This window comes from Macrococcus equipercicus, from assembly GCF_004359525.2.
GTDB classification, from domain to species: domain Bacteria; phylum Bacillota; class Bacilli; order Staphylococcales; family Staphylococcaceae; genus Macrococcus; species Macrococcus equipercicus.
The window spans coordinates 403,701-461,371 of sequence record NZ_SCWC02000001.1 but is presented as its reverse complement, the minus strand read 5'-3'; the positions used below and the strand labels follow the sequence as shown (position 1 = coordinate 461,371).

55 protein-coding genes and 2 pseudogenes (2 of these 57 cut by a window edge) are annotated in these 57,671 nt (G+C 46.5%); 10 read left to right on the top strand and 47 right to left on the bottom strand.

Annotated elements, in window-relative coordinates; translation table 11 throughout:
* Positions 1-414, bottom strand: partial view of a guanylate kinase gene (gene gmk / locus ERX35_RS02335; protein ID WP_149458290.1) — the 5' portion only. 210 nt of this gene lie to the left of the window's left edge; 414 of the gene's 624 nt are visible here — the first part of the coding sequence; it begins with the start codon at positions 412-414; the stop codon falls past the left edge of the window.
* A gap of 149 nt (positions 415-563) precedes the next feature.
* On the opposite strand from gmk, the gene ERX35_RS02330 reads away from it, so the two are divergent.
* Positions 564-2,231, top strand: a complete 1,668-nt coding sequence (locus ERX35_RS02330; RefSeq protein WP_149458289.1) for an Rqc2 family fibronectin-binding protein — start codon at positions 564-566, stop codon at positions 2,229-2,231.
* A 38-nt stretch (positions 2,232-2,269) separates the two neighbouring features.
* Here the strand turns inward: ERX35_RS02330 and ERX35_RS02325 are convergent, their stop codons facing one another.
* The 5 genes from ERX35_RS02325 to glgB are packed head-to-tail and all read right to left on the bottom strand — an operon-like array spanning position 2,270 to position 10,298.
* Positions 2,270-4,663 (bottom strand): glycogen/starch/alpha-glucan phosphorylase, encoded by a 2,394-nt coding sequence (locus ERX35_RS02325; protein WP_149458288.1) that lies wholly within the window; start codon positions 4,661-4,663, stop codon positions 2,270-2,272.
* A gap of 12 nt (positions 4,664-4,675) precedes the next feature.
* The gene (locus tag ERX35_RS02320) at positions 4,676-6,076 is read right to left on the bottom strand and encodes a glycogen synthase (protein WP_149458287.1); all 1,401 of its coding nucleotides are present in this window, start codon (positions 6,074-6,076) and stop codon (positions 4,676-4,678) included.
* A 16-nt stretch (positions 6,077-6,092) separates the two neighbouring features.
* The gene (gene glgD, locus ERX35_RS02315) at positions 6,093-7,196 is read right to left on the bottom strand and encodes a glucose-1-phosphate adenylyltransferase subunit GlgD (RefSeq protein WP_149458286.1); all 1,104 of its coding nucleotides are present in this window, start codon (positions 7,194-7,196) and stop codon (positions 6,093-6,095) included.
* 2 nt (positions 7,197-7,198) lie between these two features.
* Positions 7,199-8,347 carry a glucose-1-phosphate adenylyltransferase gene (locus tag ERX35_RS02310; protein WP_149458285.1) on the bottom strand — a complete coding sequence of 383 codons (1,149 nt, stop codon included), beginning with the start codon at positions 8,345-8,347 and terminating at the stop codon, positions 7,199-7,201.
* A gap of 1 nt (position 8,348) precedes the next feature.
* Positions 8,349-10,298 (bottom strand): 1,4-alpha-glucan branching protein GlgB, encoded by a 1,950-nt coding sequence (glgB, locus tag ERX35_RS02305; protein WP_149458284.1) that lies wholly within the window; start codon positions 10,296-10,298, stop codon positions 8,349-8,351.
* 231 nt (positions 10,299-10,529) lie between these two features.
* On the opposite strand from glgB, the gene pulA reads away from it, so the two are divergent.
* Together pulA and ERX35_RS02295 are read left to right on the top strand one after the other, a co-directional pair.
* The gene (gene pulA, locus ERX35_RS02300) at positions 10,530-12,590 is read left to right on the top strand and encodes a type I pullulanase (RefSeq protein ID WP_149458283.1); all 2,061 of its coding nucleotides are present in this window, start codon (positions 10,530-10,532) and stop codon (positions 12,588-12,590) included.
* Between the two features lie 20 nt (positions 12,591-12,610).
* Positions 12,611-14,260, top strand: a complete 1,650-nt coding sequence (locus tag ERX35_RS02295) for a phospho-sugar mutase (RefSeq protein ID WP_149458282.1) — start codon at positions 12,611-12,613, stop codon at positions 14,258-14,260.
* Positions 14,261-14,316: 56 nt separating this feature from the next.
* Here ERX35_RS02295 and ERX35_RS02290 read toward each other — a convergent pair whose 3' ends face one another.
* The 30 genes and pseudogenes from ERX35_RS02290 to bshC all read right to left on the bottom strand — a co-directional run bounded on the left by ERX35_RS02290 (position 14,317) and on the right by bshC (position 46,441).
* A complete protein-coding gene (locus ERX35_RS02290; protein WP_149458281.1) occupies positions 14,317-15,039 on the bottom strand; it encodes a hypothetical protein in 723 nt (240 codons plus the stop codon).
* 58 nt (positions 15,040-15,097) lie between these two features.
* Positions 15,098-15,706, bottom strand: a complete 609-nt coding sequence (gene pyrE, locus ERX35_RS02285; protein WP_149458353.1) for an orotate phosphoribosyltransferase — start codon at positions 15,704-15,706, stop codon at positions 15,098-15,100.
* Positions 15,703-16,401, bottom strand: a complete 699-nt coding sequence (pyrF, locus tag ERX35_RS02280) for an orotidine-5'-phosphate decarboxylase (RefSeq protein WP_149458280.1) — start codon at positions 16,399-16,401, stop codon at positions 15,703-15,705. Before pyrF ends, pyrE begins: the two co-directional genes overlap by 4 nt.
* Entirely contained in the window at positions 16,398-17,318 is a 921-nt protein-coding gene (locus tag ERX35_RS02275; RefSeq protein WP_149458279.1) for a dihydroorotate dehydrogenase, read from the bottom strand. The genes pyrF and ERX35_RS02275 overlap by 4 nt, the downstream gene beginning before the upstream one ends.
* A complete protein-coding gene (locus tag ERX35_RS02270; protein WP_211359967.1) occupies positions 17,315-18,079 on the bottom strand; it encodes a dihydroorotate dehydrogenase electron transfer subunit in 765 nt (254 codons plus the stop codon). Before ERX35_RS02270 ends, ERX35_RS02275 begins: the two co-directional genes overlap by 4 nt.
* A gap of 5 nt (positions 18,080-18,084) precedes the next feature.
* Positions 18,085-21,258: a carbamoyl-phosphate synthase large subunit gene (gene carB, locus ERX35_RS02265; protein ID WP_149458278.1), complete on the bottom strand. Its 3,174-nt coding sequence runs from the start codon at positions 21,256-21,258 to the stop codon at positions 18,085-18,087.
* Positions 21,251-22,345: a carbamoyl phosphate synthase small subunit gene (locus ERX35_RS02260; RefSeq protein ID WP_149458277.1), complete on the bottom strand. Its 1,095-nt coding sequence runs from the start codon at positions 22,343-22,345 to the stop codon at positions 21,251-21,253. The genes carB and ERX35_RS02260 overlap by 8 nt, the downstream gene beginning before the upstream one ends.
* Positions 22,338-23,618, bottom strand: coding sequence for a dihydroorotase (locus tag ERX35_RS02255; RefSeq protein ID WP_149458276.1), 1,281 nt, complete (start codon positions 23,616-23,618; stop codon positions 22,338-22,340). The genes ERX35_RS02260 and ERX35_RS02255 overlap by 8 nt, the downstream gene beginning before the upstream one ends.
* Positions 23,619-23,630: 12 nt before the next feature.
* Positions 23,631-24,500 (bottom strand): aspartate carbamoyltransferase catalytic subunit, encoded by an 870-nt coding sequence (locus ERX35_RS02250; protein WP_149458275.1) that lies wholly within the window; start codon positions 24,498-24,500, stop codon positions 23,631-23,633.
* 11 nt (positions 24,501-24,511) lie between these two features.
* Positions 24,512-25,828, bottom strand: a complete 1,317-nt coding sequence (locus ERX35_RS02245; protein WP_149458274.1) for a uracil-xanthine permease family protein — start codon at positions 25,826-25,828, stop codon at positions 24,512-24,514.
* 103 nt (positions 25,829-25,931) lie between these two features.
* The gene (pyrR, locus tag ERX35_RS02240; protein WP_149458273.1) at positions 25,932-26,456 is read right to left on the bottom strand and encodes a bifunctional pyr operon transcriptional regulator/uracil phosphoribosyltransferase PyrR; all 525 of its coding nucleotides are present in this window, start codon (positions 26,454-26,456) and stop codon (positions 25,932-25,934) included.
* 150 nt (positions 26,457-26,606) lie between these two features.
* On the bottom strand, positions 26,607-27,512 hold the full coding sequence (locus ERX35_RS02235; RefSeq protein ID WP_149458272.1) for an RluA family pseudouridine synthase: 906 nt from the start codon (positions 27,510-27,512) through the stop codon (positions 26,607-26,609).
* Positions 27,499-27,990 (bottom strand): signal peptidase II, encoded by a 492-nt coding sequence (gene lspA / locus ERX35_RS02230; protein ID WP_149458271.1) that lies wholly within the window; start codon positions 27,988-27,990, stop codon positions 27,499-27,501. The genes ERX35_RS02235 and lspA overlap by 14 nt, the downstream gene beginning before the upstream one ends.
* A gap of 138 nt (positions 27,991-28,128) precedes the next feature.
* Positions 28,129-30,858 carry an isoleucine--tRNA ligase gene (ileS, locus tag ERX35_RS02225; RefSeq protein WP_149458270.1) on the bottom strand — a complete coding sequence of 910 codons (2,730 nt, stop codon included), beginning with the start codon at positions 30,856-30,858 and terminating at the stop codon, positions 28,129-28,131.
* Between the two features lie 224 nt (positions 30,859-31,082).
* Positions 31,083-31,601 (bottom strand): DivIVA domain-containing protein, encoded by a 519-nt coding sequence (locus tag ERX35_RS02220; RefSeq protein ID WP_149458269.1) that lies wholly within the window; start codon positions 31,599-31,601, stop codon positions 31,083-31,085.
* A gap of 12 nt (positions 31,602-31,613) precedes the next feature.
* A complete protein-coding gene (locus ERX35_RS02215) occupies positions 31,614-32,387 on the bottom strand; it encodes a YlmH family RNA-binding protein (protein WP_149458268.1) in 774 nt (257 codons plus the stop codon).
* A gap of 68 nt (positions 32,388-32,455) precedes the next feature.
* Positions 32,456-32,749, bottom strand: a complete 294-nt coding sequence (locus ERX35_RS02210; protein ID WP_149458267.1) for a YggT family protein — start codon at positions 32,747-32,749, stop codon at positions 32,456-32,458.
* Positions 32,750-32,757: 8 nt separating this feature from the next.
* Positions 32,758-33,261, bottom strand: coding sequence for a cell division protein SepF (locus ERX35_RS02205; protein ID WP_149458266.1), 504 nt, complete (start codon positions 33,259-33,261; stop codon positions 32,758-32,760).
* A gap of 9 nt (positions 33,262-33,270) precedes the next feature.
* Positions 33,271-33,921 carry a YggS family pyridoxal phosphate-dependent enzyme gene (locus tag ERX35_RS02200; protein ID WP_149458265.1) on the bottom strand — a complete coding sequence of 217 codons (651 nt, stop codon included), beginning with the start codon at positions 33,919-33,921 and terminating at the stop codon, positions 33,271-33,273.
* Positions 33,911-34,699: a peptidoglycan editing factor PgeF gene (gene pgeF / locus ERX35_RS02195; RefSeq protein ID WP_246143099.1), complete on the bottom strand. Its 789-nt coding sequence runs from the start codon at positions 34,697-34,699 to the stop codon at positions 33,911-33,913. Before pgeF ends, ERX35_RS02200 begins: the two co-directional genes overlap by 11 nt.
* 259 nt (positions 34,700-34,958) lie before the next feature.
* A pseudogene (ftsZ, locus tag ERX35_RS02190) lies at positions 34,959-35,913 on the bottom strand (cell division protein FtsZ); the annotation flags it as partial.
* Positions 35,914-36,161: 248 nt separating this feature from the next.
* Positions 36,162-37,311, bottom strand: a pseudogene (ftsA, locus tag ERX35_RS02185) (cell division protein FtsA); the annotation flags it as partial.
* Positions 37,312-37,485: 174 nt separating this feature from the next.
* Positions 37,486-38,388 (bottom strand): cell division protein FtsQ/DivIB, encoded by a 903-nt coding sequence (locus tag ERX35_RS02180; protein ID WP_149458262.1) that lies wholly within the window; start codon positions 38,386-38,388, stop codon positions 37,486-37,488.
* An 11-nt stretch (positions 38,389-38,399) separates the two neighbouring features.
* On the bottom strand, positions 38,400-39,740 hold the full coding sequence (gene murD, locus ERX35_RS02175) for a UDP-N-acetylmuramoyl-L-alanine--D-glutamate ligase (protein ID WP_149458261.1): 1,341 nt from the start codon (positions 39,738-39,740) through the stop codon (positions 38,400-38,402).
* A gap of 1 nt (position 39,741) precedes the next feature.
* Positions 39,742-40,710, bottom strand: a complete 969-nt coding sequence (gene mraY, locus ERX35_RS02170) for a phospho-N-acetylmuramoyl-pentapeptide-transferase (RefSeq protein ID WP_149458260.1) — start codon at positions 40,708-40,710, stop codon at positions 39,742-39,744.
* 34 nt (positions 40,711-40,744) lie between these two features.
* Positions 40,745-42,982 carry a penicillin-binding protein gene (locus ERX35_RS02165; protein WP_149458259.1) on the bottom strand — a complete coding sequence of 746 codons (2,238 nt, stop codon included), beginning with the start codon at positions 42,980-42,982 and terminating at the stop codon, positions 40,745-40,747.
* A complete protein-coding gene (gene ftsL / locus ERX35_RS02160; protein ID WP_149458258.1) occupies positions 42,969-43,346 on the bottom strand; it encodes a cell division protein FtsL in 378 nt (125 codons plus the stop codon). Before ftsL ends, ERX35_RS02165 begins: the two co-directional genes overlap by 14 nt.
* 11 nt (positions 43,347-43,357) lie before the next feature.
* Positions 43,358-44,293, bottom strand: a complete 936-nt coding sequence (gene rsmH, locus ERX35_RS02155; RefSeq protein ID WP_149458257.1) for a 16S rRNA (cytosine(1402)-N(4))-methyltransferase RsmH — start codon at positions 44,291-44,293, stop codon at positions 43,358-43,360.
* 10 nt (positions 44,294-44,303) lie between these two features.
* A complete protein-coding gene (gene mraZ / locus ERX35_RS02150) occupies positions 44,304-44,735 on the bottom strand; it encodes a division/cell wall cluster transcriptional repressor MraZ (protein ID WP_149458256.1) in 432 nt (143 codons plus the stop codon).
* Positions 44,736-44,893: 158 nt separating this feature from the next.
* The gene (gene bshC / locus ERX35_RS02145) at positions 44,894-46,441 is read right to left on the bottom strand and encodes a bacillithiol biosynthesis cysteine-adding enzyme BshC (protein WP_149458255.1); all 1,548 of its coding nucleotides are present in this window, start codon (positions 46,439-46,441) and stop codon (positions 44,894-44,896) included.
* A 136-nt stretch (positions 46,442-46,577) separates the two neighbouring features.
* Here bshC and ERX35_RS02140 point away from each other — a divergent pair, with 136 nt between their 5' ends.
* On the top strand, positions 46,578-47,033 hold the full coding sequence (locus ERX35_RS02140; protein WP_149458254.1) for an N-acetyltransferase: 456 nt from the start codon (positions 46,578-46,580) through the stop codon (positions 47,031-47,033).
* Between the two features lie 50 nt (positions 47,034-47,083).
* Here ERX35_RS02140 and rpmF read toward each other — a convergent pair whose 3' ends face one another.
* Positions 47,084-47,257, bottom strand: coding sequence for a 50S ribosomal protein L32 (rpmF, locus tag ERX35_RS02135; protein ID WP_149458253.1), 174 nt, complete (start codon positions 47,255-47,257; stop codon positions 47,084-47,086).
* 31 nt (positions 47,258-47,288) lie between these two features.
* Positions 47,289-47,801, bottom strand: coding sequence for a YceD family protein (locus ERX35_RS02130; protein ID WP_149458252.1), 513 nt, complete (start codon positions 47,799-47,801; stop codon positions 47,289-47,291).
* A gap of 123 nt (positions 47,802-47,924) precedes the next feature.
* On the opposite strand from ERX35_RS02130, the gene ERX35_RS02125 reads away from it, so the two are divergent.
* Positions 47,925-49,016: a nucleotidyltransferase gene (locus tag ERX35_RS02125; protein WP_149458251.1), complete on the top strand. Its 1,092-nt coding sequence runs from the start codon at positions 47,925-47,927 to the stop codon at positions 49,014-49,016.
* Here ERX35_RS02125 and coaD read toward each other — a convergent pair.
* Together coaD and rsmD are read right to left on the bottom strand one after the other, a co-directional pair.
* Positions 49,004-49,492: a pantetheine-phosphate adenylyltransferase gene (coaD, locus tag ERX35_RS02120; protein WP_149458250.1), complete on the bottom strand. Its 489-nt coding sequence runs from the start codon at positions 49,490-49,492 to the stop codon at positions 49,004-49,006. The genes ERX35_RS02125 and coaD overlap by 13 nt on opposite strands.
* Positions 49,482-50,027 (bottom strand): 16S rRNA (guanine(966)-N(2))-methyltransferase RsmD, encoded by a 546-nt coding sequence (rsmD, locus tag ERX35_RS02115; RefSeq protein WP_149458350.1) that lies wholly within the window; start codon positions 50,025-50,027, stop codon positions 49,482-49,484. Before rsmD ends, coaD begins: the two co-directional genes overlap by 11 nt.
* A gap of 38 nt (positions 50,028-50,065) precedes the next feature.
* On the opposite strand from rsmD, the gene ERX35_RS02110 reads away from it, so the two are divergent.
* Positions 50,066-50,455 carry a DUF7147 family protein gene (locus tag ERX35_RS02110; RefSeq protein WP_149458249.1) on the top strand — a complete coding sequence of 130 codons (390 nt, stop codon included), beginning with the start codon at positions 50,066-50,068 and terminating at the stop codon, positions 50,453-50,455.
* On the opposite strand, the gene ERX35_RS02105 is transcribed toward ERX35_RS02110, so the two are convergent.
* Positions 50,438-50,683, bottom strand: coding sequence for a DUF2129 domain-containing protein (locus ERX35_RS02105; protein ID WP_149458248.1), 246 nt, complete (start codon positions 50,681-50,683; stop codon positions 50,438-50,440). The two genes, ERX35_RS02110 and ERX35_RS02105, sit on opposite strands and share 18 nt — an antisense overlap.
* Before the next feature lie 86 nt (positions 50,684-50,769).
* On the opposite strand from ERX35_RS02105, the gene ERX35_RS02100 reads away from it, so the two are divergent.
* Entirely contained in the window at positions 50,770-51,687 is a 918-nt protein-coding gene (locus ERX35_RS02100) for a glycerophosphodiester phosphodiesterase family protein (protein WP_149458247.1), read from the top strand.
* Between the two features lie 53 nt (positions 51,688-51,740).
* On the opposite strand, the gene ERX35_RS02095 is transcribed toward ERX35_RS02100, so the two are convergent.
* Positions 51,741-52,322: a class I SAM-dependent methyltransferase gene (locus ERX35_RS02095; protein WP_149458246.1), complete on the bottom strand. Its 582-nt coding sequence runs from the start codon at positions 52,320-52,322 to the stop codon at positions 51,741-51,743.
* Positions 52,323-52,334: 12 nt separating this feature from the next.
* Positions 52,335-52,763, bottom strand: a complete 429-nt coding sequence (locus ERX35_RS02090; RefSeq protein WP_149458245.1) for a YlbF/YmcA family competence regulator — start codon at positions 52,761-52,763, stop codon at positions 52,335-52,337.
* A 55-nt stretch (positions 52,764-52,818) separates the two neighbouring features.
* Between ERX35_RS02090 and ERX35_RS02085 the strand changes: the two genes are divergently transcribed.
* On the top strand, positions 52,819-53,310 hold the full coding sequence (locus tag ERX35_RS02085; protein WP_170234507.1) for a PaaI family thioesterase: 492 nt from the start codon (positions 52,819-52,821) through the stop codon (positions 53,308-53,310).
* Here ERX35_RS02085 and ERX35_RS02080 read toward each other — a convergent pair.
* The gene (locus tag ERX35_RS02080; protein WP_149458243.1) at positions 53,285-54,349 is read right to left on the bottom strand and encodes a CAP domain-containing protein; all 1,065 of its coding nucleotides are present in this window, start codon (positions 54,347-54,349) and stop codon (positions 53,285-53,287) included. The two genes, ERX35_RS02085 and ERX35_RS02080, sit on opposite strands and share 26 nt — an antisense overlap.
* Positions 54,350-54,472: 123 nt before the next feature.
* Here ERX35_RS02080 and ERX35_RS02075 point away from each other — a divergent pair, with 123 nt between their 5' ends.
* Together ERX35_RS02075 and ytvI are read left to right on the top strand one after the other, a co-directional pair.
* Positions 54,473-54,832, top strand: coding sequence for a YugN family protein (locus tag ERX35_RS02075; protein ID WP_149458242.1), 360 nt, complete (start codon positions 54,473-54,475; stop codon positions 54,830-54,832).
* 46 nt (positions 54,833-54,878) lie between these two features.
* On the top strand, positions 54,879-55,928 hold the full coding sequence (gene ytvI, locus ERX35_RS02070; RefSeq protein ID WP_149458241.1) for a sporulation integral membrane protein YtvI: 1,050 nt from the start codon (positions 54,879-54,881) through the stop codon (positions 55,926-55,928).
* A gap of 35 nt (positions 55,929-55,963) precedes the next feature.
* On the opposite strand, the gene ERX35_RS02065 is transcribed toward ytvI, so the two are convergent.
* The 3 genes from ERX35_RS02065 to ERX35_RS02055 form a co-directional block, all read right to left on the bottom strand.
* A complete protein-coding gene (locus tag ERX35_RS02065; protein WP_149458240.1) occupies positions 55,964-56,425 on the bottom strand; it encodes a DUF420 domain-containing protein in 462 nt (153 codons plus the stop codon).
* An 8-nt stretch (positions 56,426-56,433) separates the two neighbouring features.
* Positions 56,434-57,387 (bottom strand): cytochrome c oxidase assembly factor CtaG, encoded by a 954-nt coding sequence (gene ctaG / locus ERX35_RS02060; RefSeq protein WP_149458239.1) that lies wholly within the window; start codon positions 57,385-57,387, stop codon positions 56,434-56,436.
* Between the two features lie 124 nt (positions 57,388-57,511).
* A protein-coding gene (locus ERX35_RS02055; protein WP_149458238.1) for a cytochrome C oxidase subunit IV family protein crosses the window boundary here: on the bottom strand, positions 57,512-57,671 show its 3' end. 275 nt of this gene lie beyond the right edge of the window; 160 of the gene's 435 nt are visible here — the last part of the coding sequence; its start codon lies off the right edge, out of view; its stop codon occupies positions 57,512-57,514.

Here is a 57,671-nt window from a genome sequence, read left to right as displayed (position 1 = left end):
TCCGATCAATCGTTCCTCCAGATGCGCAAGTGTCGGCGGTGCCAGGAAGATAAACAATGCTTCAGGAAACTTCCGGCGGACCTGCTTTGCTCCTTCTACTTCAATTTCAAGGAAGACATCTTTACCGGCATCCATCGTATCTCTTACATATTGAACAGGAGTCCCGTAATAATTGCCGACGTACTCAGCATATTCGATGAATTCATCTTCTTCAATGAGTGCTTCAAATGTTTCGCGTGATTTGAAGAAATAATCCACACCATCTGTTTCTCCTATTCTCATCTTGCGGGTAGTCATTGAAATAGAATATTCAAAGTCCGTTGTCGGATCATCGAATATCGCTTTTCGAACTGTACCTTTACCTACACCTGAGGGGCCGGATAAAACAATGAGCAATCCTTTTTCAGTATCCATTGCGACGACCTTTCTACTTAAAAATTCGTTATAACTTAATTTATCATAAATTCCGCCAAAAATACATGTTTCCATAAATTATTCATCTTTAATGTTTCGTCTGATGAATCATGATACACTATAATAATGATAAATGAGGTGAATGAATAATGGCTTTTGATGGATTATTTACAGGAAAGATGATGGCTGAACTAGCCTTTTTAACCGGCGGCCGAATTAACCGGGTGACGCAGCCCGACCACCAGACCATCATTATGACAGTGAGAGCAGACAGAAAGAATCAGCAGTTCCTTATATCCGGGCATCCGAATTTCGCCCGCTTTCAGCTGACGGAGAAGAAATATGCCAATCCGTTCGATCCGCCGATGTTCCTCCGGGTGCTCAGAAAGCATTTAGAAGGCGGCATTATTAGAGCGCTCTCGCAGCAGGGTAATGACCGGATTGTCACGATTGACTTCGATAACACTGATGAGATCGGCGACCCTGTCAAACGCAAACTTATCATCGAACTGATGGGTAAGCACAGCAATGTCATACTGACGGATGCGCAGTTCAAGATTTTAGAGAGCATGAAACATTTGACGCCGAACACCAATGCCGCACGCACCATCATGCCCGGCTTCACATACGAGGAGCCGCCGACCGCGAAAAAACATAATCCGTTTGAGCTCGAGCGCGTTACGCCGCTGCTGACAGGTGAACTGCCGGCACGAAAGCAGCTGCTGAATGCACTCGAAGGATTCAGCCCGCTTGCTGTCGATGAAATGCTGACGCTTGATGACGATATGGATGAAGCGTTCCGCAGCTTTAAAGCGCGTATGGATAACGTCCAGCCGGTCTATTACACACACGGCCCGAAAGAATACTTTTACTTTATGCCGCTTGAGACACTCGGCGAACCCGTCAAGTCGTTCGAGACGTTGTCATTACTGCTTGATGACTATTACAACGAGCGCGGCGAACGCGAACGCATCAAGTCAAAAAGCGTGGATTTAAGCCGTCATATCACGCAGCTGCTGCATAAGGACGAGAAAAAACTCGCCAAACTGGTGAACGAACTGGAAGAAGCGGAACATACAGATGAGATCAAACTCTACGGTGAACTGATCACTGCCAACATGTATCAGCTGAAGCAGGGCTTAAGTGAATTTGCGGCACTGAATTACTATACGAACGAGATGGTCACCATCCCGCTTGACCCGCGGAAGTCTCCTGCTGAAAACGCCCAGTACTACTACAAGCAGTACAACAAAATGAAGACGCGTAAAGGCCATGCGCTGACGCAGATCGAAGAAACGAAACAGGAGATCGCTTATCTTGAGACACTGGAAGCACAGCTTGCCTATATTTCCTATGAAGATATTGAAGGCATCCGTGAAGAACTGCAGGAGCAGGGTCTGATGAAAAAGCGCCAGAAGACGAAGGCTAACAAGAAGCAGACCATTCAGCTGGAACAATACCAGTCTGCAGACGGCACACCGATTCTGGTCGGTAAGAACAACATACAGAATGACTATTTGACCAACAAAGTCGCACGAAAAGACCATACTTGGCTGCATACAAAGGATATTCCGGGCTCACACGTCGTCATCCAGGTGAAAGCACCGTCTGAAGCAACTATCAAAGAGGCAGCCGTTATCGCCAGCTACTTCTCGAAAGCAAGCCAGTCCGCTCAAGTACCGGTTGACTTCACGCTGATCAAACATGTCCATAAACCAAGCGGCGCTAAGCCGGGGTTTGTCACTTACACCGACCAGTCGACCGTCTATGCGACACCTGACAAGGCTCAAGTCGAGCAGATGAGAGTGAAAGATTAAGTGAATCAGACAAAAAAAGAAGCCGGCCGGCTTCTTTTTTATTGGTTGTTGTGTAGCTTCCAAATATCCTGATTGTACTCTTTAATAGTCCGGTCACTTGAGAACCGGCCGGACTGTGCAATATTGACAAGGCTCATCCGCTGCCATGTTTTCTTATCCTGATAAAGCGCTGCGGCACGTTCCTGTGCTTCGACATACGCGGTGAAATCCTCAAGGACGAAGTAAGGATCATTATCTTTCAGCAGATGATAATATAAATCATCAAATGACTTACCGTGGTTAAATGTATCATCGATCAGCTGGTCCATCACTCTTTTGACACGGTCGTCGTTTGTATAGACATCCCGTGCATTGTAGCCGCCGTTATGCTGGTAGCCAATGACGTCATCAGATGACAGCCCGAAAATGATGATGTTATCTCTGCCGACGCGCTCATCAATCTCCACATTCGCCCCGTCCATTGTACCTAACGTCACAGCACCGTTCATCATCATCTTCATATTACCTGTACCTGAAGCCTCCATCGAAGCAGTTGAAATCTGTTCAGAAATGTCCGCCGCCGGTATGATGTCTTCAGCAAGGCTGACATTATAGTTCTCTAAAAACACGACTTTCATCCGGCTGCCGACAGCCGGATCCGCATTGACAGTGTCAGCCACTGCATGAATCAGACGGATGATTTCTTTCGCCCGCTTATAACCCGGTGCGGCCTTGGCACCGAAGATAAACGTTCTCGGCTGCATATTAATCGCCGGATTGTCTTTAATCGTATTGTAGAGATACATCATATGAAACACGTTCAGCAGCTGCCGCTTATACTCATGCAGCCGTTTAATCTGCACATCGAAAATCGAGTTTTCATCGACTGTTATCCCTGTCTGCTCAAAGATAAGGGCTTTCAGACGCTGCTTGTTGCTGAATTTCACTGCATGCAGCTGCTCCAGAAACTCCACATCATCCGTATAATTCATGAGCTGTTCAAGCTGCTCCGGATGTGTGACCCATGTATCACCGATGCGTTCAGTGATCAGCCGGCTGAGTTCAGGATTGGCGTTTTGCAGCCAGCGACGATGCGTGATGCCGTTTGTCTTGTTGTTGAATTTGTCAGGCGTCAAGCGGTAGAAGGCATTGAATGTATAGTTCTTGATGATCTCGCTGTGAAGCGCCGCCACACCATTGACGCTGAAGCTGCCGACGATCGCAAGCCTGCTCATATGAACAAGACCGTCACTGATGATGGCGATCTCTTCTATATCTTCAGTCGGCTTGTCTTCACAGAACCTTCTGTTGATCTCTTCGATAATCATCAGCACGCGTGGATTGAGCTGTCTAATCAGATCATAAGACCACTTTTCAAGTGCCTCCTGCATAATGGTATGGTTGGTGTAGGCAAATGTCTGTGTCGTCACATGCCAGGCCGCATCCCAGTCGAGACCTTCTTCATCCATCAGCACTCTCATCAACTCCGGAATGCCGAGCGTCGGATGAGTGTCGTTGATCTGAATGACATTTTTGTCGTGAAACTGTGTCAGCGGCACTCCGAATGTCTGCTTGAACCGCTTAACAAGCGTCTGGATGGTCGCTGACACAAGGAAGTACTGCTGTTTGAGTCGCAGCAGTTTGCCGTCCTCACTGTTATCATCTGGATACAGCACAGCTGATATTTGATCGATAGCATTCATTTCGTCAAGCCGGCTGTTATATGTCGCGTTCTCGAGATGATCAGCTGCTTCTGCTTTAAAGAGCCTTAAGTTATTGACGACGTCATTACGATAGCCGACAATACTGACATCATAAGGGACTGCTGTCACTTTCTGCGGATTGGTGACAGTGAAGACATAGTTGCCGTCGTCATCAGTGATATAATCGACTGACCCGCCGAAGTTCACTGTCACTGCCTCTTCCGCTCTCCGCGTCTCCCATGGATAAGGTTCTTTCAGCCAGTTGTCCGGCAGCTCAATCTGATGGCCCTCAGCGATATGCTGTTCAAACAAACCGTAGCGGTAACGTATACCAAAGCCATTCCCTGCAAGACCAAGGCTTGCAACGGAATCGAGGAAGCAGGCTGCCAGCCGGCCGAGTCCCCCGTTACCAAGTGCCGCATCCTCTTCTTCATGATAGACAGCTCTCGGACTACGGCCAAGGTCCGTCAGCACTTCGTCACACACCGCTTTAAACCCTGTATTAACTAAGTTGCTTTCAATGAGACGACCGATCAAAAATTCAAGCGATAAATACGACACCTGCCGTTCTTTATTCTGTCTATAGCGCTTCACTGTCTCAAGGCCTGCCTGACGGACTTCATCATTGATAATAGCAGCTATCGCATAAAATAGATCCTTGTCTGTCGCATCGTCTACTGTCGTCATCCGCTGTTTGCGGAGTTTATCTTCAAGAAGATCAAGGAATTCATATTTTGTATATGTTCTCACGATTACCGCCCCTTAATAGATTGCTAAGTATTGTGCTGCAGATTTAGCCCAGCTATTATTGACTTTTGAAATATTTTTGAGCAATAACTTGTAGTTCTCAGGATCACGGTATAGACGCACCGCTTCATTTAACTTGCTTAACAGTTCATGTGCGTTGTAATTGGCAAAGGTAAGACCTGTGCCGATGCCGCTGTAGATGTTATAAGGAATGACCGTATCTTTCAGGCCGCCTGTTTCTCTGACAATCGGTATCGCCTTATACTGCAGCGCGATTAATTGTGACAGACCGCACGGCTCAAAGAGTGACGGCATGATGAAGAAATCACTGGCCGCATAAATTCTGCGGGAGAACCCTTCATCAAAACCGATGGTCACCTGCACTTTCTCCGGATATTTACGCTGCAGCTCATTGAAGTAGGATTCAAATTCATACAGCCCGTTGCCAAGGACGACGATCTGGACATGCTGCTGAACGAACTCTTCCAGAATCGCCATCACAAGGTGCAGTCCTTTTTGTTCCACCATCCGGGTGATGATGGAAAACATCGGTACATCAGCATCAACCGGCAGACCGATTTCCTGCTGCAGCGCCTTTTTGTTCTCGCGTTTTTTCGGCAGGGATGTTTTATAGCTCACCGGGATATTCGGGTCTTTCATCGGGTTGTAGTCGTCCACGTTGATTCCATTGACGATACCGAGGACGTCAGCATTTCTCTGCTGCAGCATCCACTGCAGCCCTTCGCCGTAATAATCCATCTTGATCTCTTCCGCATAGGTCGGTGAGACTGTCGTAATTTTATCAGCGTGGAAAATGCCCGCTTTCATCAAGTTGAGCATGCCGCCCCACTCAAATCCCGCAAAGTGAATGCGGTCAAGATTCAGCAGCTCTTCAAATGCACTGTGCATGAGCCAGCCCTGATATAAAATGTTGTGAATAGTGAATACCGTCCGGATACCCGGCACCGGCTTCTTGATGTTGCAGATGGCGACGGCCGCTGCTGCCTGCCAGTCGTGGCCGTGCAGCACATCCGGCTTGAAATCCCCGCGGTAGATGAATTCGATGACTGCATTCGAGAAATAAATAAATCGTTCGCCGTCATCAATATAGCCGTACAGACTTTCCCTGTTGAAGTAGTATTCATTATCCACAAAGTAGTAGTGAACCCCTTCGTAGACCATTTCATAGATGCCGGTATACTGCTGCCGCCAGCCCACTTCCGTCGTATAGATCATGACTTCTGTCAGCTGTTCGCGGAACGCTTCTTTCAGCTGCTTGTAGAGCGGCAGAATGACGCGGACTTCACATTTTTTAGTCTTGTTTAAATATTGCGGGAGGCTGCCGATGACATCAGCGAGCCCTCCCGATTTGAAAAATGGTGTACATTCAGACGCCACATATAGTATTTTTTTCATGATTGTTTACCTCGTATTAGATGGTCTGTCGTTTTGCAACAACAAATGGTTTATCCGATGAACCAATGAGACGTTGATTATCGCTGACACTGACATCTTTATCAAGAATGACATTTTCGATAATGGCGTTCTCACCAATTCGGCAGTTCGACATAATGATGGAATTTTTGACGACCGCACCTTTTGCGATTTTGACGCCGCGGTAAAGGATGGAATGCTCTACTTCACCTTCAATGAGACAGCCGTTAGCTACGGTTGAATCTTTGACGATGCAGTCATTCAAATATTTAGCAGGCGGCTGATTGGATGTTTTCGTACGAATACGCTGCGCTTGCAGGAAAATATCTTTGTAAACCGTCGGATCAAGGATGGACATGTTGCTGTGATAGAATGCCTTCAATGAATTGACATACATCGTTCTTTCGTGGATATCAAAGAATCTGACGCTGAGCTGATCCAGTCGTTCCTGAATGCCCTGAATAAAGAAGTTATCCTTATAGTTCTGGATGCAGTAATCAACGATTTCAAGCAGCTTATCTTTTTTGATGATATAAGTGCCGGTAAAAATATGCTTATTCTCCTGGTCATGATTCAAAAAGACGACGCGTCCTTCTTCATCATTAATACGCAGGAGCGGCTGGTGCATGTCTTCAAGCGTCTCTCGCTGTTCTGTGATCAGCGTGACATCCGCCCCGGTTTCTTCGTGCTGTCTCAGCGCTTCCTTAAAGTCCGTGTTACAGATGAACTGTGAGCCGGCAATCATGACGTCGGTCGCATTGGAACGGTTGAAGTAATCCCGGTTATTATGGAAATGTCTTAAGTCTCCCCGTGAAATGTCCGTCGGGTCATGCCAGTCAGGCGGCAGCACGAACAAGCGGGAGTTTCGGTCATCAAGCCCGAAGTTATCCCCGTTTTCAAGATGGTCCATCAGCGCACGGTACTTTTGATTGGTAAATATACCGATTTCGTCTGCTCCAGTATTCACCATATTGGAAATGGCGAAGTCGATGATCCGATAACGCCCGGCGAACGGGACACTCGCCCCGTTTCTGAAGTAAGTCAGTTCTTCCAGAAAGTCATGTTCATTCGCTAAGTTGATTAATCCCATTAAAGAACGCATATTTATTTACCTCCACTCATAAAATCATTAATATTTTCAGGACCCACGACAATCGGCTCCTCTGCTGTCGACCCATCCACGACAGCATGGTCAGGAATAGTGAGGCCTTCCATGATGATCGCTTTGTTGATTACTGCCTGTTTACCGATGACCGCTCTCGGGTGAATGATGGATTCTGTAATTTTAGCACCTTCTTCAACTGTCACTTCACTAAACAATACAGAGCGCGTGACTTCACCGAAGATGAAAGAACCCGGGCAGACAAGAGAATTCGTAATATTTGCTGTGCGGCCGATGAACTGCGGCGGCAGATTCGCTTCATGAGAATAAGTCGGCCACGTTTTGCTGTTCAGCAGCTCAGCTAAGTCTTCTTCCAGCAGATCCATATTCGCCTCCCAGTATGACTGGATAGTACCGACGTCTTTCCAGTAACCATCGAAGCGATAGGCATACAGGCGTTTATCATCAGCGAGCATTTTCGGAATGATGTCATTGCCGAAGTCATGCTCTGAAGTCGTATCCTGCTCATCTTTCAGCAAGTACTCACGGAGCACTTTCCAGTTGAAAATATAAATGCCCATAGAGGCCAGATTGTTTTTCGGCTCTTTCGGCTTCTCGTCAAACTCATAAATCTTTAAGTCGTCTTCTGTGTTCAAAATACCGAAACGTGACGCCTCTTCAATCGGCACTTCGATGACAGAGATCGTCGCATCGGACTGCTGTTCTTTATGGAAATCAAGCATCGCCTGATAGTCCATCTGATAAATATGGTCACCTGACAAAATCAGCAAGTATTCCGGGTCATACTGGTCGATGAAGTGAATATTTTTCGTGATCGCATCTGCTGTGCCTTCGAACCATGAAGCACCTGTCTGATTGGCGAACGGTGCGAGCACTGTGACGCCGCCGTCCTGCTTATCCAGTCCCCAAGGTTTTCCCATACCGATATGGCGGTTTAGCATTAACGGCGCATATTGCACGAGTACGCCGACCGTACTGATATCTGAATTAGATAAATTGCTCAGCGTGAAATCGATGATCCGATATTTACCGCCGAACGGCACTGCAGGCTTAGCGATCTCCTTTGTCAGCTGTCCTAATCGTGTTCCTTTACCGCCTGCCAACAACATTCCAACTACTTCTGTGCTCATCTTATATTCCTCCAGCAATAAGTTTATTTTTTGGTGTTTCCTCGAGCTTCTGATAAATCGCCATGCCAAACGGCGGAAGCTTCGTTTTAATACTATTATTATACCCATTTACGGCTGCTTTATCTGAATAGAGTATATCTTCCACTACTTGATTGGAGCCGCCGTATTCCTCACGGTCAGAATTGAAGATTTCCTGGTAGCTCCCGGCAGCGGGTACGCCGAGCACATAATCATAATGAACCTCGCCGGTGAAATTCAGGACGATGACCAGCTGCCGTCCACTCTTACTTGTTCTTACATAGCTGATAATCGACTGTTCAGCATTATCAACGTCTATCCAGCTGAACCCTTCCGGCTCATAATCCAGCTCATAAAGTTCAGGATACTGCGTATAGAGATGATTCAGCGCCTTCACATAAGTCTGCATCTTATGGTGGATTGGATAGTCGAGGATGAACCAGTCCACCTGCTCTTTATCTTTCCATTCAGAGTACAGGCCCAGTTCGCTTCCCATAAAGAGCAGCTTTTTACCTGGATAAGTCATTGTATAGCCGTATAAAGCCCGGAGATTGGCGAATTTCTGCCACTGGTCACCCGGCATCTTATCCAGCATAGACCGTTTACCATGGACGACTTCATCATGGGAAAACGGCAGTACATAATTCTCATTATAACGGTACATCATCGGAAATGTTAAATGTTGATGATGATGGCGCCGTTCACTCTGTTCCAGTTCAAAGTAATCAAGCGTATCATGCATAAATCCGAGATCCCATTTGAAGTTGAAGCCAAGACCGCCTTGATCGACGGGCGCTGTCACCATCGGTATGTCGGAGGAATCTTCAGCCATCACAAGAGCCTCAGGATGGTAGTCAAAAATAACTGTGTTCAGCTTGCGGATGAAAGCAACCGCTTCTTTATGTTCACTCGTGCCTTCTTCATTAAAGATTTTCTCTTCAGGCGTATGATTTTCAAAGTTCAGATCGGTCATACTGTGGACCGCGTCCACTCTCAGGCCGTCCAGATGAAATTCCTGGAGCCAGAAGTTGGCATTGGAGATGAGAAAACTCTGCACTTCATTGCGCCCGAAATCAAAGGTTAGTGTCCCCCATCCTTTCTTATCCGCTCGTTTCGGGTCGCTGTATTCATACAGCGGTGCACCGTCAAACTGCCTTAAGCCGTGGGCGTCCTTACAGAAATGAGCCGGCACCCAGTCCATGAGCACGCCGATACCCGCCTGGTGACAGCAGTCCACTAAATATTTGAAGTCATCCGGTGTACCGAAGCGCGATGTCGGTGCATAGTAGCCGGTCACCTGATAACCCCAGGACAAGTCAAATGGATGCTCCGTCAGCGGCAGAAACTCAACATGTGTATAGCCCATCTCTTTGACGTATGGTACAAGCGCTTCCGCCATCTCGCGGTATGAATAATAAGTGGCATCTGTATAGCTGTCGACAGTCATATCAGCTGTCCATTCAACGTCATGCTTTTTCCAAGTCCCGGGATGCACCTCATAAATATTGATGGCACTAGTATACGGATTGCCTTTGCTCTTAGAAGTCATCCAGTCGTCATCATGCCACTCATAAGTGGACGGCTTCGTGATAACCGACGCTGTTCTCGGCCTGACTTCAGCATATCTGCCGTAAGGGTCCGCCTTAAGCAGTGTGCCCTGGTCAGTATGAATTGCATATTTGTAGGTGACTGCCGGCTCGATACTGAAGCTTCCGCTCCACAGTCCCTGCTCATTAATCCGCTCGAGTTCATAGCCTTCACCGGTCCAGCTGTTGCTGTCTGTCGCAACTGCGACGGCCCGGGCGTTAGGCGCCCATACAGTGAACGTCGTCATCTGCTGCTCAGAATAATAATGCGCACCTAAAAACTGATAAGCCTCATAGTGAGTGCCCTGATGAAATAAATATTGGTCTAACTCAGAAACTTCCTGCATATCATCATTCCTTCCCGTACACTAAGTCGTGCGCATGTATAGTCATATATACCCTTAATTATTATGCATAAAAGCTATTTTATGCTTCATTTATCATTGTACTTGTAATTAATCACGAAGTATAACATTTAACAGATAGAATATTCATTTTATTTAGAGAATAAAGGAATACTGATAGCATTGCACGCGCTGTCAGTTTATAATTTAACTAGTCTGCAGAGGAGGCAAAATATGACTTATGTCGGCTATATTGATCATTTCACTGAAATCAATCTGCCATATCATTCGGTAGATCAGCCTGATCAGTATTTTCATGATGCTGTCATCAGCTGTGAAGGGATAACCCTTCCTGTTAAATATAGCTGTCAGCATGAAAATGTATTTACTTTTACTACTGCTCAGTCCATCGCCTTGAACGCCTCGTGGTGGCTTGAGTTTCAACAGGAGAAATATCCGCTCCATATCGGACAGATAGTCAGGACAGCAGCGTTTGATGAGAAGTTCCAGCAGCCAGGAACAGCTTATGGTGCCATTTATCATCCGGAGGCGACGACCTTCACCTTATGGTCGCCGGTTGCGGCCTCAGCCGATGTCATTATCGGCGAACGTGTTTATCCAATGACTTATGAGGATGGCAACTGGACCGTGACGCTGCACGGTGATTTTCATCTTGCTGAATATTTATTCGGCGTCGTCACAAATCACGAATACAGCCGCATGGTCGATCCATACGCGAAAGGACTGGCTCTGAATGCAGTGTCAGGCGTCGTCGTCAATCCGGAAGTTGAACCGGACGGCTTCAGCAGTCATACTGTCCCGGCTATCAAGCAGGAGGAAAGCATTATTTATGAAGTGCATGTCCGTGACTTTTCCATGCACCCGAACAGTGGTATTCCGGAGCATCAGCGCGGAAAATTCAGCGCGATGATTGAAGCCGGAACAACGACTGCGGACGGCTTCAGCACAGGACTCGATTACATCGCGGCACTCGGAGTCACTCACGTTGAACTGCTGCCTATCAATGATTTCGCCCGGGTCGATGATGTTAAATTTACAGCTAATTATAACTGGGGTTATGACCCTGTGCATTTCCAGACACCGGACGGCAGCTTTTCCGAGGCACCCGGGCAGCCGGAACAACGGCTGCTTGAACTCAAGCAGCTTATCATGACTTATCACGGACACGGGATGGGCATTATTTTTGATGTAGTGTTCAATCATGTCTTTGACAGACTGACCTCCTCATTTGAGAAGCTCGTCCCCGGTTATTACTTCAGATACTTCGATGATCTTTCAATCAGCAACGGAACAGGTGTCGGTAATGACTTTGCGAGTGAGCGTGTGATGGCCCGCAAGTTTATCATCGATTCCCTGCTCTACTATGCTGACTACTATAAAGTAGACGGCTTCCGTTTCGATTTAATGGGCGCCATTGATGTGGAGACGATGAAGACAGTTGACGAAGCGCTGCACGAAAGACACCCGAACATCATGCTGCTCGGTGAAGGATGGAACTTAAACACAGCGTTAGCAGACGAGCAGAAAACAGTTCCTGCCAATGGCCATCTCGTACCTCATATTCATTTCTTTAATGACTTCTTCAGAGATACACTGAAGGGCAATAACTTTGACATCGAAGATACAGGTTATATGAACGGCTTCGGCAAATATAATGACCGGATGTATAATCTGTTCACCGGAAAGTATGATGATATGCACGTGCAGCAGACTATCAATTACAGCGAAGTGCACGATAACCATACGTTATATGACCGTATATATTACTCAGTCGACCGTCCGGATGAGGACAAGCTGCTGCTTCATCAGATGACGACTATTTTCACTCTGCTGAGCCAGGGGGTGCCGTTCATCCATGCAGGCCAGGAGTTCTTCCGGACAAAGTATGGTCACGGTAACACGTATAATCTCGGTGACTATATGAATCGCCTGAACTGGAGCAGACGTCAGCGTTATGACAAGGAGATAGCAGTGTTCAAAAAAGCGGTAGCCCTCAAGAAGGACTTTACCGTGTTCCGGATGACAGATTACCAGGACATCACATCAAAAATCATCAGCTTTGCCTGTCCACCGCCGGTATTCGGTGCCCGGCTGCTTGATACATCATGTGAATTCATTGTCATGTTCAACCCGACACCTGAATCTTATACGATTGAACTGCCGCATGCAGGGGTATTTGATATGGTGTTAAGTACGACTCAATCGTCAGCGACGCAGTCATACTGCTATGCACTGGAACCTTTTGAGAGCGTTATTTTAAAGCACGTCTATTAATCAATAAGGAGATGTTTTACATGCCTGCTAGACAACAATGGGAAACTCAATTACAGCACAGTCTGATCACTGAAGAGCAGTATCATCAACTGTCCGAGGAAGAGAAAGAGGAAAGTTTCAGCGCAGACCTTGCCTTCGGTACTGCCGGTATCCGAGGGAAGATTGGTCTTGGACCGAACCGTCTGAACCGCTTCACCGTCCGCAAAGTGGCTCATGGTTTAAGCCGCTATTTAAATGAAATGACTCAGCACGCAACAGTCGTCATTGCTTATGACACCCGCCATCTATCTAAGGAGTTCTGTGATGAGATTGCGGCTGTCCTCGGGACAAACGGCATCACAGCCTATATATTCAAGCGCTATCATACAACGCCTGAACTATCATACGCCGTCCGCTACCTGCAGGCGGATGCCGGTGTCATGATCACGGCGAGCCATAACCCGCCTGACTATAACGGGATTAAAATTTATGGACCAGATGGCGGTCAGATGGCACTGGAAGGTTCGCAGAAAGTCAGCGGCTATATTGATGGAATTGACGATGAACTGACTATTCCCGTCAAACCTTTAGCGCAGTTAAAGGCAGACGGCCTTGTGAAACAGGCGCATACTGATGTTATTGAAAGCTATAAGCAGGAAGTCATCGACTTGATCCAGGATATTCCGCAGTCAGACTTAAAGGTTGTCTTCTCAAGTCTTCACGGGACAAGCGTACCGATTATACCGGAACTACTGGAATCACTGAATTTCAGCAATTTCAAGCTGGTCACTGCGCAGTGTAAGCCGGATCCGGACTTCTCAAGCGTCGCCTCAGCAAATCCGGAAGATCACGCGGCATTCGATCTGGCCGTTGAGCTGGCTCGGGAAGAAAATGCCGACCTGCTCATTGCAACAGACCCGGATGCAGACCGTATGGGCGTTGTCGCAAAAGTCGGTGATGACTTCCATTACTTCAACGGCAACCAGCTCGGAAGTCTTCTTCTCAATTACCGCATTGAACAGACAAAAGGTATTAAAAACCGTGCCGCCGTCAAATCCATCGTGACCAGTGAACTCGGCAAAGTCATTGCAGAGAAAAACGATGTCAAAATGTTCGATGTACTGACAGGATTCAAATTCATCGCCGAGAAAATCGCCGAGTTCGAACGCACAGAGGACTATCACTATATATTCGGCTATGAGGAAAGCTACGGCTATATGGCAAGCCCGTTTGTCCGCGATAAAGATGCCGTGCAGATCGTGCCGCTCATCATTAAATTAGCCAGCGAGCTGAAGAATGACGGCAAGACCATCGTCGATAAGATGAACGATATTTATAGCACTTACGGCCATTACCAGGAGAAACTGTTCGCCCATACATTTGAAGGTCAAAGTGGCAGACAGAAAATCCAGGATATTATGACAAAAGCAAGACAGGAGTCACCTGTTTCTATTGCCGGTCTGAAAGTCACAGCCATAGAAGACTACGCAGCGCAGCTCCGGAAAGACGAACACGGCGAGACCGCGATTCATCTGCCGAAAGCTGATGTGCTGAAGTTCTTCTTTGAGGACGGCTGGATTGCACTGCGGCCATCAGGCACTGAACCAAAGATTAAATTATATGTGTCACTTATCACCGACGATATTGATGAACTGGCGGAAAAAATCAATGCTGAGTTCTTCGGCGCATAAACCGGTTTCATAATAGAAGAGTCCAGGATAACAATGTCCTGGACTCTTCTTATTATTTAATTTTTGGCACTCAGTGAACTAATCCCCTCTAAAAATCTAGTCCACGGAATATGTTCGGCAAGCGCCATATAGATGACAATCAATACGATGAACATCAGATTGAGCTTAAAGACGTCGATATCAAAGTGATGCTTCTCATTGTAAGTCGTGAACAATCTCATAGGTATGCTCATGATGATCAAAAACGAGATGATCTCAAGCTCATGAATGAACGGCAGAGCGAGAAGATTGAAGATTACCTGCACAGCACCGATAAAGCTGACAATCGAGAAATAACTGATCGTATCGACGAATACTTTATAGATGGTGTTCATCCGGTTAATTGACAGCAGCTGGATGAAAAAGGTGAACAGAATCAGTGCGATGGTGAACAGCCCCTGCAGCATCATGTTGACAGTGCCGTGCTGCCAGTTGAAGTGCCCGCCCGCTGTAGCGCCGACGAAAAAAAGCACGACTAAGTAAAGCAGGAAATTCAATGCCGCAAATATAAAATATCTGCTGCTGCGTTCGTCTCCGACAATGATGTGCGGTTTGGACAACGCATAAAAGACATAAGTGATGAACGTTTCAATCTTATAGTCGAACTGCTTGACCGGTTTTATGACTTGCGCATGTAATGTACTGCGTCCGTCATTCTTTGATGGTATTTGCCGCTTAATGGTCGTTGTTTCATTTCTGTTTTTAATGAATGAGTTAATATGATTCCATCTGTTCCCCATAAGTCACCTCAATAGTTTAGCCCGTTTATTGTAGTATACAGTAAACGGGCTGAAAATATTACAGATTATTTCTGAAGTCAGTGACTGTCTCGATATCTTTTTGGTTCAGTTTGTTCATGGCTGCCGCCTCTTCCACCAGTGTATCAAAGTCGGTCAAGGTGGAATAAGGATAACCGGCTGCAGTAAGCTTGTCCCTGCCTTTTTGCAGCTGGTAGCTGAAAATAGCGACAATGCCTAACACATCGGCGCCATGTGCTTTCAGGGCGTCACATGCATCAATAGCAGACCCACCCGTTGAGATCAAATCTTCAACGACGACGACTTTCTGTCCAGCCTCCACTTTCCCTTCAATCTGGTTGCCTTTACCGTGCTTTTTACTGGAAGAACGCACGTAGCTCATCGGCAGCTGCATCCGTTCAGAGACAAATGCAGCATGTGGAATACCTGCTGTTGCAGTCCCCGCGATGACTTCCACTTCCGGATAGTGCTGTTTGATCAGTGTCACTAAGCCGTCCGCCACTTCACCGCGTACTTCAGGATAAGACATCGTCAGGCGGTTATCGCAGTAAATCGGGCTTTTAATGCCGGATGCCCATGTATAAGGTTCTTCCGGGCTGAAGGCGACTGCTCCGATTGTTAATAAATGACGTGCTATTTCTTGTTTCAGCATTCTGTTCCCCACGCTTTCTTGATTATTTGATACTTGGCCACTGGATCAGCATCCTGTGTGATGGCGCGGCCGACGACAATATGAGTCGACCCGTTCTGACGGGCGTACTCCGGTGTTGCGACCCGTACTTGGTCACCGACAGCATCTTCCGCAGTTCTGATGCCGGGCGTGACTTTCAAAAATGATGTTCCAAGCTTATCTGTAATGATGCGGCTCTCATGGGCTGAGCAGACAATACCGTCAAGACCTGCTTGCTGTGCTGTTTCTGCATAGTGAAGAATGCTGTCGTTCATCGATACCTGTATGAGCTGCTCGCGCTGCATCTGTTCTTCAGATGTACTTGTGAGCTGGGTCACGGCGATAAGCGCGGCCTCACTGCCTGCAGCACGCAGACCATCAAGTGCTGCCGTCATCATGGTGCACCCTCCTGCGGCATGGACATTGGTCATCTGGATGTCCAGCCCGCCAAGACCGTACATCGCCTGTTTCACCGTGTTCGGAATATCATGCAGCTTAAGATCGAGAAAGATCTCATGTTCCATCGCTCTAATTTCCTTGATCAAAGCAGGACCATTTTGTAAATACAGCTCCATCCCGACTTTAACGAACAGTGCTTCATCAAATGGTGCCAGAAAGTCAGTGACTTCCGTCATATTTTTAAAATCCAGTGCGATAATCGGCTTGGTCATCATGATAAACCTAACGCACGCAACGTGCGCCCTTTCAGTTCGTGAATATGGTTGACACCTAAAGCATCAAGTTTTGACGGGAGTGCTTCAATAATGTCCCGGCAGACAGTCGGGTTCTGGAAGTTTGCTGTACCGACTGCTACGGCATCAGCGCCGACTGAAATGTAATCAATGACGTCTTCTGCATCAGTCACACCGCCCATGGCGATAATAGGAATGTCCAGGTGCTGACGTACTTCATACACCATACGCATCGCGACAGGTTTGATCGCTGGACCGCTTAATCCGCCGACAACATTCGCGATGATCGGTTTTCCTGTCTTATGGTCAATGCGCAGGCCGACTAATGTATTGATCATAGTCAGTCCGTCGCAATAAGGTGCCACGGCTTTTGCCATGTCAACAATATTCGTGACGTTCGGCGACAGCTTGACGTAGACCGGCACAGCCGACACTTCCTGGACCATGCTTGTCAGGCGTGCCGCAGTCTCCGGATCTGTACCGAACTGGATGCCGCCTTCCTTGACATTCGGACAGGAAATATTCAGTTCCAGCGCATGGACGTTCGGTGCTGTTGAAATGCTTCCGGCCACATCCACATAGTCCTCCACTTTAGACCCGGCAACGTTTGCGATAATCGGCACATCAAACTGCTCGAGCCATTTGAGTTCATGCGCCATAATATGGTCGACGCCCGGATTCTGCAGACCGATCGCGTTGATCATACCGCTTGACGTTTCGGCGACGCGCGGTGTCGGGTTGCCGAAACGCTGCTCTTTTGTCGCCGCTTTGATCATAATGGCACCGAGCTGATTGAGGTCCATAAAGCGCGCATATTCCTGTCCGAACGCAAAGCAGCCGGAAGCGGGCATCACAGGATTTTTCAGGCTGAGCCCCGGCAATTCCACAGTTAATCTCATAGTACAAGCGCTCCTTTCTCAAATACAGGGCCATCTGAGCAGATTTTCACATAACCATGGCTGTTGTCTGCCTGACAGACACACGCATAGCACGCTCCGATGCCGCAGCCCATCCGCTCTTCAAGGGACATAAAGCCAGGTGTATCAGGCAGTGCCGCTTCAATCGCTTTAATCATGACGATCGGTCCGCATGTATAGAACGTGTCATACACCACAGGCAGTGCTTTAATGACGTCCGTCACAAACCCACGTGTGCCGTAACTGCCGTCAACTGTCGCGATATGTGTTTCGCCCAGTGCACTGAATGCATCCATATAGAACATATCTGCTTCAGACTGGAACCCGAGCACATGAATCGTCTTGATTCCACGCGCGTTCAGCTGCTTGGACAGTTCGTAGAGCGGTGGCACACCGATGCCGCCGCCGATCAGCAGCGCACATTTCTTTGCGGCTGTTACCGGGAAACCGTTGCCGAGCGGTGCGATAATATCAATGACGTCACCCGGCCGTGCTGCTGACAGGGCAAGCGTCCCTTTTCCTTCCGCCCGGTACAGACATGTCAATGTTTCTTCTTCGGCATTGACATTGCAGATGGAAATCGGGCGTCTGAGCATAAACTCATTGGAGCTGCCGACACGAATATGGACGAACTGCCCGGGTGTCTTCATGTTTCTTGTAATCGTACCGTGCATCACCAGCTCAAAAATATTGCGGGCAATCGGCCGTTGACTGACGACTGTCATTTTTTCCTGCATGGTTATTCCCCCTACATCTGATTCATACTGAATGTCATGCTCTCGATGACTCCAATCAATGCTCTCGCTGTATCAAGAGACGTTAAACAAGGTACACCGTTATCGACTGATTCACGTCTGATCTGGAAGCCGTCACGTTCAAAAAGTTTACCTTTAGTCATTGTATTGATGACAATCTGGACGTGCCCGTCTTTAATGACGTCAAGCAGATTTAACTCTTGCCCGATTTTGCTGACTTCCACGACTGGAATATTGTGTGCCTTGAGCACTGCGGCGGTTCCTGTTGTCGCCATCATGCGGTAACCGACGCTATGCAGACGTTTAGCCAGTTCAAGCGCTTCTTCTTTGTCTTTGTCAGCTACAGTAATGAGCGCTGTTCCGTGATCTTTCACCTGCAGACCGCTTGCCACAAGCCCTTTATACAGTGCTTTCTCAAGTGTCATGTCTTTGCCCATGACTTCTCCTGTTGACTTCATCTCCGGCCCGAGCGTGATGTCGACGTTCTTCAGCTTGCTGAAACTGAACACCGGTGCTTTCACGAAGACGCCTTCCTTGAACGGAATCAGTCCTTCGCTGTAGCCTTTTGTCGTGAGCTTCTCACCTAAAATAGCTTTCATCGCAAGGTTTGCCATCGGTACTTCTGTGATTTTGCTTAAGAACGGTACTGTACGGCTTGAACGCGGGTTCACTTCAAGGACATACACTTCATTGTCTGCGATAACAAACTGGATGTTGAGCAGACCGACAATTTCAAGTCCGTGAGCGAGGCGTGTTGTATAGTCTGCCAGCACTTCAATCTGTTCTTCAGTCAGACTTTGCGGCGGGTAGACGGCGATAGAGTCACCGGAATGGACGCCCGCACGTTCGATATGCTCCATAATCCCTGGAATGACTACTGTCTCACCATCACAGATGGCATCCACTTCAATCTCTTTTCCTGTCAAATATCTGTCGATTAAGACCGGGTGCTCAGGGCTTGCTTTAACAGCCTGCGTCATGTAGTTAGTCAGTTCCTGTTTATCGTATACAATTTCCATGGCACGGCCGCCGAGGACGTATGACGGGCGGACGAGCACCGGATAACCGATAAAGTCTGCATTAGCGACTGCTTCTTCTACAGATGTTGCTGTTTTACCTAATGGCTGAGGGATGCTGATGGTCTGCATCAAGGCTTCAAACTCTTTACGGTCTTCAGCACGGTCCAAGTTCTCAAGGCTTGTTCCCAGCACCTGCACACCGTATTTAGACAGCTTCTCTGCCAAGTTAATCGCCGTCTGGCCGCCGAACTGCACGACGACACCTTCCGGCTGCTCAAGGTTGATGATGTTCATGACATCTTCTTCAGTAAGCGGCTCAAAATACAGTTTGTCCGAGATGGAGAAGTCGGTTGATACGGTTTCAGGGTTGTTGTTGATGATGATCGCTTCGTAACCCATCTCACGGATCGCCCATACAGCATGTACGGTCGCATAGTCGAATTCAACCCCTTGCCCGATGCGAATCGGTCCGGAACCGAGAACGACGATTTTCTTTTTATCTGAGACGATGGATTCATTCTCAGTCTCGTACGTGCCGTAGAAATACGGGGTCGATGATTCGAACTCTGAGGCACAAGTGTCCACCATTTTATAGACAGGAAGAATGTGATGCTGATGACGCAGATTATAAACGTCACGCTCAGTCATCTGCCATCTATGGGCGATGACACGGTCACTGAAGCCGTATTTCTTCGCCCAGATCAAGCGGTCGATATCGCCCGGATGTTCTTTCAGGTCATGCTCGATGTCGATGATATGCTGCATTTTGTTCAGGAAGAACAGATCAATCTTCGTCAGCTCATGAATCTGTTCCGGTGTCACGCCGCGTCTTAATGCTTCACCGATGAAGAACAGACGCTCGTCGTCCTGTGCTTTAATGCGCGCTTCGATGAAGTCAAGGTCGAACTGCTCGCCGTTCGGCAGACCGAGGTGATGGACACCATATTCAAGGGAACGGATTGCTTTCAGCAGAGATTCTTCATAAGTACGGCCGATCGCCATTACTTCTCCTGTTGCTTTCATCTGAGTGCCGAGTACACGTTCACCTTTTTCGAATTTATCGAACGGAAAACGCGGTATTTTTGACACGACATAGTCCAGTGCCGGTTCAAAGGCTGCGTAACTTGTGCCGGTCACCGGATTCAGCATCTCATCAAGTGTCAGCCCGACTGCAATTTTAGCAGCGAGTTTCGCGATCGGATAGCCGGTCGCTTTAGAAGCAAGTGCTGATGAACGCGATACACGCGGATTGACTTCAATGATGTAATAATTGAATGAATGCGGGTCAAGCGCAAGCTGAACGTTACAGCCGCCTTCAATTTTCAGTGCCCGGATGATTTTCAGGGAGACATCGCGGAGCATATGATATTCACGGTCAGATAATGTCTGGCTTGGTGCTACAACGATTGAGTCACCCGTATGAATACCGACCGGGTCAATGTTTTCCATGTTGCAGACGACGATCGCGTTGTCATTTGAGTCGCGCATCACTTCATACTCAATCTCCTTGAAGCCGGCGATAGATTTTTCGATCAGACATTGAGTCACAGGAGAGTACTTCAGCCCGTTAGTGACGATCTCAATCAGTTCTTTCTCATGATGGCAAATACCGCCGCCGGTGCCGCCCATTGTGAATGCCGGACGGACGATGACCGGATAGCCGATAGCATTGGCGAAGTTGACGGCCCCCTGGACATCATTGACGATATCACTTTCAGGAACTGGTTCACCGAGTTCATTCATCAGGCTGCGGAATAAATCACGGTCTTCCGCCTGTTCAATAGAAGAGAGCTTCGTGCCGAGCAGCGTCACATTGTTCTCCTCAAGAATCCCCGCTTCATGCAGCTGCACAGCCATATTCAGTCCCGTCTGACCGCCGAGCGTCGGCAGCAGCGCATCCGGCTGTTCCTTACGGATAATACGTGCGACAAAGTCAAGCGTAAGCGGCTCGATGTACACTTTGTCCGCAATCTCAGTATCTGTCATAATCGTCGCAGGATTTGAGTTCACGAGAATAACGCGGTACCCTTCTTCTCTTAACGCAAGACACGCCTGTGTTCCTGCATAGTCAAACTCTGCGGCCTGGCCGATGATGATCGGGCCTGAACCAATTACAAGTATAGTATTGATATCGTCGCGTTTAGGCATTTAGGACACTCCCTTTGTTTTCTGTCATCAATGTGATAAAGTCATCAAATAAGTAGTTCGGATCATGCGGGCCAGGAGACGCCTCCGGATGATACTGGACGGAGAACGCCGGCAGCGATACATGTCTTAACCCTTCCACCGTACCGTCGTTCAAGGCTGTATGTGTAATTTCAAGCGCTGTGTTTCTGACGGAAGCTGGATCTACTGCGTAGCCGTGATTTTGTGAAGTGATCTCAATTCTGCCGGTCGCCAAGTTTTTAACCGGATGGTTGGCACCGCGGTGACCGAACTTCATCTTGAACGTCTCTGCACCGCATGCAAGTGCAAACAGCTGGTGGCCGAGACAAATACCGAAGAATGGAATATGGCCGAGAATTCCTTTGATCATATTGATCCCCGCTTCAACGTCCTGCGGATTGCCGGGACCGTTTGACAGCATGACACCATCCGGCCGCAGACGAAGGATTTCCTCTGCCGTCGTATTATAAGGCATGACTGTGACATCACAGCCGCGCAGATTCAGTTCACGGACGATGTTCTCTTTCTTGCCGAAGTCAATCAGCACGACTCTTAAGTCGTTTCCAGTCGATACATATGCTGTCTTTGTTGACACTTGTGCCACTTCATCGGTCGGGAAGATTGCTGTTTTCAGCGCTTCAATCGCTGCAGCAATGTTGTCTTCGTCGTTGACAAATGCTGCTTTCAGCACACCGTGCTCACGGATTTTTCTTGTCAGCTGACGCGTATCAATGCCATCAATCCCAGGAATATCATAAGAAGTCAGCGTCTCGTCAAGCGATGCCATATTTCTGAAGTTACTTGGCAGCTCACATGCCTCACGGACGACCATCCCTTTTAATGTCGGAGTCAACGTTTCGAAATCATCTCTATTGATGCCGTAGTTGCCGATCAATGGATAAGTGAACGTAATGATCTGACCGGTGTACGACGGGTCGGATAATGTTTCCTGATAGCCGGTCATGGCTGTATTGAACACGATTTCACCTGTAATCTCTTTGTCGCTGCCGAACCGGTAGCCTTTGAATATTGTGCCGTCTTCTAATACTAGAAATCTTTGTTTACGCATGCTGTTCCTCCTGATAAGCGATTTTTCCTTCTACTAAAGTCAATGTGACATTGCCGAATACTTTCTCACCGATAAACGGGGTGTTGCTGCTTTTAGACAGAAAATCTTCCGCCTTGATTTCATAGCAGTCGTCCAGATTGATCACTGTGATGTCTGCGGGTTCACCAACTGCAAGCCTACCGTACGGCAGCTGGAAGACGTCACTTGGTTTTGTCGTCATATAGCTGACAAGCTGTTCCAGAGTCCAGTCCCCATTTTTGACGAAATGTGTATAGAGCAGCGGGAATGCCGTTTCGCTGCCGACAATACCGAATGGTGCCTTAGCCATCGGCTGTGCCTTCTCGTCCGCTGCATGCGGTGCATGGTCTGTCGCAATAAAGTCAATCGTACCGTCCAGCAGCGCTGCGATTAATGCCGCCTGGTCATCGTGACCTCTCAGCGGTGGATTCATCTTCAAAATCGCATCATCTTCAGTGATGGCTGTCTCATTTAATAATAAGTGGTGCGGCGTCACTTCAGCGGTCACTTTAATACCGGCACGCTTTGCGTCGCGGATCACTCGGACACTTTCTTTTGAAGATACATGGCAGACATGATAATGACAGCCTGCTGCCTCAGCGAGCAGGACGTCACGTGCAATCTGCACGGCCTCACAGATAGCCGGAATGCCTGGAATGCCGAGCTTCCTAGAGACTTCACCTTCATGCATAGCGCCGCCGTAAATGAGTGAATTGTCTTCACAGTGCGCAACAATTGCCATATCAAGCTTCGCTGCCTGCTGCATCGCTTCGTACATGACGCTCGCCGTCTGTACCCCGACCCCGTCATCAGTGAAAGCAAAAGCGCCGTGTTCTTTCAGCGCTTTGAAGTCTACGAGCTGCTCGCCCAGCTGCCGCTCTGTAATGGACGCATAAGGCAGAACTCTGACAGCTGCGTTTCTTCTGATAGAGGCATTCAGACGTTCTAAATGGTCGACTGTATCCGGCACAGGTCTTGTGTTCGGCATCGGGCAGACGGTTGTAAAACCGCCGCGTGCCGCTGCTTTTGTCCCTGTTTCAATCGTCTCTTTATGCTCACCGCCCGGTTCTCTCAAATGGACATGGACATCAATGAATCCTGCAGAGACAAACTGGCCGTTCAAATCGATGATGTCGCTGTTGTAAACATTCAGGCGTTCGCCTATTTCACTCACTCTGCCTGCTTCAATCCGAATATCGCGGGTGACAAGTTCACCGTTTTCAAGTATTTTACCGTTCCGTAGCAATGTCGCCATTATATCCACTCCTTAGTTATCAAGAATATGACTCAATATACTCATGCGTGTGTAAACACCGTTTTCCATCTGTTTGAAGATCCGTGATTTATCCGCTTCGACAAGCGCACTGTCAATCTCAACACCGCGGTTGACCGGCGCAGGATGCATGACAATCGCTCCGTCTTTCAGCTGATTGTAGCGCGTGGTTGTCAGGCCGTATCGTGAATGGTAATCAGCCTCTTCAAACGACTGACCATCTGCATGGCGCTCATGCTGCACGCGCAGCAGCATGCAGACATCAATGTCCCCGATGACATCATCGATTGCGACGTAAGCGGCATCCAGTGTATAGTCCTGCCAGTGCTCAGGTGCTGCGAACTGGACATGTGCGCCGAGTTTCGTCAGTGCCGTGTAATTGCTTCTTGCGACACGCGAGTTAATAATATCGCCGCAGATCAGCACTTTTAAATCTTTGAACGTGCCGTATTCCTCGTAGATCGTCATCAAATCCAGCAAGCACTGGGAAGGATGCTGACCGCTACCGTCCCCGCCGTTCACGACCGGAATATTCAGCACTTCAAGCTGGTCGTAGTATGCATTATCGGGGTGTCTGATGACGAGTACATCAACTCCGATGCTTTCAAGCGTCTTACATGTATCGTACAGGCTCTCGCCTTTTGTCACTGAAGAAGTGCTTGTCTCAAACGGAATGACATCGAGTCCTAAGCGGCGTTCCGCCATTTCGAAGGAGCATTTTGTCCGCGTTGAATTCTCAAAAAATAGATTGGCAGCATATCCTGAGTAGTGTGCTTTTTTCCCCTGTTTAAATGCTAATGCCCGTTCAATGACAGCCATCATTTGTTCCGGCGTCAACTCATTAATTGAATGCAGATGTTTCATCGTCTGCCTCCTTATTCGTAATCTTCATGAACTTTTGCTTCAGGCAGGATGAGATTCAGCAGTATGCCGGCCAGTGCAGCAAGTGCCATCCCTTCGATATTCAGATGGATATCCTGAATCGTCAGGTCAATATGCGCTTTACCGATGCCGAGCACTAAAATGACAGAGGCGATGATCAAGTTACGCTTATCGCCGAAATCTACTTTTGATTCCACCAGCATGCGCAGTCCGCTTGCTGCGATGATCCCGAACAAGAGAATAGATACGCCGCCCATGACCGGCGTCGGGATACTGGATACAAGCGCTGTAAACTTACCGACGAAGCCTAAGATCAAGGCCAGCACTGCGGCACCGCCGATAACCCATACACTGTAAATTCTTGTGATGGCAAGAACTCCGATGTTCTCACCGTAAGTCGTGCTCGGCGGGCCGCCGATGATGGAAGATACCATCGTTGACACACCGTCACCGATCAAGCTTCGATGAAGACCCGGGTTTTTGAAGAAGTTTCTTCCTACAATTTTGTTGATGACGACCTGATGGCCGATATGCTCGCTGACTGTGACAAGGACGATCGGCAGCATGATTAAAATCAGCATCCAGTCAAATGTCGGCTGGTAATCTCTGAACGGCATGTAGATGTCCGGCAGCTGCAGCCATTTGGCTTTACTGATTCCTGTGAAATCAACTACGCCAAGTGCGACTGCTGTAATATAGCCGAAGATGATACCCATCAGCACCGGAATAATCGAGAAGAAGCCTTTCGCGAATATATTGAAGGCAACAACTGTCAGCGTTGTCACCGCAGCGATGATTAAGTACTGACCGCTGTAACCTGTCATCTGTGCGCTGTCTTTATACATCGCCATGTTGACAGCAACAGGCGCAAGGCCGAGACCGATGACCATAATGACGGGTCCGACAACAACCGGCGGCAGCAGTTTCAAGAGCCACTCTGTGCCGGTGAGCTTAATCATCAGACCGATGATGACATAGAACACACCTGACATGAAGAGCGCCATCAGCATCTCACCTAGGTCATGCGTCTTCAGTCCGACGATGATCGGCGTGATGAAAGCGAAGCTTGAACCGAGATAAGCAGGAATCATCCCTTTTGTAATCAGCAGATAAAGCAGTGTCCCAAGACCAGATGCAATCAGTGCCGCTGACACCGGGAGTCCTGTCAAATAAGGGACAAGTACAGTCGCACCGAACATCGCGAACAAGTGCTGTGAACTCAGCAGCAGCCATTCCCGTGCTCTTGGTTTGTCATGAACATCGTAGACCGGTTCCACCGTGCGTTCGTATATTTCTTCGTTAATCGTCATTTTTTCTTCTCCTTATCAAAAAAAGTCTCTTTGCGTATGCAAAGAGACTTAAGTTTTTCACTTAATGGCCCTTTGCCGGTATCTCGTACCGATTTAAAAGGATTTATTTAATATAAACTTGTGTTTTCTCATCAACTTCATCAAGCATCACAACAATCTCTTCAGTGAGGGCCGTCGGAATGTTCTTACCGATGAAGTCCGCCCGGATCGGCAGCTCACGGTGCCCGCGGTCGACCAGCGTCGCAAGGCTGATGCGCTTCGGCCGCACTTGATCAAGGATTGCATCCAGTGATGCTCTGACGGTGCGTCCCGTGTAAAGCACATCATCGACGATGACGACATGCTTATTGTTCAAGTCAGCCTGGATTTCATAAGCCGTTACCTCCACTGCATGACGGTCATCAATATCATCACGGTATGCGGTCACATCGAGCACACCTGTCGGCACGATGACACCTTCAATCTTCTCGATTTTCTGCTGGATGCGGTTCGCGAGGTAGACACCACGCGTCCGGATGCCGAGCAAAGCAAGGTCAGCCGTCCCTTTGTTGTTCTCCAGAATTTCATGGGCAATCCGTGTCAATGTTCTGTCGATTGCTTTATCATCAAGAATGACTCGTTTTTCCATATTAACCTCCTAAAAAACCTCACGTCTAATAGACGTGAGGTTTTGCCCGCTCAACGCCTTTTAAGCCTCTCTGGACTTAGTTAAAAGCAACGTGATTAAGTTATATACATAGTAACATACTGACGACCATTGTCAAACAACATTCTAAAACTATTTGCGTAGTTTACGGATCAGCTCTTCAAAATAGTCAGGCAGCGGAGCCGTACGCTCGATATACTCGCCCGTCACTGGATGCTCAAAGCCGATGACTCCTGCGTGCAGCGCCTGCCCGCCGATATCAAGTGTCTTTTTAGGGCCGTATTTCGGGTCTCCTGCGAGTGGAAAGCCGATATGCTTCATATGGACACGGATCTGATGCGTACGTCCTGTTTCCAGCTGACATTCAACGAGTGAGAACTTATCAAATGTTTCCAGCACGTTGAAATGTGTCACCGCCTCTTTGCCGTTATCCTGCACGGACATTTCCTGACGGTCTTTCGGATTGCGTCCGATCGGTGCGTCAATCGTGCCGAATTCATGAGGAATGATGCCATGAACGAGCGCCGTGTACTTCCGCGTGACGGTTTTACTGACCAGCTGATCTACGAGACCGCGGTGTGCGATATCATTTTTTGCGACCATCAGCAGTCCTGATGTATCTTTATCGATACGGTGCACAATTCCCGGACGGATCTCCCCGTTAATGCCTGACAAGTCTTTAATCGCATACATCAGACCATTGACCAGCGTGCCGTTCGGATGTCCCGGTGCCGGATGCACAACCATCCCTTTTGGTTTATAGACAACCGCCACATCTTTATCTTCATAATAGATTTCAATGCCTAAATCCTCAGCGACTAAATCGACTTCTTCCACCGGTTTCTCTGTCACGATGATCTCATCGTTCAATCTCAGCTTATAGTTCGCTTTCACCACTTTACCGTTCACCTGGACAAGTTCATTTTTAATCCAGTCCTGGATCTGGTTGCGCGACCAGTCAGCATTCATATCTGTTAAATATTTATCGATACGCTGACCCACTTCTTCTTCCAGTATTTCAAAATTAAATGTCTGCATTCTTTTTCTCCTTATTTTCATTCACTAATATTTCATAGAGCAGTATGATGACACCAATCGTCAAACATGAATCTGCGATGTTAAAAATCGGGAAGTCATAGTTGATGATCTTCGTATCGATGAAATCCACGACGCTTCCTCTGAACAGGCGGTCGATGAAATTGCCGACTGCTCCGGCGAAGACGAGTGTCAGACCAAGCTGCATCAACGGCTTATTGACAGCATCCTTCCGGTAGAAGTAGAGAATCATCAGCAGCACAAAAATAGTGATGATGAAGAAGAAAATCCTCTGATTCTGCAGCATGCCCCAGGCAGCGCCGTAATTCCTGTGAGACGTAATTTCCAGTATATCGCCGATCACCGGGACAGAGTCACCGACTGCCAGCGTTTTAACGATAATCCATTTTGCAAGTTGATCCATAGCAACCAAGAACATACCGAGAGGAATCATTAGTGCCAGGTTGTATTTTTTAGTCATGTCCTCACTCCAATCTTTCCTATTTTATCACATTTCGCAGTAATCGTCTTGATTTTTAAGTTGACATAATTATATTCTATTAACTTATATAAAAAAATAACAACCATCCATGGATGGTTGTTATTCACTACTTCTGTATTAGCCGGCCTGCAGCACGCTCTGACAGCGCGGGCATAGTTTTTCATCGTTGAGCTCTGTTGTATAGTTCCAGCAGCGCTCACATTTCTCTCCGTCTGCTTTCGCTACCGCAACATTTAAGAAGTCATAGTCCTTACCTGCTTGATCAGCAGTAAGTTCTGCCTGTGACGTGATGAACAGCTGGTTTAAGTTGTCAAACGACTCAAGCAGCGCCTTATCTTCAGCATTGTCAGTGAAGATCTGCACTTTCGCTTCCAGTGACTTACCGATGACTTTCTCATGACGCGCATCTTCTAATGCTTTCAGCACATCATCGCGCAGCTCAAGGAATCTCTCCCACTTCTCAACTAACGCAGTATCGACTTCTGTTGTTTCCGGCATATTTGTTAAATGCACGCTCTCTTCTGTGACATGAGGGGTATGGCTCCATACTTCTTCTGCTGTATGCGGGAGAACAGGTGCCAGTAACCGAATCAAGGAAGTCAGCACTTCATAAATAACGGTCTGCATGCTGCGGCGGACGTGTGCATGCCGGCCTTCGATATAAAGAATATCTTTGCCGTAATCGAGATAGAAATTACTCAGTTCAACGTTGATGAAGTTCTGCAGCTCCTGATAGATGAATAAGTAGTCATGATTCTCAAAATGACCATGTGCCTGGTTGACAAAGGCATAAAGGCGGTTCAGCATATACTGATCGACTTCTGTTAAGTCGTCATAAGCCACCGCATCTGTCTCGGGATTGAAGTCTGCCACATTACCGAGCAGGAAGCGGAATGTGTTACGGATTTTACGGTACACTTCTGACACCTGCTTCAGGATGTCGTCAGAAATACGGACGTCTGCCAAGTAATCGACTGACATCACCCAGAGACGGATGATATCTGCACCCATCTGTTTGACGACTTTCTCAGGTAAGATCGTGTTACCGAGTGACTTACTCATCTTACGGCCTTCTCCGTCCATGACAAAGCCATGGGACAGGAGTTTTTTGTAAGGTGATTTCCCGCGTGTCGCTACCGCTGTCGTGATGGATGAGTTGAACCAGCCGCGATACTGGTCAGACCCTTCAAAGTACAGGTCTGCCGGGAATGAGAGTTCCGGACGTGCTTCCAGTACACCGCGGTGCGATGATCCTGAATCAAACCAGACGTCCATGATATCCGTCTCTTTTGTGAACTCACCGTTCGGGCTGCCGCTATGTGTATAGCCTTCCGGCAGCAAGTCTTTCGATTCTCTTTCATACCACACATTCGAGCCGAACTGTTCAAATAACTGTGCGACATGCTCAATCGTTGCTTCTTCCATGATGATGTCGCCGTTCTCCGCATAGAATACCGGCAGCGGCACGCCCCATGCACGCTGACGGGAGATGACCCAGTCGCCGCGGTCACGGATCATATTGTAAATACGTGTTTTACCCCAGTCCACTTTAAACGCTGTCTCATCAATCGCGTCCAGTATATCCTGGCGGACTTTGTTGATGGATGCGAACCACTGCGGTGTCGCACGGAAAATAACTGGTTTCTTTGTACGCCAGTCATGCGGATATGAGTGCGTGAAGAATTCAAGTTTCAACAGTGCGCCGACTTCTGTCAGCTTCTCTGTGATCAGCTTGTTCGCTTTATCATAGTAGACACCTGCGAATTCGCCCGCTTCCTCAGTGAACACCCCTTTATCATCTACAGGTGAGATGACAGGAAGATCATATTTCTGACCGACGATAAAGTCATCTTCCCCGTGCCCAGGTGCAGTATGCACACAGCCGGTACCGGCATCAGTCGTTACGTGGTCCCCTAAAATAATGAGTGACTCACGGTCAAGGAACGGATGCTGCGCTGTAATATGTTCAAGTGCCTCGCCTTTAAATGTCTTGTCGATCGTTACACTGTCTTTGTCCCAGCCTACTGCGTCACAAACATTGTCAAGCAGTACTTGAGCGACGATGAATGATTCTCCTGCGACATTCACCTGTACATAATCAAGCGCCGGATTAAGAGCGATTGCTACGTTCGCAGGTAATGTCCACGGCGTCGTTGTCCAGATGACGAACTTCACATCGTTGTCGACAAGACCTTTACCATCTTTCGTCTTAAATGCGACATAGATTGATGGTGATACTTTGTCTTGGTACTCGATCTCTGCTTCAGCTAGTGATGATTCACTGGACGGAGACCAGTAGACCGGTTTTTTCCCTTTATAGATATAGCCTTTTTTCGCCATGTCGCCGAACAGACGAATCTGCTCCGCCTCAAACTTCTCCTGCAGCGTGATGTATGGCTTCTGCCAGTCCGCATTGACACCGAGACGTTTGAAATCTGCTTTCTGCAGGTCGACCTGCTCTAATGCGAACTGCTTGCACAGCTCACGGAACTCAGCGACAGACATCTCCTTGCGGTTGACTCCTTTTTTGGTCAGTGCCTGTTCAATCGGCAGACCATGCGTATCCCAGCCGGGAACAAACGGTGAGTTGAAGCCGGTCATCGCTTTATAACGGGTAATGAAGTCTTTGATGATTTTATTTAGGGCATGACCCATATGGATCTGTCCGTTTGCATACGGCGGGCCGTCATGCAGAATATAGTTCGGTTTTCCGGCATTTTTCTCTAAAATTTTATGATATAAATCCTGCTCATCCCACTGCGCCTGAATCTCAGGCTCTTTGTTCGGCAGACCGCCGCGCATCGGAAAAGCAGTTTTCGGCATCAGCAATGTGTCTTTATATTCCATTTGATCATCTCCATTTTCTAAATATAAAAAAAGAACGCTAAACTTTGTATCAAGGACGAATTGCTCCGCGGTACCACCTTGTTTAACTCAAGTTTAGAGTTCTCTTAGTTCATGATTGAATTAATCAGCAGAGTGATATATCCATAGAGCGGCAGGCTGATCTCCCACTGTCATCAGCTCGCTTGACTGCCATTATGCTATAGAACGGTTCTGCTATTTAACTATTACTCTGATTCTACATCATTTAACTGCGATTGTTCAATAGGTTTTGTTTCCAAATCGTAATTTAATAAGTAATCCCAGTCCTCATTCTTCAGCAGATCAAGCTGCGCTTCTACAAGCATACGGAACCGTGCACGGAAAATTTTTGACTGGCGCTTCATGTCTTCTGTCTGAAAACTGATTTCGCGGGCTTTCTGCATCGCATCATTGACAATCTGATCGGCATGGTTCTGCGCATCTTTAATGATGACGTCAGCCTGCATGCCTGCTGCAGCTTTAATTTCATCGCCGGCGCGCTGTGCAACGACAAGCGCCTCACCGATTGTATTTTCAACCGCGCGGAATCGGCTGATGTTTTCATCTTTATCGTCAATCATGCGCTGCAGCATCGCTTTTTCTTCACGCTGCCGTTCCAGTTCATCACTCAGTTCACGCAAGTAATCTCTTACTTCGTTTTCATTCAATCCTTTATGGACGATATTGAACTGCTTCATTTCGATGTCTGAAGGAGAATAATTCATTGTGTTCACCTCTTAATTAAATAATGTCTCTATCGTTAGTCTGATTTTGTCTTTTTTCGTCCGGTCTCCGATATGCGTGACTTTCGCTCTGCCGAATCCTTTGATGGATAATAAGTCGTGTTCTTCCACTGTGAAACTCGTCTTAGTGATCACGGTATGATTCACTTTAACATGTTCGCCGTCTATGAGTTTCTGGGCGACCGCCCGTGACTTCTTTGTGAGCTGCTGGATGACATTGTCGAGCCTTAAACTGGAGACCGTCGTCTGCAGCTGCGTATAAGCCTCCACCGGTTCAATGAAGTCACTGAACGGGACGGCCCGCAAAGTGACGGCGGCTTTCTTGATGCGTGTCAATTCGAGTATCATAAAAGATTCAAAATGTTTCGTCAAAACGAACTGGATGTGATGCCCGACTCTGATATCACCGAGCTGCTCCCGTTTAATGCCGGTCTGCATCAGCGAGCCGAGTAAATTGCGGTGCGTCAGCGTGACAAATTTGTCCGGATAATTCACTTCAAGCAGTGTCAGCTGAAAGTCCTCCTCCTCCGGAACAAAGTAGTCCGGACTGATGATGGCCCGGCAGCGTTCAGCCTGGGCATCACCGCCGAACGTATGAACATGAAGGCCGGCAAACTGCTTGACGACGACAGTTAAAATATACTGTTCGCGGGGATCAAGAAAAGGCGTCAATACCGGTGCATAGCTTGAATCTGCGCGCTCACAGAACTGCATCATCGCTTTGACTGTCTCCTGTTCTTCGTATCTGAAATGCTGTAGTAGATTCATGCGCTTCTCCTTATGCTACAAAAAAATAATCCCATTAAACTGAGATTATTCGTCATCGCTCATTCAAATTAATACAGATGAGGTAGTACAAACTGGTAATAAATAGCTATAACGCCGTTTCTGAATAAGTTGAACACCACTAACGCGACAATGGCTGACAGATCAAACATGCCGACCGGCGGAATATAGCGTCTGAACAGTTCTAAGTAAGGCTCGACGATTCGTGCCAGTATTCTGCCGAATGCGGATTGCTGCGCACCTGGAATCCACGACATAAAGAAATAGACAATCATGGCATAGAAATAAACTTGCAGCAAAAACAATATAAAGTTAAAAATGGGTATGACGATATCCTGGGACATTTTTTCTCCTATCTTTCTTCCATGTTTTCAGGGGCATCCAGCATCTCTGTGATACTTCCTGCAACTTCTACATTGTCAGGTGTGCACAGAAAAATATCCTGGCCGATGCGCTGAATGTCGCCGCCGATAGCATATACTGTTCCACTCAGAAAATCAATGATTCTTTTAGCAGAGATTTTATCGATGCGCTGCAGATTGACAAGCGTCGCCCGACGATTCTTAAGTTCGTCCGCAATATCCTGCGTATCTGAAAACACACGGGGCTCAAACAGACACATTTTCGAGCTGCTCTGCACATCCTGCTTTATATTGACAACGTTCGGTTTAGTCACCACTTTGTTCTCCGTCGGCTTAAATGCTTTTCTTGGTTCACCCTGCACCACTTTCTTCTGGACGACCTTCTGCTCTTCTTTCAGCCGCGCTTCGCGTGTATCTTCACTGCTGTATATCTCATTATCATTGTCTTCATCTTCAACGACGAAGAATCCTTTAAATACATCTTTAATCGCCATAGTGTCCTCCTACCCGACAAGCTTTGTGCCAATTCTAATAAATGTCGCACCTTCTTCTGCAGCAATCAAATAGTCATTGCTCATACCCATTGACAGCTCAGTACATGGTGCATTGGACTGTTTCAAGTCCGCTACTTCATCTTTTAATGTTCTTAAAGCGGCAAAGCAGCTTCTCAGTTCTTCTTCGTTGTCCGAGAAAGGCGCCATCGTCATCAAGCCGACCACTTCGATCTGTTGAAATGCTTTTAATGACTGCACGAACGGCACGACTGCTTCCGGCGCCATCCCGTGCTTTGATGCTTCTCCGGACACATTTACCTGTACGAAACATTTAACGGGATGATCCGCACGTTTTTCGATCTCTTCAGCCAGTGACCATCTATCCAGCGAATGCAGGTAATCAATCGAATTGATCACGTCTTTCACTTTTCTCGTCTGCAGCGAACCGATGAAATGGAAAATCCCTTCCGGCAGCGCCTCTTTCTTAGCTAGAAATCCTTCAACTCTGTTCTCTCCGAAGTGAGTGACGCCGGCATTTAATGCTTCCTTTGCTCGGTCTATTGTAACATATTTTGTGACTGCAATTACAGTAGGACGACTGCTGCCTGTTCTTGCAGCTAGTGACTCATTGATTGTTTTCAAATTTTCTTTAACTGTCATGTTCATTCCTCGTTCCTATAAATGCAAGCATCCGGCCTGTATTGCCGCATTCCGTCCGATAAGAAAAAAAGTCAGGGTGTTCTGCTGTGCAATGTGCTGAAATCCATATATTCTCCGGCTTAACTCCGTGAAATAGGGCGATTTCCCGGTTCAGTGCCTTTAAGTTGATCTTATAATGCCCGCTGTCCTTCCGTTCAAAGAAAGGTGCTGTGTCAAAGGGCAGCGCGTTGAACTGCCTCCTGATATCTTCGTTCACTTCGTAGCAGTCCGGACAGATGGACGGTCCGATGATGCAGACGAGTTCTTCAGGATGCGTCACTTCTTTAATCAGTTCTCCTGTGACCATGCCGAGCGTTCCCCGCCAGCCCGCGTGACCGAGCGCTGTAAACGAATCGACTAATGAATAAAGATAGACGGGCACGCAGTCTGCAAAGCACATCGTCAAGAGAACATCTGCTTCTATCGTCCAGAGCCCGTCATAACCATGCAGGTCACCAGTCAGTTCATCAATATTGGTTCCCCGGTGTTCGGCAGTCACTTGAGCAATCCGGTTGCCGTGCGTCTGAACCGGAAACACCCAGTTCTCACGCGGCACACCGATCGCCTCAGCAAGCAGCTGCTGGTTATGAACGACATTAGCCGGCAGGTCATCGATATAATGCGCCATATTCATGGCGTCGGCCGGGTAAGCACTCACCCCGCCGTTTCTCGTCGTGATTCCGATCACTCTGTTATTGTCGACAGCCATATGCAGTGGTTGAGTATCGAATAGTTCCACCGTATCCTCCTATGAAAAAAGCCGGGACGTTTGTTCCCTCCGAGAGGAAATAACGTTTGTCCCAGCTTCATGCATTATTATTATCTTCTTGACCGGCGTGAACGCGTACGGTCACGTAAGAAGCTTGGTACATCAAGATCTCCATCGTTAGTTGACTGTGGTTGTGACTGCGGCTGTGATGGTTCTGGACGCTCCTCTTTAGTCTCTCTTACAGGGTTTTGACTGAAAGATGTCTGTGGTTTCACTGAGCGGGCACTCGTTTTTTCGTTGAAGCCAGTCGCGATGACCGTCACAACAATTTCGTCCTGCAGTTCAGGATTGATGACTGTACCAAAGATCATGTTCACGTCTTCGTCCGCGGCATCCTGCACAATATTTGCTGCTTCCTGAGCTTCAAATAGTGATAATGATTCGCCGCCGGTAATGTTCATCAGAACCCCTTGCGCACCAACGATAGACGTTTCAAGCAGTGGAGAAGAAATCGCTTTTTTAGCGGCTTCCATCGCTCGGTTCTCACCAGATGCCACGCCAATTCCCATCAATGCTGATCCTTGGTTAGACATAATCGTCTTGACATCGGCGAAGTCAAGGTTCACTTCACCGGACACAGCGATTAAGTCTGAAATCCCTTGAACCCCTTGACGTAATACATTATCCGCCTCTTTAAACGCTTCCATCATCGGCGTTGATTTGTCAACGATATCAAGCAGTCGGTCATTCGGGATGACAATCAATGTGTCGACCGCAGCTTTCATTGCTTCTACACCTGCTGCCGCCTGAGTCTGACGTTTACGGCCTTCAAATGAGAACGGACGTGTCACGACACCCACTGTCAACGCGCCCATCTCTTTAGCGATTTTAGCGACAACCGGTGCTGCACCTGTTCCAGTACCGCCGCCCATGCCGGCAGTGACGAAGACCATATCAGCGCCTTGAATGGCATCTTCAATCTGTTCACGTGATTCTTCGGCAGCTTTCTTCCCGATTTCAGGATTAGCCCCCGCGCCAAGACCACGCGTCAGTTTTTCACCGATCTGAATCTTTGATGAAGCTTTTGATAAGTTAAGTGCCTGGCCATCAGTATTAATCGCGATAAATTCTACATTGTTCATGCCATGTTCAATCATTCGGTTGACCGCGTTGTTACCGCCGCCTCCGACACCGATGACTTTGAGTGTTGCTAAATGGTTAAACCCTTGTTCAAATTCCAACATTAATATTTCCTCCTATACTGTAATGGCCGTCTATTCAAATAATGATTTCATAATTTTTTTCATCATACTTGGTTGTTCTTCGTGTGCTGCTGATTCATCTGAGTGATTTTGTCTATCATTGTCAACAATGACCGTTTCACCGGGTTCGACATTGACCTGGCTTTTTCTTTTGAAGAAGCCGTCCAGCCGATTTTGTTTCGGCTTTGATCCTTGTTCAACATGCACTTCTTCTGCATGCGTTTCATGATTATTAATTGTAACATAATCAAGAAGCTCATCAAAGTTAATGCCGCTTGAAATCATCGCGATGCTTGATGAGAACTCAGGCTTTCTGATACCCATCTGAACTGGTACATGAACTCTTACTTTTTCATTGACCATGTCCATCAGCAGCTCTTTCATTCCAAGCATATTGGCAGAACCCCCTGTGATGACGAAGCCGCCGTTGATCTTATCAATTCCCATGTCCTGAAGTAAATCAAAGACTTCCTGGAATATCTCCTCGACACGCGCTTCAATAAAGTCACTGAGTTCCTTCTGGTTGAATGCCACTTCCTCGTTGCTGTCGTTCTGGACGACGTGGAAGACGTCCTGTTCAGACGCAAGGTCGAAAAATGCATGACCATACTGCTCTTTGATTTTCTCCGCTTTATCGTACGATGTATTAAGCGCCTGTGCGATATCTGCTGTAATATGAGCGCCTGCAACCGGAATGCTGTCCGCATCGACAAGTGTACCGCGTTCATAGAACGCTACTTGTGTCAGCTGGTCTCCGATGTCGATGACACAGGCCCCAAGTTCGACTTCTGTCGGTGTCAGTATATGCTTGTAGTTATAGGCATCTGAGTAGACGTCCAGCACTTCAACACCGCATGACTCCACACATTTCAATGTGTTGATCAAAAGTGAACGGTTAGTCGTGATGACACCTGCATCTACTGCAAGACTCTGCGTCGCCACCATATTTTTAGGGTCGCTCACTTCATGGATATCATCGACTCTGAACAATTTCGGATATACCCCGATAATCTCAATGTCGCTTGCCGTATTTTTGCCGCGGATGTTTTCAAGCACTTCTTCAATATGTTCACCGTGTATTTCCGTTGATTCTCCATTAAAAGAAATTTCATTCGTCACATCATGTATTTCTGTATGGATGATCGGCATTTTTAAGAATACTTCCTTGATATCTACGCCGGAAGCAATCTGCGCCTTTTTAATCGTATCTTTAATCGCATGCTGTGCAACATCAAAATCATCGATGACACCGCGTCTGATTCCATCCGTGAAAGTTTGTCCTGTGCCTATCACATTGATACCGTTATGAAATTTCTCACCGACAACCACTTTCACGCTTGCTGAGCCAATATCTATGGCTACATAATAATGCTCTTCCATTAATAGGCACCTCCAAAACACAATTTATACTATTACACACTAACATTAGTTTACATGATAGCTATCGTCATGTGAACTATAAAACAAATATATCGTTAATTTTAATCAATTCTTATAATAACTATTGAGCGGCTGATTTATCGCTGCAGCCTGCTGATTATGCCGGCGCTGTTTTTATGATGAAGCTTTTTTTGATTTTGTGCGGATGGCATCGAGCTGTTTCTTCAGTTCATTGATAGACTGCTCAAGTTTCTGATCTTCTCTTTTCTTTCTCGCTGCCACTTCACTTTCCATTTCAAGGCGCCGCGTCTCTGCTTTTTGCGATTCATAAGGAATGAACACTGCGCCTACTTCAAGATCGATAATACCAGGCTTCACAAGATTGCCGTTCTGGTCCCGCGGCACATTTTTTGCCATGCCGGGATAGTAGTCAAGTTTGTCGCCGAGCGTCCTTAAATCCCCGATAACTTCAAGACCATCATTCATAAACAGCTGAACGCGTCTGGATGCTTCCTGGTTCGGCACAAAGTTAATTTCGGAGATGGCGTTGACAATAGCAGGATTGGTCTTGTTTAAAATAGTCACCAGCTGCTGCCGTTCTTTTCTGCCGAAATCCGAGACGACAGGCGCAGTGCTGCTGTCAATATTATTAATGGACTTCAGTACCTGGCCGTTTTCCAGCAGCGGATTGAATCCGCTGCCGTCAGCGACTACACCCACTATAGCATATTCTGTAATATCCACAGACAGTTTGTTCGGGAAATGGCGGTGAATCTCAACTTTTTTAACGCCATCCTGCATTTTTAAGTTCTGTTCCATCTTGCTGACGGGAAGCGAATAGATTCTGTCTTTCGGCGACAGATTGATTATTTGTTTCACTTTGCTTTCTGTGATGAGCTGGGTCTTGTTGATGGTCACCTTGCCGACATAACTGATACTCGTGAACATATACAGCAGAATCAATGTCACAAGTACAACGACTGCTAAAAAAATCCCTAGCTGCAGCCGATGCCGATTTCTACGGTTTTTTGTCCGACCGTTAAAACTTGTAGATTTCACCACATTTGATTCAGCCATTCTATCACCTGCTATCCCATCTTCTTAACTTGCTGGATGAACTCATCACCGCGTACTTCATATGTGGGATACTGATCCCAGCTGGCACAGGCCGGGCTTAACAGGACGACTTGTCCCGGCTGTGTGAAGTGCGCGGTTTTTGCTGCGGCATCTTTGACATCCTCGCATACTTCGTAAGGAATAGCATGCTGCTGCGCAAACGCAATCAGTTTAGGTGTCGTCTCACCGAAAATATACATGCGCTCAACGTTCCCCACATGATGATCCAGATCCTCAAAGCCATTGCCGCGGTCGAGACCGCCGCACAGCCAGTGCACACGCGCTTTGAACGCATCAAGTGCGAACGTTGTTGCCAGTGTATTAGTCGCTTTCGAATCATTGTAGTACTTCACACCATTAATTGTTGCGACGTACTGCGTGCGGTGCTTAATACCTTCGAATGTAGTCAGCGTAGCGATGATTGCTTCATTGGTGATACCGGATAATTTACAGACAGCGATACTTGCGAGAATGTTTTCAAGATTATGTTTGCCGGGAAGAACGACCTGCCCGACAGAACAGATGACCTCACCTTGGAAATAAATATGGTCATCTATAATATAGGCGCCGTTCGTCTCATGGTCCGGTGAGAAATAGCTGACTTGACTATGAACCGGAAAGTCTTGCAGCAAATGCCGCTGTGCATCGTTAAAGACCAGGTAATCTTCTGCCGTCTGATTCTTAAAAATAGTCATCTTAGCCTGGACATAGTCATCCTGTGTCCCGTGATAATCAAGGTGCGCTGAATAAATATTAGTGATAACCGCAATATGGGGTTTATACTGACGGATGCCCATCAGCTGAAAGGATGACAGCTCTGTGATCATCGTATCCATAGGGCCGGCTGTTTGCGCGACTTTTGACGCGACAACTCCGATGTTGCCACTTAACAGACCTGTTTCAGGTGAATGACTGAACATGTCGCCGATTAACGATGTCACTGTCGTCTTGCCGTTTGTGCCGGTGATTGCAATCGTCGTTCCTTCATTGATCTGATAGGCAAGCTCCACTTCAGTAATAATGGGTATATTTCTGCTGACAGCTTCCTTGAGCAGCGGTACATGGTAAGGAATACCTGGATTTTTGACGATGAGTTCGTGCGTATCAAGCAGTGTCAATGGATGTTCTTTATCTATCACTGTGACGCCCATCTCTTTCAGTTCACGGGCGTCTTGATTGTCAGTCAAGTCCTTCCCGTCATTGACCGTCACCACTGCACCTAAGCGATGAAGTAGTTTTGCTGTTTCATAGCCGCTTTTTGCCAGACCGAGGACCAGTACATGCTTCTCTCTGTAATCTGTAATGTTTTTCATGTTAGTTCACTCCTAAATAAATTCCGACGGCACCGGTAATCAGACCGGCAAGCCAGAACACAATGACAATCTTCCATTCGCTCCATCCACCCAGTTCAAAGTGATGATGAAGCGGACTCATACGGAAAATTCTTTTCCCTGTTAATTTGAATGATGTGACCTGCAGCATCACTGACAGTGTTTCAAGGACGAATACTAAGCCGATGAAGAGCAGCGTGAGTTCTTGATTCAGCATGATGGATACAGTCGCAATCACACCGCCGAGCGCGAGCGAGCCGGTATCACCCATAAATAGCTTCGCCTTATATTTATTGTAGATCAGGAAGCCGCATAAACTGCCGACAAGAATCATCGTAAACACACCGATACCGAACGCCTGCTGATACAGGGCAATCACCGCATAACAACTGAAGGCGATAATCGATAAGCCGGTTGCCAGTCCGTCGAGACCGTCCGTCAGATTGACTGCGTTCGAGAAACCGACCTGCCAGAAAACAATAAATACAATATAGAACAAGCCGAGTGGAATACCCATGTCAGTGAACGGCAGATTGATCGTTGTGTTCAATGCAAGCAGTCCTAATGATTTGCTGACGATATAAAACAGCACTGCGATTAAAATCTGGAATAGAAATTTCTGTCTGGAAGTCAGGCCTTGGTTATTCTTTTTGACCACGATGATGTAATCATCTACAAAGCCGATCAGCCCGAATCCTAAAGTGACGAGCATCAACAGCATGATCGGTCCTCTATCTTCAACAAACAATAGGGCGATGAGACTGATGACAAGCGTACTGATCAGGAATGTCAGGCCGCCCATCGTCGGTGTGCCGCTTTTTTTCATATGACTCTGAGGACCTTCTGTTCTGATGGACTGACCGAACTTCATTCGTTTCAGCAGCGGGATGAATAAAGGAACTAAAATTGCTGTTAATATAAACGCAGCAAGCGCGTAGGGAAATGTCTGCATGATTATGGTCGCGACGTAACGTCGCATTCTCCTTTTAATTTTGTTTTGCTTTTTCTGCTTCAAGTTGTTTCTTTAATGCATTCTCTTCATCTTTCTGGTTGGCATCAATAATATCATCGTAGGCCGGTGACTGTTTCAGCGGATCAAGCGAATCCATTTTAACGACAACCGCTTCGCCTTGTTTAATAATTTCACCTTGCGGAACAGACTGCTTGACAACGTAACCGGAGCCATCAAACTTCACCTTGATACCGGTCAGCTGTTCAAATTCCAGCAGTTCACGTTTGGACCAGCCTGAAATGTCAGGCATCATCAAGTCACCGTCTGTCGCAATGAACACTTTATCGCCGAGCAGCATCGTCTGACCTGCTGCCGGTTCAGAAGCAGTGACCGTTTTACCTGAGCCGATCACAACAGGTGCGACAGACTTACTTTCAAGAGCTGCCTGCGCTTTTTCTACAGGCATACCTGCAGTAGCAGGAACTTTAGTCGTCAGCGGCTGGTTTTTCTCTTTGCCGTTTTCAACATCCAAGTATTTCAGTGTGTTTTCCATCAGTGGTTTGTAGCCTTTCGAAACACCAATATTGTAAGCTTCCGCTGCATTTTTCTGTGCGAGTGACATCGCCATGTAGACGATGACTTTAGGATGATCCGCAGGCGCATAGCCCATGAAACTCAGTAAATACGGATTATCGCCCTGCACATAACCGCCGTGTTCTGTGTCCGGCACTTGGGCGGTTCCTGTCTTGCCGGCAATTTGGTAGTCATCAATACGGTAGTTATAAGCATGCATCTCTGAGCCGTAGACGACACTCTTAAGTGCTTTCATCGTTTCTTTCGCGGTCTGCTTTGTGACCGGTGTGCCGACTATCGTCTTTTCCCCTTGATACATCACTTTCTTATCTCCATTAATAGACTGGACGTAATACGGCTTGAGCATTTTGCCGCCATTGAGAATCGCTGTTTCAGCCTGCACCATCTGAATAGGGGTCACAGTTGTGGACTGGCCGAAGGCTGACACTTTACGGCTTAATGGATCGCCCCAGGAAATATTGCCGGTCACTTCGCCGTCAAACAGTGAATTCGTCGTCTTGCCGAAACCGAATTTTTCGTAATACTCCTTCATCTTCTTAATACCGACCTCATCCTGCAGCTTCATCATCAGAACATTGGAAGAGAGCTGGAAGCCGTGGTTCTCTGTGATCCTGCCCCACCCTGTCTTGTTCCAGTCATAAATCTTCTGGCCTTCTATTGTCCGGCTGCCTGACTTATATTTTTTGTTCGGCTGATACTTGCCTTCTTCTATCGCAGCAGCGAGACCATATGTCTTAAACGTAGAACCCGGCTCATATGTATTCTGGAACAAATCGTTCTGCCATTTGACGCCGAAGTTTTCACGCGTCTCGGGGTTGAAGGTCGGCCGCTGACTGTACCCGAGGATCTCTCCTGTTTTTGCATCAGCGACAACCGCAAATAAATCTTTCGGCGCATAGCGCTTCACCATCATATCAAGTGAATCCTCGACGAATATCTGGATGTTCTTGTCAATGGTCAAGTGAACGTCATCTCCGTCGACTGCCGGCGTGACATTCCCGGAATTCGGCAGGACATACTGCCATATATCCTGCTTATAAGTTGTTTTACCGGCTTTACCTGATAAGTAGGAGTCAAATACTTTTTCTGTGCCGAGCATTCCTTCGATCTTATTGGTCTCAGAATTTTTCTCAGCATAGCCGATTAAATGTGAGGCAAAATTGCCGTTCGGGTAAAACCGTTTCTTCTCAGAGAAGAAAGTGAGTCCCGGGAGATTCAGCGCCTCTATTTTTTTCTTCTGATTATAAGTTAAATCTTTGCCGGCTTTACCGAATTCAACCTGGAACACTTTTTTTGTCATCAGCCGGTTATACACTTCTTTTTTCGGCATATCGATGATTTTACTCAGGGCAGCAGCTGTCTTTTTCTTATTCACAACATAAGCGGGCGACTTATCTGTGTTGACCATGCGCTTATCAAGCACAGCAACAAGTTTGAAGGAACTGATGTCCTGCGCGAGCACTTCACCGTTCCGGTCATAGATGACACCACGCTTCGGCTGATTGATAATATTTCTGGCATATTTCTCACTGGCTTTAATAGATAAATCCTGTCCCGACGAATGCCCGGAAATCATTACATACGAGTATCTAAAAATCAATAGAAAAAAGAGCAGTCCGAATAACAATACTAAGAGGACTGCTCCTATTTTGTTTTTTTTAATCTTAATTGCTGCCATCTTTTTGCACTACCTTTACGTTATCATTGTTCAAGCTCAGCCCGTAAGCTTTCGCTTTACTATAGATACGTTCGTAAGATGATTGTTTCATTGCTTCAGCGTTTAATTCTCCGTTAATGCTCTGCTGATGGATTATTTTACTGTCTGTTGCTGCAATTTTTACATTCATGTCATACGCATCATACTTTAAAGATAGCATATAAACACTGACCAAAGCAATCAATGCTACAAGCGCTAAATAAATCAGCTTCTCTACTTTAGAAAGCGATACAACATGGGTTTTTGCTGTAGCTTTCGTACTGCTGCCTTCATATGTGTCATAAGCTCTTTCATACGCATTACTGCCTATGTATTCTGCTGCCATGTTGTCACCCCTTATTTTAATACTTCTGCGACGCGTAGCTTCGCACTTCTTGCCCGGTTATTTTCAGCTAATTCTTCTGCTGTTGACTCAATGGCTTTTCGGTTGACTCGTTTGAGTTTAGGTTGATATTCGTCGGGGATAACGGGCAGGCCTCTAGGTACTTCAGGCCCTCTTTCATATTCCAGGAACAACTGTTTACATATACGATCTTCCAGTGAATGGAACGTGATGACTGAAATTCTGCCACCTTTTTTTACTGATTGGATGGCTTGCTCAATCGATGATTCAAAAGCGCCCAGTTCATCGTTGACCGCTATGCGTATGGCCTGAAAGACTCTTTTAGCCGGATGCCCGCCCTTGCGCCGAGCCGGTGCCGGGATGCTATCCTTAATAATATCGACGAGTTCGATTGTCGTTTCAATAGGTTTCAGTTCTCTTAATTTTTCAATGTTTCTTGCAATCTGCTTGGAAAATTTCTCTTCGCCATAACGGTAAAAGATGCTGACAAGTTTTTCATACGGCCAGTCATTGACCACTTCATAGGCAGACAGTTCCTGCGTCTGGTCCATTCTCATATCGAGTCTTGCCGCGTTGTGATAGCTGAAGCCGCGTTCTGCTTCGTCCAGCTGTGGACTTGATACGCCGAGGTCATATAATATGCCGTCTACTTTATCAATATTCAATGAATCCAGAACTTCCCGCAAGTTTCTAAAATTGTTCTTGACGAGCGTCACTTTATGCATATGATCTTTCAGGACATCAGATGCATTATTCAATGCTTTGTCATCTTGATCGATCGCAATCAAACGTCCTTTATCGGACAGCTGACTGACAAGATAAAGACTATGGCCTGCACCACCTAATGTGCAATCGACATAAACGCCGTCTTCTTTAATATCCAGCATATCGACTGTTTCACGCAATAATACGGTGATGTGATGGAACATAATTTACCTCCTAAAAATCCAGATCAATCAATTCTTCTGCTATTTCTTCATAATGCTCTTCAGTTTCTTCATAAAATGTCTGCCATACAGCTTTATCCCATATTTCTATGCGGGACGATACACCGATGACTACACATTCTTTCGTTAATCCAGCATATTCTCTCAGATGAGATGGAATGTTGATTCTTCCTTGTTTATCAAGGTCTACTTCAACAGCTCCGGAAAAAAACAATCTCATAAATTTACGTGCATCTTTTTTAGTGATGGGAAGTGTCTTTAACTTCTCTTCAATCTTCTGCCATTCGGCAATCGTGTATCCAAAAAGACAGTTGTCAAGGCCGCGAGTAATAACGAAATGTTCTGATAATTCATCACGGAATTTTGAAGGAACAATGATACGTCCTTTAGCATCCAGTTGATGCTGATATTCACCCATGAACATATCTATCACCCTGCCTTAAATATAATTTACCACATCGCCCCACTTTGTACCACTGAAAAATAAAATTTTCACAATATATTATTTATTAATTAAATAATACAAAAAAAAACCATTTCGACATTTGTCGAAATGGCTGGAAAGTATTGATGGCTATAGCGTTATAACTCAATGACAACTTGTCCTGTCGTATACACGAGTTCATCAGAAATTTTAGTAAATATGCATAAATCCGTGTCATTGATCAGCTGCAGCGGATGCCATGTCCGCTCCTGCAGACCGCCTCTTGGATTTAAGTGCAGCTCTATCTCCTTGAAGTGGCGCAGCACAATCTCATTCTTCTGTCTGAGTTCGCGCTGATAAGCCTTTCTGAAGTAATCGAGCTGTTTTAAATGATGCTCAAGATTGCTGCCAGCGATCACTTGAACCTGTTTCGTCTCGGCCAGCTCTGTTATTTCGCTGAACACAGTGGTCAGCTGCTGCTCAAGAGCGTCAACTTTTACAAGCAGCGCCTTATTCGCCTCGTCCGCCAGAAACTGCTCCTGCTGATGCTGCATGCCGTCCGTTAAAATAGCTGATATATTCAGTTCATACTGTTCGAGCAGCTTCTGAATACGCCGGTTAATATATGTTATTCTCATCCGCGGAATTAATATGGGCAGAGGACGATCTAAGTACGCAAACACATCAGCCAGTTCATTCCAGTATTTAATCTCGGACGGTCCACCGATGAAACAGAGCGTGTTGAACATTAATTCCTGCATGACCGGGCGAGTCACTACGTTGTTCGAGAACAGTTCAGGCTCTGTATCAATGAGCCGCAGCAGTTCATCCCGCGTGAATGTCACGTCAGATTTATTCAGCACGAACTTTCCTGCTGTAAAATTCAGGAGCTGCCGCTGATTGTCATATTTCATGAACAGATGGACATTGGAATTTGTCTCAATCATCTGCTGCTGCCCGCCGGCAACGGATTTCTTCTGACCGGCGATAAATGCCGCATGAATCGCTTCGTGATGCGTCAGCATATACTTGAACGTTTCTTTTTCAAGACGACGGAATGCAGGATCATTACTGTCAATCAGCAGCAGGCCACTCTCCTTAAATAGTTCGTGAATCAGCTGCTTCACTTGATCGGTCCACGCATTCGGCAGCTCTGAAAGCAGCTGCTGAATCTGCCGGGTGCGTTCCGTCTCCTTAAGCTTTGACATGAACTCATGAACCGTACTGTGTTTTTCTTCGTCACTCAGCATAAAGTCGGAGACGGAAGTCTCCACCTGCTGCTTCGTCGCGACTTTTACTTTATTCAGTCTGACCTGACTATCATCATAAAGATAAGCATGATTGACTTCGCTGAAATCATGGTCTTCTCCTGCAATCCAGAACACTGGGATAACCGGGCGATTCAGCTGATGAGACTGTTCTCTTGCGAGCACGATAATAGAAATAATTTTATGTATGGTATACAGCGGACTGATAAATAACCCCGCCTGCTGGCCGCCGATAATCACTGGTGCTCCTTCTTTAAGCGCTGTCAGGTGATTGTCCTGCTGCTTCGTTATACCAAGCGGCTTCATGTAATCTGCAATAATGTCAGCCAGCTGCTGTGTATGCGGATGGGATTTGACTGCTGCACGTTCTTTGAACAGATGCTGAGGAAATTCCTCATGGTAACTTTTCTCGTGGTCATTGACCGTTAGTATCTCCATTGCTGATACTCCTTCACGTTATTCTTACAATAGTATAATAACTTTAAAACAATAATACAATATTCCGGCTTGTTATGAGTGAATTCACATCGCTATAATGTAAACAAGGTTATAATATGAACAAGGAGTGATGATGATGACAGAAGTCACGAAACTAGAAATCAACTATAAGACAGCGGATGACTTTAAGAAGTTCAGAGAAGTCGGCAATCAGGAACTATGGATGGTCAATGAGCTTGAAGGCAATATGATGGATGCTGATATCGAATCCCCATTCTATGGTATCTATGTCGGAGAAAATCTTGCAGCACGTATGTGCCTGTTTAAGAAAGATGATGTGAACAACGACTACTTCAGCGATGCGACGGACTATCTTGTACTCTGGAAACTTGAAGTACTCGAGAAATACCAGCATAAAGGTTACGGCAGACAGCTGCTCGATTACGCCAAAACATTCGGGCTGCCGATTAAAACAGCGCCGCGCTTACAGGCAGCGCCGTTCTTTATCAAGCAGGGCTTTGTACCGCTTGAATATAATCTGGAACGCGACCTGAATGAGAATGTTTATGTCTGGTACCCGGCTGAACAGTAATCTTGCGGCCCGCAAAGTAAAAACCCCTTACAGCGTAAGGGGTTTTATCATTATTTAGCGACGACTTCTTTACCGTTATATGAGCCACATGACGGGCATACACGGTGAGATAATTTCATTTCGCCACAGCTTGAACATTCAACCATGCCAGGTACTGAAATTTTGAAGTGTGTACGACGTTTTCTTTTAGCTGTTTTAGACGTTCTTCTTTTAGGTACTGCCATTCTTTTCTCCTCCTCTACTTGAGACTGTTCGTTAAGACTTGCTATCAAGTAAATCTTGCAGTTTCGCAAATCTCGGATCAACTTTAGGTGTATCTTCCTGGGTTAACTGATCCTCAGCAACAACTTCCCAGCCATTGCCCTGCGTTAATGACATTTCAACGTCATCTTTAACGACACGGGCCGGTTTATTCAATACAACCAGTTCTTCAACGACAGGCTTAATATCGATCATGCCATTAATCATTTCATGTCGATTTAATTCCTCATCAAGATTAAATTCATTCATGTCAAAGATTTCAAGGGATTCAATATGAATCGGCACTTCTACCGGCTCCAGTGTGCGGGCACAGCTCATTGTATAGCTGCCTGTGATCACTAAATCAGCGTAAACTTCCTTAGTTCTCGTCGTTAACTGCCCTTCAACATGGATAGTGGATAAATCAATTAACTGAAGACTTTTAATAAGATGTGGAAACTCCATATCAGTTTCAAAACTTAACGGCGCATCCTGGTGTTTCCGAAGTTGTGTCATTGACCATTTCATAGGTTTCACCTCTTACAAACACAAAATTTATTTTAACTTTAAATATAGTTATTTGTCAAGATTTTTTCTTAACAGTTAATTTTGATACAATCAATATTATAAACTTAAAAGGCGGGAATATCAATGAAGTCAGTCGCTATCATTTCTGAATACAATCCTTTTCATAACGGCCATGCCTATCAGGCCGAACTCGCCCGCGAGCAGACAGGAGCGGATGTTGTCATCGCCATTATGAGCGGTCAGTTCACGCAGCGCGGCGAACCGGCCATCGTCAATAAATTCATCCGGGCTGAAATGGCGCTCTCTGCTTGTGACCTCATCGTCGAGCTGCCGCAGTTCTATGCCCTGAGCTATGCCAATGACTTTGCTTCAGGCGGCATTCAGGCCGCTAAATTACTGCGTGCAGATGCACTGTCGTTCGGCGCAGAAGAGCCGGACATCGATAAGCTGACGGCTGCTGTCGACCTGCTGACAGAGCCGAGTGCTGTCGACCGCGGTAAAAGTTACGCCATGATGATGGGTGAAGAACAAAGAGACTATTTCTCGCCGAACAATATCCTTGCCATGCAGTATATGAAGGCGGCACGACAGATTAATCCCGGGCTGCAGCTTGTCCCGGTTCAGCGTATTGATAGTTCTTATCATGATACAGAGATCAACGGACGGATCGCCAGCGCAACAGCAATCAGGCGTGCCGCGCTGCAACATGAAGACGTTACCCGCACTGTGCCGAGCTGGACCGGCAGGCTACTGCTGTCAGAACAGCTGCTTCAGTGGGAACAGTTTTTCGAGATTTTGAAATACAGACTTCTTACGTCAAGCACAGACGAGCTGCGCGCTATTTATATGATGACGGAAGGACTGGAAAACCTGCTGAAAAAGCATATAGTAGAAGCAGCGACATTCAGTGATTTTATGTCCCGTATTAAGACGAAGCGTTATACTTATACACGGCTGCAGCGGCTGCTCTGCTACGTCCTGCTCAATATCAAGACTTCAGAGCGCTATCCCGAAGTCAGCGCTGTCAGAGTGCTCGCTATGAATGATAAAGGAAGGCGCTACTTAAAGACACTGCCGGGCGAACATTATTATACGATGACCAATAAAAAGAACGCACCGCTTTTTCATCTTGAAATTAAAGCGACACGTCTTCATAATTTAATAAGCGGCAGCGGGATGACCGACTTTAACACGCCGGTGATTTACCGGTCCTGATATTTTTGTTGCAGTGCTTCCGCCACTTGAAGCGGCACGATATCACTCACGTTACCACCGAACTTGGCTACTTCCTTCGCAATGCTCGAGCTGATGAATGAATACTTGTTGTTCGTCATCATATAAAGCGTTTCAATGTTGTCGTTCAGTTTTTTATTCATGCTCGTCAGCTGCATTTCATATTCAAAGTCACTGACTGCCCGTAGTCCTCTGACAATTGTTTCTGCTCCGATTTTCTCGCAGTAATCAATCAGCAGGCCTTCGAAGTAGCCGACATGGACATTCGGCAAGTCTTTAGTCACTTCTTCGATCAGCTGCACCCGCTCTTGAATCGTGAAGAAACCGGTCTTATTTGTATTGCGCAGCACAGAGACATGCACTTCATCAAAAAGTTTGGCGCTGCGCGTTATAATATCCAGGTGGCCAAGCGTAATAGGATCAAAGCTTCCCGGCACTACTGCTTTTTTAATTGTCATTTGTATTACCTCTTAATATTGTAATTTTGATGGAACCATAAACTTCTTCTTTGATGCGTTCAAAAGAGCGGCAGTCTACCAGCTCCTCCTTGTCACACTCGCACATGATCAAGCCGTCAGCTGCCAGCAGCTCATACTCCTCAATCAGTGCGAGCGACTGATTGAGAAGCCCTTTACGGTAAGGCGGATCAAGAAAAATGAGATCAAACTGCAGGCCGCGCTTATTCAATGCTTTCAGTGCTCTGAAAGCATCATTGCGATACACTTCTGTAGGTTCTGTCACCTGCTCCAGATTGTGTTTGATAGCTTTTACCGCATCCATGCTGCCATCAACAAAAATCGCCTCATCCAGACCGCGGCTGAGCCCCTCGATGCCGAGTCCACCGCTTCCGGCGAACAAGTCAAGGCCTCGACCGGACAACGGGCCGAGTATGTTGAAGATGTTTTCTTTTATTTTATCTGTCGTCGGTCGTGACGTCATGCCCCGAGCGGCAGTAATCTGTTTTTTCTTGTATTTTCCTGCGATGACCCGCATCATTCCACCTACTTAATCTATAATAAAGGAGCACTATCATGTCACAATCATTTATCAAACTCGGCGATGGCTACAGCGATTTCTTTGAGCTTGAGGAGCTCATCAATTATAATCACGACAGAATTCATAAAATTGTCTGTCTGCATACGACCCTCGAACAAAAACCGAAGACGAGCGTACTGCTCATTATGAAGCCCACCCGGCAAGGAAATTTCCAAGGTATTTATTCTATCTTCGAAGCCATCCCTTACCCTTATCCAAAAAGCAACAAGCGCTTTGATTTTATCAAATCATGGGCGGCCGGGCAATCTCTGCCGCTCGCTGAGCTTGAAGTGAAGGCGAAGCATCACTTCTTTGAAGATGCGCTCTACTTCAATTATTTGACCGGCGTGCTGAGGCTGCAGCGGCTGTTACCCCCGATGCGTTGATTCATAACTCCGTTCCAGCGAACTGTACGGAGAGATCTGCACGTCCACCACATACTTAAGCTTTGCCAGCTGTTCCAGCACGTCATCCGTCTTCTCTTTATCGATATAGAGGGACAGCCATTTGTCTTTTTTGCTGGAATAGACAATATGGCCGAACTTTCTGATCTGCCGTTCATGTTTCGGACTTTTTAAATATACGATTAAATGTGTTCGTTCAATAATATTCATTGTAAAAACCTCGTCTCACAGTTTCTTTAATAGTATCATTAACTTTAGTAAAATATAAAGCATCAAAATATGAAGGAGGCACTATCTTGAATAAAAAAAGAACGATAGCAGCATTGGCAGCGGTCACGGTATATATGGGCGCCACCGCAGCCATGAAAGCGATGATCAAGCCGCATAAAAGAGCGGTCAAGCCTTATTTCAGCAGCCGCTCACCTTACATCTTTGCGCACCGCGGCGGCATGCAGTTAGCTCCAGAAAACACGATGGCTGCCTTTAAGGAAGCGAAAGCCTTTCAAGTCGACGGCTTTGAAATCGACATCCGGCTGACTCAGGACGGAGAAATCGTCGTCTTCCATGATGCTTATGTGGACCGTGTTTCCGACGGCTCCGGAAAAGTATCAGAACTGACGCTTGAAGCATTGCGGTCGCTCGATGCCGGCTATCATTTCAAAGATGTCTATGGAAATCATTCGTTCAGAGGTCATCATGACGCTAAAATCGTGACATTGAAAGACTTGATTGAAGCATTTCCCGGCATGCGTATCAATATAGATATAAAAGACGCGCCGGACACTACAGCCGGCAGACGCGTACCGTCCCAACTGTATCAGCTGATTGATGCGCTCGACGCATTTGACCATGTGCTGGTCACAAGTTTTTATGCTGAACAAGTGCAGCGCTTCAAACATTACGCACAGGACCGTGTCGCAACGGGAGCAAGTCAGACTGAAGCCGCTAAAGCATTCCTGCTCTTTAAACTCGGACTCGGTCAGCTGTATCAGCCGGCGATTGACACATTCCAGCTGCCGGTGCACTACAGCGGCATCCGACTGGATAATCCCCGTTTCATCAGCTACTTGCAGCGCTATAACATAGCGGTCGGATACTGGGTGATCAATACCATTGATGAAATGGACGACCTGCTCACTAAAGGCGCTCATACGATTGTCACCGACCGGCCGGACCTCGCTTATCATTTAGTACAGGAAAAATACAGGAAGTAATGTGAATCCCCCCCTCGCGTGCGAGGGGGGTATTGCACGGCTGTCCTCTTCTTTTATATGAAGCGCTTATCCTCCAGTGCTTTCACCCGGTAGATCGTAATCAATTTATAGTTGATTTTCTCTTCAATGTAAAGACCGTTTGCTTCTATGACACTGCTCAGTGACTGACCGACTCGGTCATACAAGTAGATGACCCCCTGCTTTTTGAGCACGCGCCTCAGTTCGGCCGTGATGGCACTTTTGTGATACAAAGACTGAAAAGGCACTGCAACTATCGCATAGTTCACTTTCCGGCTCTTATAAGGAATATGTTCAGGTTCAAGCAGCTTATAGGAGAAATGGGGATATAGATGAATGGCAGACTGCATCAGTCGCGGCGACTGATCCACATAGTAACCTTTAATCCCCCGCTCTTTATCTATACGGCTCAGTATACGGCCGTGATGACAGCCCAGACAGAGGACTTTCGCTTTAGCCGCAATATCATGCTGCTGCGTGATCCACTGTTCAAACTCATGGATCAGTACATTGTGCACAGCCAGCAGCCGGTAAACTTTCTGCGGCGGCAGCGTGATGAATTCGTTCCGTGCCTTCCATTTTCTTCTCAGCTGATCCTGAAACTTTTCCTCATTCATGTCAATCGCTCCTTATGCTGAACATGAACAGCCGCCGCCGCACTGGTGATCAGCTGTAAAGAATGGATTCCCTCTGTCAACTTTAATTTCACTCGATACCGCAGCTGATACGCTCACGATGACTTCATCAAGCAGCGTCTGTAAGGCGGTCTCAGCCTGTTTAGCAGCAGCGACCATTGGATGCAGGTCATAGGCCTTTTTGGCGCGTCTTGTCTCCAGCATGACCTCCATATAGTCCGGATGGTATCTGCCAAAGCGCATCACTTCATCGTAACGTTCCTTCAGTCTGATAAATCGTTTCCTTAACCGCTCAACTTCCGGGTCACATTGCATTTGCAGCGTATTATTTCTATAATTAATATAACTTTCACTGCTGAGAATCATGCGGTTGATGCCTTCTGCATAATCCAGCAGCTCAAAGATAGTCTCATCGTATACCATGGCACACCTCTTCCTGTTTCAGCAAAAATTATACCATAAACTTAAGGAGCATCCTATGCGCGAATTCAAACAGTCTATCGACCTGCAACTAAAAGACATCTTTGAGCGGAACAATCCAGCTGAACTGGCCGCGGTTATGACGCTGCTCTCTCAGTTCGACGGCCGGCCGAAAGACACGTGGCTGCAGAAAATCTATCCTTTTGAGATGGCCTTCTCCGGCGACACCGGCACTCTCAAAGTATCACGGACCGAACTGATGGATAACAGCCTCGGCATTCTGCACGGCGGTATCGTGATGCTGATGGCTGATACACTGATGGGCACGCTGTGCAATGAAGTTGTGCCGGCCGGCAAGCGGGTCGTCACTCATGAAATGACGACGTACTTCACAAAAAAAGGCACGGGTGCTGTCATCTCTGCCCGTGCCGACATCATTAAAAAAGGGTCGACCACTTATCTTGTGACCTGTCAAGTATTCAGTGACGATGACTTAATTAGTTTTGCGACCGGCAGTTTCTTTCTTATTGACCTTCCGCCCGCTCGATGAATACAAGTGACGTATAACCACCTGAAATACCGCCGCCCATTTCGTTGAACTTACTGTTCAGCAGCTGCTCTCTATGTTCATCCGAGTTCAGCCAGCTGTTGATCAGACTCGGCACATCTTCAAAGTTATAAGCGATATTCTGGGCAAAATCTTTATAGTCAATATTCTCATCTTTCAGCTGCGTGCCGATATCATTCTCTACTTGAGTGACTACCTTCCCGCTTTTTCTGCTGAGTTCAGCTACCTGGAACTGAGCGGTATGATTGATGAGTTCATTCGTTGCAAGCGGTTTTCTGCCGTTAATTTCGCGCATGATATTAGTCAGCTCAAACATCGTCAGTACATTATTCGAATTAATTGAGATCTCATCAATTGTATGATCCAGCTGTTGCGGTGTCCGTTCAATGATTTCACCGTTATAGCTCATGGCATACGGCTGCATTTCGACGAGCACAGGTCCGGTCATATACTTCACCGCCATCACTTTGCTGGTCAGCCGGTCAACAAATACTTGGGCATATATATTCCCGTACTGCAGCAGCAGCTGTGTTTTGACATCGACTTCCGACAGTTCAAACCGGTACTTACCTTTAGCGGTCTTTATGACAGGCTCAGTATTGATGGTCGTGCCGTTAAAAATCTGCGCGGCATCCGCTGTAATTTTCAGCGGATATGTGTCAGCGGCTTTACCGGTCGCATAAATCATTACAATCCGCTTCTCTTTCACACCACATATATAATATTTATCGTGAAACTGAAAAATATAGTTGTCATAGCTGTATTTCGACGGATAGATGCGTTTTGGATAGCCGTAGCGGTCTGTAAAGTCATTAATTGACCTGCCGATATAGACACCGATGCCTTTCGTCAATTTCGGGTTGGCCGGCTGTGTGCTGTTATCATTGATCTGTTCCGTCGGCTTCGATACTTTTTTCGGGTTTTCAAGGACATCGAATTTCAGTGACGGTGAATAAAATAAATAGAACAGAAAAACGGCGGCGAACAGGACGGCCAGTAATTTTATCAGAATATTTTTCATAAGCGCCTCCTGGCCTTTTTATCATTATATTATACAATATTTACTCTGAAAAAAATATCTGATTGCAAGCCGCGTCATTTTGTCTTAAAATGAGAAGTGAGCATAACGAGGGAGGATTATTCAATGGTATTTGAAAATTCAGGAATTGAAAATATAGTTGCTGACCAGACATTGATTCAGCATGTAATGAATAAACATGGTTTTAATCTTGGCGGCCATTGGGATTACGAGCGTGTCACATATGACTTGAAATATCAGCTTGAAGAAGGCGTTTATTACTTGCGCATACCTGGCTATGCAGTTGACGGTGATGTCGGTGCGAAAAATGCCACGCTGCAAATGATGGATCCATATTTAGGTAAACATTATTATCCGACCGGTATTGAATACGGTGAAGATGAATACTTCCCTGAAGCAATGGTTGAGCATTGCAAACGTACAATAATGAACGTATATCATGATATCCGTGCTTTACTTGCTTAAGACGTGGTTGCCACGTCTTTTTTATTATTCACTTTGAGGTGCTGGAATGCTTAAAAAATGGCTGACGAAACGAACAATGACTATTGCATTAGTAATCATTCTTTTAGTGCTTTTTGTCTACTTTATACTACCGATCTCTATCCCGCTCATCATCGCCCTGCTGCTGGCTTTGATGATCGAGCCGCTGATCAGACGGCTTGAGCTGAAATTCGGCAGCCGTAAATGGAGTGTCACTACCATTTATTCATTGATACTTGGACTGCTGCTACTGTTCATCTATTTCTTTCTGACTAAGCTGATTCAGAATATTATTCAGCTCGCCACAGATCTACCGGCTAAGATGAACGGGCTCATTGATGCGTGGTCACATATTGAAGCGCGAATCAATACCATTCTACCGGCAAGCGTGACAACCGCAATTAACGACGAAGTACAGAAGTTCCTGCTCTCTATGAGAGATAGCATCGTTAGTTACTTCAATGTTGAAAATATTACCGGCTTCATTTCAGCACTGCCCGAGCTGCTTATTTCAGGACTCGTCTTTTTAGTAGCATTATTTTTGTTCATGCTGGAAATACCGAAAATCAAGCAGTTCTTCAGAAATCATATGTATGACTCGACCTATCAGAAGTCATTATTCGTCTGGAAGCGGATTTCCGGCTCTATCTTCGGTATGATACGTGCGGCATTCATCTTATCATTTATCACCTGGGTGTTCACATTCATCGGCCTGCTGTTCATTACCTTTGAAAATGCCCTCGTGATGAGCCTTGTCATCTGTGTGGTCGATCTGCTGCCGATTGTAGGGGCAACAGGAATCACTATTCCATGGGCGCTCTATGAATACTTTACCGGTGACCATATCATGGCGGTGAAACTGATTGTCCTTTCATTATTCCTGCTCGTGCAGCGAAAAGTGCTGGAACCTAAAGTCATGGGTAACGGTGTCGGCCTCAGTCCATTGCCGACTTTAATTGCGATGTACATCGGTCTTAAACTGATGGGCTTCATCGGCTTCTTCGTCGGACCTATCGTCCTTATCCTCATTCTGACTTTTATTGAATCAGGAGCGATTAAGACTAACTTTAAAATATAAAAAGGCCTTGACATTGTGTCAAAGCCTTTTTATATTTAGTGGCCTAATATCGCTTTAATGACTGACGTTGTTTCTCCGCCGTGATAGAACACATAAAGCAGCAAGTAGACGGCCACACCTGTAATCGCTGTAAAGAACCAGATGACTGAAGTGATCGGCCCGATTTTACGGTGCAGCTTAAGTTTTCCTTTCAGACCTGACCATATATTCACAAGTCCCATAATACCACCGATAGTCGCGAGATTGATATGGAATACAAGAAAAATCGTATAGTAAAGTTTGAGACGATGCGGTCCTCCGAAAGAAGTGTTGCCAATAAAAACCGTTCTAGTGGCATAGATGATAAAGAAGGTCAACGCGCAAATCCCTGCGATTAACATAATCTTTTTATGTGCTTCTATATTGCCTTTAGCAATCTGGTACCATCCAATGGCTACAAAAATCGCACTGATGACAATAAATGATGTACTGATCGTCGGTAAAATTGGTAAGTTCATAAGTTCTCCTATCTGAATTGATTAAAATATGCCTGCTCCTGACGGCGCCGCTCTAAACTTCTCATCGTTGTGTGTTCTTCATCTTTTCCTTCACTGTACTTCCAGCTGAAGAAGACATAGAACAGCATGACGGCAAAGAAGAGCTCCTGCAGTACTTTCATGATGACGCCACCTGTCTGCTGGTCTTCCAGTGAAGACATATTCGTAAAGTACTGAGGCCCCGAAATACCACTTGAAGCCAAAATGTTATCGAGCGTCCCTGATGGCACACATAAACTCATGGCGTTCATCCAGGCTTTAGGATCAGTGTACGTCTTGTACATCGGCTGCTGGGCAAAGATAATGAGTCCGCACGACGGCGTCAGCAGTACGCCGATCATAAAGATAAAGAGCATTTTCTGCAATCCGGAAAGCTGTGATCTCTGCAGCTGGCTGCGATTGAATACTGGGAACCACATCACAAAGGCTGTTACTGAAAGCAAAATCGTATATACTGCATGCAGTGCTGCATTGGTCTTAAGGAAATCAAGGACAACCGGCAGGTGATAGATGCTGAACAGTCCATTGAAGACCACAAGTGCTACGACCGGGCGCGTCATCAGCTGGAACACCGGCTTAATGACCGGACGCGAGATGATGTAATCAACGAAGTAAGCAGGCACAGCAAAATATAGCATCGGAATGACTAATAAATACAGCATTGCCATCTGCAGCATATGGAAGCTGAAGACGATGTGACTGAGCAGATCAATCGGGCCACCTTTTAATAAGTAGATGAGAACGACAGCGATCAGTAATAAGACCGTTTCACTTGCCTTCAGCGGACGATTTCCCGCTATGCCGTGTCTCCATTTTGTTACAGCCATAAAATACAGCACTGTTAAAAACACTACAATCAACAGGTAGTATGGACTCCAGTTCGCCATAAAACCAAATATAGAAATTGAGCTTAAACGACCCATACCATCACTCCATAAAATATTCTCACTTTATTATAAACGATAGCAAAGGTGAGACAAACGGGCAATAACGAAAATTCTATGTCAATTTAAAAACACCGCTGACAAGTCAGCGGTGTTTTTGTTGTTATTTCAGCGGTGAACCTAACCACATTAAGTAGAGCGCAGTGACGACGAATGTCATCGCAAGGAACATACCGAAAAGCATGAACAGCTTAGCAATATCATGTCCTTTATGCTTCATGTGCATGAAGTAGAAGAACTGAAGAATAACCTGTATTAACGCC

Coding starts and splice junctions, on each gene's coding strand:
- ERX35_RS02330 (WP_149458289.1), top strand. CDS start 564: ATGGCTTTTGATGGATTATTTACAGGAAAGATGATGGCTGAACTAGCC.
- ERX35_RS02320 (WP_149458287.1), bottom strand. CDS start 6,076: ATGAAAAAAATACTATATGTGGCGTCTGAATGTACACCATTTTTCAAA.
- glgD (WP_149458286.1), bottom strand. CDS start 7,196: ATGCGTTCTTTAATGGGATTAATCAACTTAGCGAATGAACATGACTTT.
- ERX35_RS02310 (WP_149458285.1), bottom strand. CDS start 8,347: ATGAGCACAGAAGTAGTTGGAATGTTGTTGGCAGGCGGTAAAGGAACA.
- glgB (WP_149458284.1), bottom strand. CDS start 10,298: ATGCAGGAAGTTTCTGAGTTAGACCAATATTTATTTCATCAGGGCACT.
- pulA (WP_149458283.1), top strand. CDS start 10,530: ATGACTTATGTCGGCTATATTGATCATTTCACTGAAATCAATCTGCCA.
- ERX35_RS02295 (WP_149458282.1), top strand. CDS start 12,611: ATGCCTGCTAGACAACAATGGGAAACTCAATTACAGCACAGTCTGATC.
- ERX35_RS02290 (WP_149458281.1), bottom strand. CDS start 15,039: ATGGGGAACAGATGGAATCATATTAACTCATTCATTAAAAACAGAAAT.
- pyrF (WP_149458280.1), bottom strand. CDS start 16,401: ATGATGACCAAGCCGATTATCGCACTGGATTTTAAAAATATGACGGAA.
- ERX35_RS02275 (WP_149458279.1), bottom strand. CDS start 17,318: ATGAGATTAACTGTGGAATTGCCGGGGCTCAGCCTGAAAAATCCTGTG.
- carB (WP_149458278.1), bottom strand. CDS start 21,258: ATGCCTAAACGCGACGATATCAATACTATACTTGTAATTGGTTCAGGC.
- ERX35_RS02260 (WP_149458277.1), bottom strand. CDS start 22,345: ATGCGTAAACAAAGATTTCTAGTATTAGAAGACGGCACAATATTCAAA.
- ERX35_RS02255 (WP_149458276.1), bottom strand. CDS start 23,618: ATGGCGACATTGCTACGGAACGGTAAAATACTTGAAAACGGTGAACTT.
- ERX35_RS02250 (WP_149458275.1), bottom strand. CDS start 24,500: ATGAAACATCTGCATTCAATTAATGAGTTGACGCCGGAACAAATGATG.
- ERX35_RS02245 (WP_149458274.1), bottom strand. CDS start 25,828: ATGACGATTAACGAAGAAATATACGAACGCACGGTGGAACCGGTCTAC.
- pyrR (WP_149458273.1), bottom strand. CDS start 26,456: ATGGAAAAACGAGTCATTCTTGATGATAAAGCAATCGACAGAACATTG.
- ERX35_RS02235 (WP_149458272.1), bottom strand. CDS start 27,512: ATGCAGACATTTAATTTTGAAATACTGGAAGAAGAAGTGGGTCAGCGT.
- lspA (WP_149458271.1), bottom strand. CDS start 27,990: ATGACTAAAAAATACAACCTGGCACTAATGATTCCTCTCGGTATGTTC.
- ileS (WP_149458270.1), bottom strand. CDS start 30,858: ATGGAATATAAAGACACATTGCTGATGCCGAAAACTGCTTTTCCGATG.
- ERX35_RS02220 (WP_149458269.1), bottom strand. CDS start 31,601: ATGAATTATTCTCCTTCAGACATCGAAATGAAGCAGTTCAATATCGTC.
- ERX35_RS02215 (WP_149458268.1), bottom strand. CDS start 32,387: ATGAATCTACTACAGCATTTCAGATACGAAGAACAGGAGACAGTCAAA.
- ERX35_RS02210 (WP_149458267.1), bottom strand. CDS start 32,749: ATGTCCCAGGATATCGTCATACCCATTTTTAACTTTATATTGTTTTTG.
- ERX35_RS02205 (WP_149458266.1), bottom strand. CDS start 33,261: ATGGCGATTAAAGATGTATTTAAAGGATTCTTCGTCGTTGAAGATGAA.
- ERX35_RS02200 (WP_149458265.1), bottom strand. CDS start 33,921: ATGACAGTTAAAGAAAATTTGAAAACAATCAATGAGTCACTAGCTGCA.
- ERX35_RS02180 (WP_149458262.1), bottom strand. CDS start 38,388: ATGGCTGAATCAAATGTGGTGAAATCTACAAGTTTTAACGGTCGGACA.
- murD (WP_149458261.1), bottom strand. CDS start 39,740: ATGAAAAACATTACAGATTACAGAGAGAAGCATGTACTGGTCCTCGGT.
- mraY (WP_149458260.1), bottom strand. CDS start 40,710: ATGCAGACATTTCCCTACGCGCTTGCTGCGTTTATATTAACAGCAATT.
- ERX35_RS02165 (WP_149458259.1), bottom strand. CDS start 42,982: ATGGCAGCAATTAAGATTAAAAAAAACAAAATAGGAGCAGTCCTCTTA.
- ftsL (WP_149458258.1), bottom strand. CDS start 43,346: ATGGCAGCAGAATACATAGGCAGTAATGCGTATGAAAGAGCTTATGAC.
- rsmH (WP_149458257.1), bottom strand. CDS start 44,293: ATGTTCCATCACATCACCGTATTATTGCGTGAAACAGTCGATATGCTG.
- mraZ (WP_149458256.1), bottom strand. CDS start 44,735: ATGTTCATGGGTGAATATCAGCATCAACTGGATGCTAAAGGACGTATC.
- bshC (WP_149458255.1), bottom strand. CDS start 46,441: ATGGAGATACTAACGGTCAATGACCACGAGAAAAGTTACCATGAGGAA.
- ERX35_RS02140 (WP_149458254.1), top strand. CDS start 46,578: ATGACAGAAGTCACGAAACTAGAAATCAACTATAAGACAGCGGATGAC.
- rpmF (WP_149458253.1), bottom strand. CDS start 47,257: ATGGCAGTACCTAAAAGAAGAACGTCTAAAACAGCTAAAAGAAAACGT.
- ERX35_RS02130 (WP_149458252.1), bottom strand. CDS start 47,801: ATGAAATGGTCAATGACACAACTTCGGAAACACCAGGATGCGCCGTTA.
- ERX35_RS02125 (WP_149458251.1), top strand. CDS start 47,925: ATGAAGTCAGTCGCTATCATTTCTGAATACAATCCTTTTCATAACGGC.
- coaD (WP_149458250.1), bottom strand. CDS start 49,492: ATGACAATTAAAAAAGCAGTAGTGCCGGGAAGCTTTGATCCTATTACG.
- rsmD (WP_149458350.1), bottom strand. CDS start 50,027: ATGCGGGTCATCGCAGGAAAATACAAGAAAAAACAGATTACTGCCGCT.
- ERX35_RS02110 (WP_149458249.1), top strand. CDS start 50,066: ATGTCACAATCATTTATCAAACTCGGCGATGGCTACAGCGATTTCTTT.
- ERX35_RS02105 (WP_149458248.1), bottom strand. CDS start 50,683: ATGAATATTATTGAACGAACACATTTAATCGTATATTTAAAAAGTCCG.
- ERX35_RS02095 (WP_149458246.1), bottom strand. CDS start 52,322: ATGAATGAGGAAAAGTTTCAGGATCAGCTGAGAAGAAAATGGAAGGCA.
- ERX35_RS02090 (WP_149458245.1), bottom strand. CDS start 52,763: ATGGTATACGATGAGACTATCTTTGAGCTGCTGGATTATGCAGAAGGC.
- ERX35_RS02085 (WP_170234507.1), top strand. CDS start 52,819: ATGCGCGAATTCAAACAGTCTATCGACCTGCAACTAAAAGACATCTTT.
- ERX35_RS02080 (WP_149458243.1), bottom strand. CDS start 54,349: ATGAAAAATATTCTGATAAAATTACTGGCCGTCCTGTTCGCCGCCGTT.
- ERX35_RS02075 (WP_149458242.1), top strand. CDS start 54,473: ATGGTATTTGAAAATTCAGGAATTGAAAATATAGTTGCTGACCAGACA.
- ytvI (WP_149458241.1), top strand. CDS start 54,879: ATGCTTAAAAAATGGCTGACGAAACGAACAATGACTATTGCATTAGTA.
- ERX35_RS02065 (WP_149458240.1), bottom strand. CDS start 56,425: ATGAACTTACCAATTTTACCGACGATCAGTACATCATTTATTGTCATC.
- ctaG (WP_149458239.1), bottom strand. CDS start 57,387: ATGGGTCGTTTAAGCTCAATTTCTATATTTGGTTTTATGGCGAACTGG.